This is a genomic window from Micromonospora inositola, from assembly GCF_900090285.1.
In the GTDB taxonomy this organism is placed as follows: Bacteria; Actinomycetota; Actinomycetes; order Mycobacteriales; family Micromonosporaceae; genus Micromonospora; species Micromonospora inositola.
The window spans coordinates 2,869,006-2,924,236 of the sequence record NZ_LT607754.1 but is presented as its reverse complement, the minus strand read 5'-3'; the positions used below and the strand labels follow the sequence as shown (position 1 = coordinate 2,924,236).

Annotated in this window: 54 protein-coding genes and 2 tRNA genes (2 of these 56 running past the window's edge); 23 read left to right on the top strand and 33 right to left on the bottom strand. The window is 73.6% G+C overall.

The window, feature by feature from the left end:
* On the top strand, positions 1 to 1,369 hold the 3' portion of the coding sequence (locus GA0070613_RS14080; protein WP_089012717.1) for a tetratricopeptide repeat protein. Its footprint begins 464 nt before the window's first position; 1,369 of the gene's 1,833 nt are visible here — the last part of the coding sequence; its start codon lies off the left edge, out of view; the stop codon is at positions 1,367 to 1,369.
* 102 nt (positions 1,370 to 1,471) lie between these two features.
* Here GA0070613_RS14080 and GA0070613_RS14075 read toward each other — a convergent pair whose 3' ends face one another.
* A complete protein-coding gene (locus tag GA0070613_RS14075; RefSeq protein ID WP_089012716.1) occupies positions 1,472 to 3,058 on the bottom strand; it encodes an MDR family MFS transporter in 1,587 nt (528 codons plus the stop codon).
* A 112-nt stretch (positions 3,059 to 3,170) separates the two neighbouring features.
* Between GA0070613_RS14075 and GA0070613_RS14070 the strand changes: the two genes are divergently transcribed.
* Positions 3,171 to 3,740, top strand: coding sequence for a TetR/AcrR family transcriptional regulator (locus tag GA0070613_RS14070; protein WP_089015936.1), 570 nt, complete (start codon positions 3,171 to 3,173; stop codon positions 3,738 to 3,740).
* Between the two features lie 57 nt (positions 3,741 to 3,797).
* On the opposite strand, the gene GA0070613_RS14065 is transcribed toward GA0070613_RS14070, so the two are convergent.
* Positions 3,798 to 4,307: a GNAT family N-acetyltransferase gene (locus GA0070613_RS14065; protein WP_089012715.1), complete on the bottom strand. Its 510-nt coding sequence runs from the start codon at positions 4,305 to 4,307 to the stop codon at positions 3,798 to 3,800.
* A complete protein-coding gene (locus GA0070613_RS14060) occupies positions 4,304 to 4,519 on the bottom strand; it encodes a biotin/lipoyl-binding carrier protein (RefSeq protein ID WP_089012714.1) in 216 nt (71 codons plus the stop codon). Before GA0070613_RS14060 ends, GA0070613_RS14065 begins: the two co-directional genes overlap by 4 nt.
* A gap of 231 nt (positions 4,520 to 4,750) precedes the next feature.
* On the opposite strand from GA0070613_RS14060, the gene GA0070613_RS34385 reads away from it, so the two are divergent.
* A complete protein-coding gene (locus GA0070613_RS34385; RefSeq protein WP_369700219.1) occupies positions 4,751 to 4,825 on the top strand; it encodes a 50S ribosomal protein bL37 in 75 nt (24 codons plus the stop codon).
* A gap of 102 nt (positions 4,826 to 4,927) precedes the next feature.
* Here GA0070613_RS34385 and rsrA read toward each other — a convergent pair whose 3' ends face one another.
* From rsrA to GA0070613_RS14035, 5 genes are all read right to left on the bottom strand, one after another.
* Positions 4,928 to 5,215, bottom strand: coding sequence for a mycothiol system anti-sigma-R factor (rsrA, locus tag GA0070613_RS14055; RefSeq protein ID WP_089012713.1), 288 nt, complete (start codon positions 5,213 to 5,215; stop codon positions 4,928 to 4,930).
* Between the two features lie 2 nt (positions 5,216 to 5,217).
* Positions 5,218 to 6,030, bottom strand: coding sequence for a sigma-70 family RNA polymerase sigma factor (locus GA0070613_RS14050; RefSeq protein ID WP_089012712.1), 813 nt, complete (start codon positions 6,028 to 6,030; stop codon positions 5,218 to 5,220).
* A 315-nt stretch (positions 6,031 to 6,345) separates the two neighbouring features.
* The gene (locus GA0070613_RS14045; RefSeq protein WP_089012711.1) at positions 6,346 to 6,960 is read right to left on the bottom strand and encodes an alpha/beta hydrolase family protein; all 615 of its coding nucleotides are present in this window, start codon (positions 6,958 to 6,960) and stop codon (positions 6,346 to 6,348) included.
* A 98-nt stretch (positions 6,961 to 7,058) separates the two neighbouring features.
* Positions 7,059 to 7,451 carry a WhiB family transcriptional regulator gene (locus GA0070613_RS14040; protein WP_089015935.1) on the bottom strand — a complete coding sequence of 131 codons (393 nt, stop codon included), beginning with the start codon at positions 7,449 to 7,451 and terminating at the stop codon, positions 7,059 to 7,061.
* A gap of 211 nt (positions 7,452 to 7,662) precedes the next feature.
* Entirely contained in the window at positions 7,663 to 8,373 is a 711-nt protein-coding gene (locus GA0070613_RS14035) for an SOS response-associated peptidase (protein ID WP_089012710.1), read from the bottom strand.
* Positions 8,374 to 8,475: 102 nt separating this feature from the next.
* On the opposite strand from GA0070613_RS14035, the gene aroA reads away from it, so the two are divergent.
* The 4 genes from aroA (at position 8,476) to GA0070613_RS14015 (ending at position 12,720) form a co-directional block, all read left to right on the top strand.
* Positions 8,476 to 9,777, top strand: a complete 1,302-nt coding sequence (aroA, locus tag GA0070613_RS14030) for a 3-phosphoshikimate 1-carboxyvinyltransferase (RefSeq protein WP_089012709.1) — start codon at positions 8,476 to 8,478, stop codon at positions 9,775 to 9,777.
* Between the two features lie 132 nt (positions 9,778 to 9,909).
* Positions 9,910 to 10,908 carry a ribosome small subunit-dependent GTPase A gene (gene rsgA / locus GA0070613_RS14025; RefSeq protein ID WP_089012708.1) on the top strand — a complete coding sequence of 333 codons (999 nt, stop codon included), beginning with the start codon at positions 9,910 to 9,912 and terminating at the stop codon, positions 10,906 to 10,908.
* A gap of 27 nt (positions 10,909 to 10,935) precedes the next feature.
* Positions 10,936 to 11,745, top strand: a complete 810-nt coding sequence (gene hisN, locus GA0070613_RS14020; RefSeq protein WP_089012707.1) for a histidinol-phosphatase — start codon at positions 10,936 to 10,938, stop codon at positions 11,743 to 11,745.
* 60 nt (positions 11,746 to 11,805) lie between these two features.
* The gene (locus GA0070613_RS14015) at positions 11,806 to 12,720 is read left to right on the top strand and encodes a hypothetical protein (RefSeq protein ID WP_172875986.1); all 915 of its coding nucleotides are present in this window, start codon (positions 11,806 to 11,808) and stop codon (positions 12,718 to 12,720) included.
* On the opposite strand, the gene GA0070613_RS14010 is transcribed toward GA0070613_RS14015, so the two are convergent.
* The gene (locus GA0070613_RS14010; RefSeq protein ID WP_089012705.1) at positions 12,675 to 13,877 is read right to left on the bottom strand and encodes a glycosyltransferase; all 1,203 of its coding nucleotides are present in this window, start codon (positions 13,875 to 13,877) and stop codon (positions 12,675 to 12,677) included. The genes GA0070613_RS14015 and GA0070613_RS14010 overlap by 46 nt on opposite strands.
* A 261-nt stretch (positions 13,878 to 14,138) precedes the next feature.
* Between GA0070613_RS14010 and GA0070613_RS14005 the strand changes: the two genes are divergently transcribed.
* The 3 genes from GA0070613_RS14005 to GA0070613_RS13995 all read left to right on the top strand — a co-directional run bounded on the left by GA0070613_RS14005 (position 14,139) and on the right by GA0070613_RS13995 (position 16,602).
* Entirely contained in the window at positions 14,139 to 15,137 is a 999-nt protein-coding gene (locus GA0070613_RS14005) for an SDR family oxidoreductase (protein ID WP_089012704.1), read from the top strand.
* Between the two features lie 59 nt (positions 15,138 to 15,196).
* Positions 15,197 to 15,928: an ATP-binding protein gene (locus tag GA0070613_RS14000; RefSeq protein WP_231929774.1), complete on the top strand. Its 732-nt coding sequence runs from the start codon at positions 15,197 to 15,199 to the stop codon at positions 15,926 to 15,928.
* Between the two features lie 101 nt (positions 15,929 to 16,029).
* Positions 16,030 to 16,602 (top strand): DUF5709 domain-containing protein, encoded by a 573-nt coding sequence (locus GA0070613_RS13995; RefSeq protein ID WP_089012703.1) that lies wholly within the window; start codon positions 16,030 to 16,032, stop codon positions 16,600 to 16,602.
* Here the strand turns inward: GA0070613_RS13995 and GA0070613_RS13990 are convergent.
* Together GA0070613_RS13990 and macS are read right to left on the bottom strand one after the other, a co-directional pair.
* Positions 16,599 to 17,267 carry a response regulator gene (locus GA0070613_RS13990; RefSeq protein WP_089012702.1) on the bottom strand — a complete coding sequence of 223 codons (669 nt, stop codon included), beginning with the start codon at positions 17,265 to 17,267 and terminating at the stop codon, positions 16,599 to 16,601. The genes GA0070613_RS13995 and GA0070613_RS13990 overlap by 4 nt on opposite strands.
* Entirely contained in the window at positions 17,264 to 18,388 is a 1,125-nt protein-coding gene (gene macS / locus GA0070613_RS13985; RefSeq protein ID WP_089015933.1) for a MacS family sensor histidine kinase, read from the bottom strand. The genes GA0070613_RS13990 and macS overlap by 4 nt, the downstream gene beginning before the upstream one ends.
* 121 nt (positions 18,389 to 18,509) lie before the next feature.
* Here macS and GA0070613_RS13980 point away from each other — a divergent pair, with 121 nt between their 5' ends.
* Positions 18,510 to 18,977, top strand: coding sequence for an ATP-binding protein (locus GA0070613_RS13980; RefSeq protein ID WP_089012701.1), 468 nt, complete (start codon positions 18,510 to 18,512; stop codon positions 18,975 to 18,977).
* Between the two features lie 50 nt (positions 18,978 to 19,027).
* Here GA0070613_RS13980 and GA0070613_RS13975 read toward each other — a convergent pair whose 3' ends face one another.
* The gene (locus GA0070613_RS13975) at positions 19,028 to 19,966 is read right to left on the bottom strand and encodes a ribose-phosphate diphosphokinase (RefSeq protein ID WP_089012700.1); all 939 of its coding nucleotides are present in this window, start codon (positions 19,964 to 19,966) and stop codon (positions 19,028 to 19,030) included.
* Between the two features lie 64 nt (positions 19,967 to 20,030).
* Positions 20,031 to 20,864 (bottom strand): phosphoribosylaminoimidazolesuccinocarboxamide synthase, encoded by an 834-nt coding sequence (locus tag GA0070613_RS13970; protein ID WP_089012699.1) that lies wholly within the window; start codon positions 20,862 to 20,864, stop codon positions 20,031 to 20,033.
* A 182-nt stretch (positions 20,865 to 21,046) separates the two neighbouring features.
* Between GA0070613_RS13970 and GA0070613_RS13965 the strand changes: the two genes are divergently transcribed.
* Positions 21,047 to 22,369: an ABC transporter substrate-binding protein gene (locus tag GA0070613_RS13965; protein WP_231929773.1), complete on the top strand. Its 1,323-nt coding sequence runs from the start codon at positions 21,047 to 21,049 to the stop codon at positions 22,367 to 22,369.
* Positions 22,370 to 22,467: 98 nt separating this feature from the next.
* Here GA0070613_RS13965 and GA0070613_RS13960 read toward each other — a convergent pair whose 3' ends face one another.
* From GA0070613_RS13960 to GA0070613_RS13925, 7 genes are all read right to left on the bottom strand, one after another.
* The gene (locus GA0070613_RS13960) at positions 22,468 to 22,716 is read right to left on the bottom strand and encodes a hypothetical protein (protein WP_089012697.1); all 249 of its coding nucleotides are present in this window, start codon (positions 22,714 to 22,716) and stop codon (positions 22,468 to 22,470) included.
* A 44-nt stretch (positions 22,717 to 22,760) separates the two neighbouring features.
* Positions 22,761 to 24,086 carry an MFS transporter gene (locus GA0070613_RS13955; RefSeq protein ID WP_089012696.1) on the bottom strand — a complete coding sequence of 442 codons (1,326 nt, stop codon included), beginning with the start codon at positions 24,084 to 24,086 and terminating at the stop codon, positions 22,761 to 22,763.
* Positions 24,083 to 24,688, bottom strand: coding sequence for an ArsR/SmtB family transcription factor (locus GA0070613_RS13950; RefSeq protein WP_089012695.1), 606 nt, complete (start codon positions 24,686 to 24,688; stop codon positions 24,083 to 24,085). Before GA0070613_RS13950 ends, GA0070613_RS13955 begins: the two co-directional genes overlap by 4 nt.
* Positions 24,689 to 24,833: 145 nt before the next feature.
* A tRNA-Met gene (locus GA0070613_RS13945) sits at positions 24,834 to 24,907 on the bottom strand.
* A gap of 139 nt (positions 24,908 to 25,046) precedes the next feature.
* Positions 25,047 to 25,120 (bottom strand) — tRNA-Met (locus GA0070613_RS13940).
* Positions 25,121 to 25,523: 403 nt separating this feature from the next.
* Entirely contained in the window at positions 25,524 to 28,523 is a 3,000-nt protein-coding gene (locus GA0070613_RS13930; protein WP_172875816.1) for a UPF0182 family membrane protein, read from the bottom strand.
* A 124-nt stretch (positions 28,524 to 28,647) separates the two neighbouring features.
* Positions 28,648 to 29,661 (bottom strand): YlbL family protein, encoded by a 1,014-nt coding sequence (locus tag GA0070613_RS13925; RefSeq protein ID WP_172875815.1) that lies wholly within the window; start codon positions 29,659 to 29,661, stop codon positions 28,648 to 28,650.
* Between the two features lie 184 nt (positions 29,662 to 29,845).
* Between GA0070613_RS13925 and GA0070613_RS13920 the strand changes: the two genes are divergently transcribed.
* The gene (locus tag GA0070613_RS13920) at positions 29,846 to 31,078 is read left to right on the top strand and encodes a zinc-dependent metalloprotease (RefSeq protein WP_089012692.1); all 1,233 of its coding nucleotides are present in this window, start codon (positions 29,846 to 29,848) and stop codon (positions 31,076 to 31,078) included.
* 77 nt (positions 31,079 to 31,155) lie between these two features.
* Here GA0070613_RS13920 and GA0070613_RS13915 read toward each other — a convergent pair whose 3' ends face one another.
* Positions 31,156 to 31,782, bottom strand: a complete 627-nt coding sequence (locus GA0070613_RS13915) for a hypothetical protein (RefSeq protein WP_089012691.1) — start codon at positions 31,780 to 31,782, stop codon at positions 31,156 to 31,158.
* A gap of 141 nt (positions 31,783 to 31,923) precedes the next feature.
* Positions 31,924 to 32,454, bottom strand: coding sequence for a M48 metallopeptidase family protein (locus tag GA0070613_RS13910; RefSeq protein ID WP_089012690.1), 531 nt, complete (start codon positions 32,452 to 32,454; stop codon positions 31,924 to 31,926).
* A gap of 521 nt (positions 32,455 to 32,975) precedes the next feature.
* Here GA0070613_RS13910 and GA0070613_RS32060 point away from each other — a divergent pair.
* The 3 genes from GA0070613_RS32060 (at position 32,976) to GA0070613_RS13900 (ending at position 35,819) form a co-directional block, all read left to right on the top strand.
* Positions 32,976 to 33,143, top strand: a complete 168-nt coding sequence (locus GA0070613_RS32060) for a DUF5679 domain-containing protein (protein WP_007072829.1) — start codon at positions 32,976 to 32,978, stop codon at positions 33,141 to 33,143.
* A 205-nt stretch (positions 33,144 to 33,348) separates the two neighbouring features.
* Positions 33,349 to 34,476 carry a TOMM precursor leader peptide-binding protein gene (locus GA0070613_RS13905; RefSeq protein ID WP_089012689.1) on the top strand — a complete coding sequence of 376 codons (1,128 nt, stop codon included), beginning with the start codon at positions 33,349 to 33,351 and terminating at the stop codon, positions 34,474 to 34,476.
* On the top strand, positions 34,473 to 35,819 hold the full coding sequence (locus GA0070613_RS13900) for an ABC1 kinase family protein (RefSeq protein ID WP_089012688.1): 1,347 nt from the start codon (positions 34,473 to 34,475) through the stop codon (positions 35,817 to 35,819). The genes GA0070613_RS13905 and GA0070613_RS13900 overlap by 4 nt, the downstream gene beginning before the upstream one ends.
* A 302-nt stretch (positions 35,820 to 36,121) precedes the next feature.
* Here the strand turns inward: GA0070613_RS13900 and GA0070613_RS13890 are convergent, their stop codons facing one another.
* From GA0070613_RS13890 to GA0070613_RS13880, 3 genes are all read right to left on the bottom strand, one after another.
* Entirely contained in the window at positions 36,122 to 36,487 is a 366-nt protein-coding gene (locus GA0070613_RS13890) for a WhiB family transcriptional regulator (RefSeq protein ID WP_089012686.1), read from the bottom strand.
* 131 nt (positions 36,488 to 36,618) lie between these two features.
* Positions 36,619 to 36,846, bottom strand: coding sequence for a hypothetical protein (locus GA0070613_RS13885; RefSeq protein WP_408631001.1), 228 nt, complete (start codon positions 36,844 to 36,846; stop codon positions 36,619 to 36,621).
* A gap of 158 nt (positions 36,847 to 37,004) precedes the next feature.
* Positions 37,005 to 39,164, bottom strand: coding sequence for an ATP-dependent DNA helicase UvrD2 (locus GA0070613_RS13880; protein ID WP_089012684.1), 2,160 nt, complete (start codon positions 39,162 to 39,164; stop codon positions 37,005 to 37,007).
* A 92-nt stretch (positions 39,165 to 39,256) separates the two neighbouring features.
* Here GA0070613_RS13880 and GA0070613_RS13875 point away from each other — a divergent pair, with 92 nt between their 5' ends.
* From GA0070613_RS13875 to GA0070613_RS13860, 4 genes are all read left to right on the top strand, one after another.
* The gene (locus GA0070613_RS13875; RefSeq protein WP_089012683.1) at positions 39,257 to 39,499 is read left to right on the top strand and encodes a mycoredoxin; all 243 of its coding nucleotides are present in this window, start codon (positions 39,257 to 39,259) and stop codon (positions 39,497 to 39,499) included.
* Between the two features lie 325 nt (positions 39,500 to 39,824).
* Positions 39,825 to 40,808: a helix-turn-helix domain-containing protein gene (locus GA0070613_RS13870; RefSeq protein WP_089012682.1), complete on the top strand. Its 984-nt coding sequence runs from the start codon at positions 39,825 to 39,827 to the stop codon at positions 40,806 to 40,808.
* Positions 40,809 to 40,881: 73 nt separating this feature from the next.
* Entirely contained in the window at positions 40,882 to 41,121 is a 240-nt protein-coding gene (locus GA0070613_RS13865) for a DUF397 domain-containing protein (protein WP_089012681.1), read from the top strand.
* Between the two features lie 218 nt (positions 41,122 to 41,339).
* Entirely contained in the window at positions 41,340 to 41,609 is a 270-nt protein-coding gene (locus GA0070613_RS13860) for a hypothetical protein (RefSeq protein ID WP_089012680.1), read from the top strand.
* Between the two features lie 140 nt (positions 41,610 to 41,749).
* Here GA0070613_RS13860 and nudC read toward each other — a convergent pair whose 3' ends face one another.
* From nudC to GA0070613_RS13845, 3 genes are read right to left on the bottom strand one after another with little or no spacing between them, the layout of a single operon-like run.
* A complete protein-coding gene (nudC, locus tag GA0070613_RS13855; protein ID WP_089012679.1) occupies positions 41,750 to 42,697 on the bottom strand; it encodes an NAD(+) diphosphatase in 948 nt (315 codons plus the stop codon).
* Complete coding sequence (locus GA0070613_RS13850; protein WP_089012678.1) at positions 42,694 to 44,031, bottom strand: M16 family metallopeptidase; 1,338 nt, start codon at positions 44,029 to 44,031, stop codon at positions 42,694 to 42,696. The genes nudC and GA0070613_RS13850 overlap by 4 nt, the downstream gene beginning before the upstream one ends.
* Positions 44,032 to 44,086: 55 nt before the next feature.
* Positions 44,087 to 45,397 (bottom strand): M16 family metallopeptidase, encoded by a 1,311-nt coding sequence (locus GA0070613_RS13845; RefSeq protein ID WP_089012677.1) that lies wholly within the window; start codon positions 45,395 to 45,397, stop codon positions 44,087 to 44,089.
* A 262-nt stretch (positions 45,398 to 45,659) separates the two neighbouring features.
* On the opposite strand from GA0070613_RS13845, the gene GA0070613_RS13840 reads away from it, so the two are divergent.
* From GA0070613_RS13840 to GA0070613_RS13830, 3 genes are read left to right on the top strand one after another with little or no spacing between them, the layout of a single operon-like run.
* Entirely contained in the window at positions 45,660 to 46,724 is a 1,065-nt protein-coding gene (locus GA0070613_RS13840) for an ABC transporter substrate-binding protein (protein ID WP_089012676.1), read from the top strand.
* Positions 46,721 to 47,500, top strand: a complete 780-nt coding sequence (locus GA0070613_RS13835) for an ABC transporter ATP-binding protein (RefSeq protein ID WP_089012675.1) — start codon at positions 46,721 to 46,723, stop codon at positions 47,498 to 47,500. Before GA0070613_RS13840 ends, GA0070613_RS13835 begins: the two co-directional genes overlap by 4 nt.
* Positions 47,490 to 48,374, top strand: a complete 885-nt coding sequence (locus GA0070613_RS13830; RefSeq protein ID WP_089012674.1) for an ABC transporter permease — start codon at positions 47,490 to 47,492, stop codon at positions 48,372 to 48,374. Before GA0070613_RS13835 ends, GA0070613_RS13830 begins: the two co-directional genes overlap by 11 nt.
* A gap of 107 nt (positions 48,375 to 48,481) precedes the next feature.
* Here the strand turns inward: GA0070613_RS13830 and GA0070613_RS13825 are convergent, their stop codons facing one another.
* From GA0070613_RS13825 to GA0070613_RS13805, 5 genes are all read right to left on the bottom strand, one after another.
* A complete protein-coding gene (locus GA0070613_RS13825) occupies positions 48,482 to 48,682 on the bottom strand; it encodes a hypothetical protein (protein ID WP_089015932.1) in 201 nt (66 codons plus the stop codon).
* Positions 48,683 to 48,957: 275 nt separating this feature from the next.
* A complete protein-coding gene (locus GA0070613_RS13820) occupies positions 48,958 to 50,268 on the bottom strand; it encodes a DEAD/DEAH box helicase (RefSeq protein WP_089012673.1) in 1,311 nt (436 codons plus the stop codon).
* Positions 50,269 to 50,489: 221 nt separating this feature from the next.
* A complete protein-coding gene (cspE, locus tag GA0070613_RS13815) occupies positions 50,490 to 50,693 on the bottom strand; it encodes a transcription antiterminator/RNA stability regulator CspE (RefSeq protein ID WP_007464836.1) in 204 nt (67 codons plus the stop codon).
* 234 nt (positions 50,694 to 50,927) lie between these two features.
* On the bottom strand, positions 50,928 to 54,410 hold the full coding sequence (locus tag GA0070613_RS13810) for an ATP-dependent helicase (RefSeq protein ID WP_089012672.1): 3,483 nt from the start codon (positions 54,408 to 54,410) through the stop codon (positions 50,928 to 50,930).
* A 37-nt stretch (positions 54,411 to 54,447) separates the two neighbouring features.
* Positions 54,448 to 55,231, bottom strand: partial view of an ATP-dependent helicase gene (locus GA0070613_RS13805; RefSeq protein WP_089012671.1) — the final stretch only. It continues 2,771 nt past the right edge of the window; only the last 784 of its 3,555 coding nucleotides appear in the window; its start codon lies off the right edge, out of view; the stop codon is at positions 54,448 to 54,450.

Genomic DNA, 55,231 nt, shown 5'->3' with positions numbered 1-55,231 from the left:
CCTCACGCTGGCCCGCAACGCGGTCACCGCGCACCCCGGGCACGCGCTGCTGCTGGGCGCGGCGTCCGCGCTGGCCCGGCGGATCGGCGAGGTCGCCCTCGCCGTCACCTGGGCCGCCCGGGGGGTACGCGCGGAGCCGACCAAACTCGGCGAGGTCTGGCTCGGGTACGCGTACCGCAGCGCCGGCCAGACCCGCGACGCCCTGGCCGCGCTCGGCCGCGCCGTCGAACACGACCCCGACGACCTCGCGGTCTACGCCGACATCGCCGGCACCCTCGCCGACACCGGCCGGCTCGACGAGGCGCTCGGCTGGATCGACCGGGCCCTCGCGCGCGACCCCACCTTCGACTGCGCCGTGCACACCGCGCACCGGCTGCGCTTCCAGCGCGACGGGGACGTGGCGCACCTGGTGGCCCTCGCGGACTTCGTCCGGGATCATCCCGACGACAGCCACGAGCACGCGGACCTCGCCGAGTGCTGCCGCAGCCGCCCCTGGCTGGGCCAGGTCACCCCGGCCGGCGGGCCGATGCTGGACGCGCTGCGGCAGGCCCTCGCCGCCGAGGGCGCCGCCCGGCTCGCCGTACGGCTGGACGCACTGGAGCCGCCCAGCGCGATGCGTACCGTCGCGGCGGCCGTGCCCGGCCTCGACGTCGAGGTGGCCGAGGTGACCGACCCGGACCCCCGCCAGCCCCGCCGCGCCACCACCTGCCAGCTCTGGCGGTACGACGGCGCCATCGCCGCGCCCACCCTGCCGGTCCCGTCGACCGAGGCCGCGGAACGCATCCGGCAGCTCGCCCACCCGGCGTGGCCGCACCCGCCGGCCGCGTACGACGCCGCGGTCGGGCTGGCCACCCTGGAGCTGACCGACCTGCTCGGCCTGCTGGTGCACCCGCCGGAGACGCCGCCGACCGCGCTGGGCCGGGTGCTCGCCGGCCAGGACCCCTCGCTCTGGGTGCGCTGCGTGCAGGTCTGGGCCTGCCTCGGCCTGCTGCACCACCGCACCGACGAGCCGTGGGCGGAGTCCACCCGGCGACGGGTGCTGCTGGAGCTGGTCTGGGGCGTGGAGGACTGGATCACCGAGGCGGCGCTGTTCGCCCTGGTCACCGCCGCCTGGGTCGACCCCGCGGTACGCCCCGACGTGGCTCGGGCGGTGGCCGAACGCCTCGCCGACGTGGCGGCCGTGTCCCGCGAACGCCGGGTGCCGATCGCCGCCTCCGTGGCCCACCTGGCCCTCGCCACCCCGGCGCTGGACGAGCCGACCACGGCCCTGGCCCGGGAGCTGATCTCCGGCGCGGCCGGTGAGACGCGTCGCCCCGGCGCCCTGCGCCGCCTCTGGCGCCGCCTCACCGGCGCCTTCCGCCGCCCCTGACCCGCCCCACCACCCGCCCGCCCGTCGAGGCGGTCGGGCCCGGAAATGCGGCGCGGCCACGCCGTACCCCGCATCGGGGTCGGCGTGGCCGCGGAGCGTGCGTCAGTCGACCAGTGCCTTGCCGAGGGCGGCCTCGGCCTGGTCCTCCGGGGTGCCCGCCGCCGGGGCGTCGTTGGACGAGCGGAGCGGGACCTCCTTGATGAACCAGGCGAGCACCGGCACGGCGATGGTGAAGACGACCGCCCAGAGGAAGACGTGCGAGATGGCGTCGGAGAGGCCGCCGAGCACCAGCTCGCGCACCTGCGCCGGCAGCTCCTTGAGCTGCTCCAGGTCCATCCGGCCGCCCTCGCCGCCACCACCGCTGAACGCGCCGCCGGCGGCGGAGTCGGCGAGCCGGTTGGCGAAGATCGCGCCGAAGAGCGAGATGCCGAAGGAGCCGCCGATGGAGCGGAAGAAGGTGGCTCCGCCGCTCGCCGCGCCGAGGTCCTTCTGCTCGACACTGTTCTGCGCGATCAGCATCGAGGTCTGCATCAGGAAGCCCATGCCCGCGCCGAGCACGACCATGTAGAGCGAGGACTCGGCCTTGCTGGTGTCGACGTCCAGCCGGCTGAGCAGGAACATGCCGGTGGTCATCACCACGCCGCCGACGATCGGGAAGATCCGGTACCGGCCGGTCTTCGTGATCGCCCGGCCGATCACCAGCGAGACCACCAGCATGCCGAACATCAGCGGGAGCAGCAGCAGGCCGCTGTTGGTGGCCGAGGCGCCCTGCACGGTCTGCTGGTAGAGCGGCAGGAAGTTCATCGCGCCGAACATCGCGAAGCCGAGCAGGAAGCCGATCACCGAGATGAGGGCGAAGTTCCGGTTGGCGAACAGGGCCAGCGGCAGGATCGGCTCGGCGGCCCGGCGCTCGACGAAGGCGAAGACCACCAGCGCGACCGCGGCGAGCGCGGCGAGGCCGAGGATCTGCGGGGACGTCCAGTCGTACTCGTTGCCGCCCCAGGTGGTGAGCAGCACGATCGCGGTGATGCCGACGGAGAGCAGCGCGGCACCCAGCCAGTCGATCTTGTGCTCGGTGCGGTACTTCGGCAGGTGCATCGTGGTGGCGAGGACCAGCAGCGCGATGCCGCCGAGCGGCAGGTTGACGTAGAACGCCCACCGCCAGGAGAGGTTGTCGGTGATGAAGCCGCCGACCAGCGGGCCGGCCACCATGGCGATGGCCATGATGCCGGCGATCATGCCCTGGTAGCGACCCCGCTCGCGGGGCGGCACCAGGTCACCGATGATCGCCATCACGCCGACCATCAGGCCGCCGGCACCGAGACCCTGCACGGCGCGGAAGGCGATCAGCTCGACCATGCCGGTGTCGACGCCGCCGAACATGCCGGAGCCGGACATGCCGCACAGGGCCGAGCCGATCAGGAAGATCACCACGGAGGTGAGGAAGACCGCCTTGCGGCCGTAGAGGTCACCGAGCTTGCCCCAGATCGGGGTGGAGACGGTGGTCCCCAGCACGTACGCGGTGACCACCCAGGTGAAGTGGTCGACGCCGCCGAACTCGCCGACGATCCGCGGCAGCGCGGTGCTGACGATCATGTTGTCGAGCATCGCGAGCATCATCGCGATCATCAGACCGAACAGCACGACCCGAACGTTGGGTCTCGCCGCCGCCTGCGTTTCCTGAGTCATGGGTAAGCTCCCCCGGAGATATGTCGCACTTACTTGCCGCCCGGCTAGTCACCTTACTAGCCGCACGGTAAGTTGGACAGCAGAAAACCGTCAAGCGGGTTAGGTGGTACGGGTGAGGGAGAGCACAGGCGGCACGCGGGAACGCATCCAGGCCGTCGCGCTGGAGCTCTTCACCGAGCAGGGGTACGAGAAGACCTCGCTCCGGGAGATCGCCGAGCGGCTGGGCGTGACCAAGGCCGCCCTCTACTACCACTTCAAGAGCAAGGACGAGATCGTCAACAGCTTCGTCGAGGACCGGTTGCACCGGATGGACGAGCTGATCGACTGGGCCCGGTCCCAGCCCGCCAACCTGGTCACCCGACGGGCGCTGATCACCCGGTACGCAGACGCCATGTTCGACCGCGAGCAGCCGTCGGTGATGCGCTTCTTCGAGCAGAACCAGACCGTGCTGAAGAGCCTCGCCGCCGGGATGCAGATGCGGGACCGGATGCTGCGGCTGGCCGACGAGCTGTGCCGCGGCGACGACTCGCCCGCCGCGCAGCTTCGCGCCGCGCTCACCCTGTTCGCCGTGCACAGCAGCTGGTTCGCGGTACGCGCCCCGCACATCACCGACGAGGAGCGGAAGAAGATCGCCCTCGAGGTCGCCGACGAGCTGCTGTCGAAGATCGGCGAGGCCGGCTGACCCGGTCACCGGCCGGTACGGCCCCCGGGCCGGAGCGATCGACCGGTACGGGCGCCGTCAGCCCCCGGTGAGGTCCAGCCGGAGGCCGAGCAGCTCCACCCCCGGCAGCGGGCACCAGTCCTTCTCCGGCACCCGGACAAAGCCCATCCGCTCGTAGAGCCGGTGCGCCGCGCCGGCCATACCGCTGCGTACGCAGATCACCACCGCGGAGCAGCCCAGCTCGGTCGCCCGGGCCACGCAGGCCCGGACCAGCGCCTCCCCGGCGCCACGGCCCTGGGCGGCCGGGTCGACGGCGAGCATCCGGAACTCCGCCTCGCCGGGGCCGGAGAGCTCGGCGTACGGGGTGCCGGCCAGCACGAACGTCACCGCCCCGAGCACCTCGCCGGTGTTCTCGTCGACGGCGACCAGCACCTCGCCGGTCTCGGCCCGGGTGGCCACGTCGGCGAGCACCACGCCGTACCCGTTCTCGCCCTTGAGCTGCCCGTCGGCCTCGTAGGCGGCGACCGTCAGCCGGGCCACCGCTGGGTGGTCGGCCTGGTCGGCGCGACGGACGGTGAGGCCGGTCAACCGATCACCGCGATCAGGTCGCCGTCCTGCACGACGTCACCCTCGTTGACCGCGATCTGCTGGACGACGCCGTCCGACTCCGCGATCACCGGGATCTCCATCTTCATCGACTCCAGGATCACCAGCGTGTCCCCCTCGGACACGGTGTCCCCGGCCGACGCGACGACCTTCCAGACGTTCGCCACCATCTCGGCGCGGATCTCCTCGGCCATGTGACGACCCTCCCTCTCCACCGGTGTGCCTGCGAACGGTATCCAATCATGACCCGGGCCACCGGCGGTCGCGGAGCGGCCGCAACGCCGCTTTCGCCCCCGCCGGACCACGGGCGACGCCGCCGGCACTAGCATCAGCTCCGTCGGTCTCCGGACGCCCGGAGGACCCGTACGCGACCTCCGCCGCGCTCGCCCGCGGTCGGGACCGTGACCAGCACAAGGAGGCACAGCATGGCGAAGAAGGCCCGGAAGAAGAAGGCCCGGAAGAAGAGCGGCGCGAACCACGGCAAGCGCCCCAACTCCTGATCGTCGGCGGGTACGCCCGCCAGCGACGACCGCCCGGCCCTCGGCCGGACACGCCGGTGGCCCGGGTCGACAACTCGACCCGGGCCACCGGCGTACGTACGTTCAGTCCGCGAGCTCGCGGGACTCGCTGCTCTCGAAGACCACCAGCTCGGTGAGGCGTACCCGCAGCCGCTCGCGCAGCTGCTCCGGCGCGGTCTCGTTGCCGCAGCACCGCGCGACCAGCGCCTTCACCTCCTGCTCGATGCCGTACTCGCGCAGGCAGGGCCCGCACTCGTCGAGGTGGTCGCGGATCAGCACGCGACGCTCGTCCGCGCACTCCAGATCCAGGTAGAGGTAGACCTCCGCGAGCACCTCGCGGCAGTCCGTCTCGTGCGGCTCTCCACAGCTCACGGTCACACCTCCCGGCCGGCGGCGGCGGTCGAACCCTTCGACGACGACGCGGCGCTGAAGCCCCGCTCCGCGGCGTACTGCTCGAGCAGCTTGCGCAGATTACGTCGGCCGCGGTGCAGCCGCGACATCACGGTGCCGATCGGCGTACCCATGATGTCGGCGACCTCCTTGTAGGAGAAGCCCTCGACGTCGGTGAGGTACACCGCCAGGCGGAACTCCTCCGGCAGCTGCTGGAGGGCCTCCTTGACGTCGCTGTCCGGCAGGCGGTCCAGCGCCTCGGTCTCCGCCGAGCGCAGCCCGCTGGAGGTGTGCGACTCGGCCTCGGCCAGCTGCCAGTCGGTGATCTCCTCGGTGGGCGCCTGCACGGGCTGGCGCTGCCGCTTGCGGTAGGAGTTGATGTAGGTGTTGGTCAGGATCCGGTAGAGCCAGGCCTTGAGGTTCGTGCCCTGCTCGAACTGGTGGAAGGCCGCGTACGCCTTCAGGTACGTCTCCTGGACCAGGTCCTCGGCATCCGCCGGGTTGCGGGTCATCCGCAGTCCGGCAGCGTAGAGCTGATCGACGAAGGGCATCGCGTCCCGCTCGAAGCGGGCCCTGCGCTCGTCCGTCTTCTCGGTGGTCAACCGCACATCCCCTCGAGTCGGATGCTTTCCCGCCGAGGATACGCGTACGGAGCTGCCCGCAGATTCACTTCCGGCCGGTGTGCTGGTGCTCACCGCGGCCGACGCCTCAGCGGGCCACTCCGGCGCGTCCAACAGCCGCCTCAGCTGCCGCGCGTCCCGTTCGTCCCGCTCCCGGCTCCGTGTCTCGGTCGGCACCGGTCACCCCCCTCGGCTGGAAATGTCATCCAGGGGTAGCAACCGCGCGGTGGGGCGACGCATTCCGTCGCCCCTCCCGCCGTTCCTGGCCCCGGCCTCGGCCGCGACCGACGCTGGGACCAGGAAGGGCCTGGGAGGATGGCGCCGGCCGCCCGAACCGGCCGCCCGACACCACCCGATCAACGACGTGCGGGGGCCGCCGGTCACGCCGGGACGGCGGGTCCGACCGAACAAAGCGGGCAAGATCACGCTCGAACATCGACGTAGTCCCCTGACGTACGCCGGAAGAGGGGTCTGGCGCGATCTTCCCGCTGGTCACTCCGCCCAGCCTCGGACGCGCAGCCAGCGCAGCACCTCGTCGGCCGTGCCGGCCGGGTCGCGGCGCAGGTCATGACGCTCGCCGGGGCGCAGCACCACGTCCACCCCCGGGGCCGGGTCGGGTGCCCCGAACGGGTCCCGGTCCCCGTTGACCACCAGGGTCGGCAGCCCGGTCGCCAGTTCCGCCGCCCGGGAGCGTTCCGGGCGGCCCGGCGGGTGCAGCGGGAACGCCAGCGCGACAATGCCGGCCGCGCCGACGGCGCCCGCCGTCCGGCAGGCGACCCGGGCCCCGCTGGACCGCCCGCCGACCACCCACCGCGACACCCCCGGGTGGCGCTGCCGCAGCGCGGTCAGCACCGCCGTCCACGCCTCGTCGAGCTGTCCCGCCGGAGCCGGCGCCCGGCGGCCGGCGACGCGGTAGGGCTGGGTCACCCGGACCACCGCCAGCCCGGCGTGGACCACCGCGTCCCGGACCGCGAGCAGGTCCGGCGCGTCGACCCCGCCGCCGGCGCCGTGCCCCAGCGCGAGCAGGGTCGCCGCCGGCCCGGCCGGCAGGTCGGTGTCGATCCGGGCCGGCCCACGCGGTGTCTCGATCTCGTCGCTGTGCCGCACCGACCCATTCTGCGTCCGGACGGCGGACCACGACCGCCATCTGCGCCCGCCGCTTCCCCGTCGGGGGACGCGGGCGGCGACGGTGCACCGCGGACCGGTCAGCTCAGTGGCACGAGGGTGAGCAGGCGGTCGCGGACCGGCGGCCCGGCGTCGTCGACCGCGTCCGGATCGGGCTGCACCTCGCCACGCCAGGCGACGAGCATCGCCCGTCGCTCGCGGGGCGTGGTACCGCCCCAGACGCCGTGGCAGTCCCCCACCTCCAGCGCCCAGGCGAGGCAGGAGCCCTGGACATCACAACTGCGGCAGAGCGCCACGGCCGCGTCGGCCGGCTCATTGGGCGCCGGAAAGAACGTTTCCGGGTCCACGCTCTGGCAGGTCCCTCTGGTCCGCCACGCCTCGTCCTGTCGCCGCTCGCGCAACGCCCGCAGCAGTCGCGGATCTCGTCGTGCGGCGGCCACCTCGTGCGGGCGGGGCATACGTGCCCGTGTCAAATCCACCCACCTCCCCCGTGGGACCGGCAAGATCACATAAGACCGATGGGTGTCACCCGCCCCGTGCGAATCGACGCCCACCGCCGGCGCTGTGTTCTATCGCACTTGCGGACACGGGGACAAGACTCTGCGGTAAAGATGGCTAAACAGCCGGGCGACGTTTCAGGCGCAACCCCGGCAAATCCGCACACGACAATGTCGCCGACAGTGATCAGAACAGCGTCAATTCCGGGTCGGCCTCCGCGCGGGGCGGTGGCACCCGGACGGTCAGGCCGGGACCGTCGTTGCGGACGTCGCCCACCGCCGGGGAGACCGGGCGGATCTCCAGCCCGGCGAGCCAGGCCGCCGGCGGCGGGGCGAGCAGCGCGGCCGGCTCATCGGCCGTGGCGAGCCAGGTCGCCCAGCGTTCCCGGGGCAGCAGCAACGGCATCCGGTCGTGCACCTCGGCCAACTCGCCGACGGCCGCCGTGGTGAGCACGCTGAACGTGAGCAGCGGGCTGTCCGCCGCCTCCCACACCGACCAGATGCCGGCGAAGGCGAGCACCGAGCCGTCCGTCGGCGTCATGTAGTAGGGCTGCCGGCGGCCGCCGGGCTCCCGGACCCACTCGTACCAGCCGTCGGCGGGGACCAGGCAGCGGCGGCGGGCGAAGGACGGGGCGTACGCCCGGCTGGTGGCGATCGTCTCGGCCCGGGCGTTGATCATGCGGGCCGCGCCGGTGGCGCTGCGGGACCAGTGCGGGACCAGGCCCCAGCGGCCGACGGAGAGCGACCGCTGCCCCTCCGGCGCCAGCCGGACCAGCGGCACCGGATCGGTCGGGGCGACGTTGAAGTCCGGGCCGACCGCGCCGCCGGTCTCGTCGTACGACTCGAACAGCGCGCTCAGGTCGCCCGCGCTCCGGGACGTCGCGTACCTCCCGCACATGGCGCACACGCTAACGCGCCGATGGCTTCCCGGCTGTCCCGCCAACCGGGAGCGGGCCCGACCGCCGGCTCCATACGCCGCCGGACTTGGCAGAATGTAACCGTGGGGAATCCGACCGCGACCCGGCCGCCGCAGCCGTGGACCGCACCGACCGCCAGCGACCCGGTCGCCACGACGCTGCGCCTGCCCGGTTCCAAGTCGATGACCGCGCGGGCCCTGGTCCTCAGCGCGCTGGCCGGTGGCCCGTCGACGCTGGGCGGGCCGCTGCGCGCCCGGGACACCGAGCTGATGGCGGGCGGGCTGCGCGCCCTGGGCGCGCACGTGTCGATCTCCGACGACGACCGCTGGCTGGTCCGGCCGCACCGGCTGGTCGGCCCGGCGCACGTCGACGTCGGCCTGGCCGGCACGGTGATGCGCTTCCTCCCGCCGGTGGCCGGCCTGGCCGAGGGGCGGGTCACCTTCGACGGCGACCCGCAGGCCCGGGTCCGCCCGCTCGGCCCGCTGATCGGGGCGTTGCGCTCCCTCGGCGTACGCATCCACACCCCGGCCACCGGCAGCCTGCCGCTGACGGTCCTCGGGACCGGCCGGGTCGCCGGCGGCGAGGTGGTCATCGACGCCTCCGCCTCCAGCCAGCTCGTCTCCGGGCTGCTGCTGGCCGGCCCGCGGTTCGACCGGGGCGTGGTGGTCCGGCACGAGGGCCCGCCGGTCCCCTCCGCGCCACACCTGCGGATGACCGTGCAGATGCTCCGCGCCGCCGGGGCGGCGGTCGACGACAGCGTGCCCGACGTCTGGGCGGTCGAGCCGGGGCCGCTGAGCGGGCGCGGCTGGGAGATTGAGCCGGACCTCTCCGGCGCGGTGCCGTTCTTCGCCGCCGCGCTGGTCACCGGCGGCGAGGTGACCCTGCAGGGCTGGCCGCGCAGCAGCATGCAGCCGGTCGAGCAGCTCCGCACGCTGCTGCACCGGATGGGCGGCGAGGTGACGCTGACCACCAGCGGGCTCACCGTCCGCGGCACCGGCACCGTGCACGGCCTGGACGCCGACCTCTCCGACGTCAGCGAGCTGACCCCGGCGCTGACCGCGCTGGCCATGCTCGCCGACTCGCCGTCCCGGCTGACCGGCGTCGGGCACATCCGCGGGCACGAGACCGACCGGATCGCCGCGCTGGCCCGGGAGTTCGCCGCGCTCGGCGCGGACATCACCGAGTCGGCCGACGGGCTGGAGATCCACCCCCGCCCGCTGCGCGGCGGCACCTTCCGGACGTACGCGGACCACCGGATGGCGCACGCCGCCGCGGTGGCCGGGCTGGCCGTACCGGGCATCGAGGTGGACGACGTGGCCTGCACCTCGAAGACCATGCCCGAGTTCCCGGCACTATGGTCAGGAATGGTGACCGGCAAGAGCTGACGCGACAGGGGGCACGTCCTGGCGACCAAACGGCGCGAGTACGACGAGGACGACGTACGGGTCCGACCCGGGAAGTCGTCGCGACCGCGTACGCGCACCCGCCCCCGGCACGCCGACGCGGTCGACGGGTTCGTGATCGCCGTGGACCGGGGCCGCTACACCTGCGTCCGACCGGACGCCGGGCCGGACGACCCGACCGTGACCGCGATGCGCGCCCGCGAGCTGGGCCGCAAGTCGGTGGTGGTGGGCGACCGGGTCGGGCTGGTCGGGGACACGTCCGGGGTGCCCGGGGCGCTGGCCCGGATCGTCCGGATCGCCGAGCGCAGCTCGGTGCTGCGGCGCACCGCCGAGGACGATGCGACCACCGCCGAGGGCCGGCTGGAGCGGGTCGTGGTGGCCAACGCCGACCAGCTGGTGATCGTCAGCGCGCTGGCCGACCCGCCGCCGCGCACCGGCTTCATCGACCGCTGCCTGGTGGCCGCGTACGACGCGGACATCGAGCCGCTGCTCTGCCTGACCAAGGCGGACCTGGCCGGCCCGGAGGCGGTGCTCGGCTACTACACGGAGCTGGAGTTGCCGTACGTGCTGATCCGGCCGGACTCGGACCTGGACGCCCTGCGCGCGCTGCTCGCCGGGCGCGTCTCGGTCCTGGTCGGCCACTCCGGGGTCGGCAAGTCGACGTTGGTCAACCGCCTCGTGCCGGAGGCCGGCCGGGCGGTCGGCACGGTCAGCGCGATCGGCCGCGGCCGGCACACCTCGACCAGCGCGGTGGCGCTGCGGCTGCCGCCCGCGCCCGGCGCGAAGGGCGACCCCGGGTGGATCGTCGACACCCCCGGGGTACGCAGCTTCGGACTGGCGCACGTCTCCGCGGAGAGCCTGCTGCACGGCTTCCCCGACCTGGTGGAGGCGACGGTCGACTGCCCGGCGAACTGCCAGCACACCGCCGAGGAGGCGGCCTGCGCGCTGGACGCCTGGGTGGCCACCGGCAAGGCCGACCCGCGCCGGCTGGCGTCGTACCGCCGGCTGCTGGCCTCCCGCAGCGGCGAGGGCGACCCGCGCGGGGAGGCCGACCACCGCGGGCCCGGCGAGGGCGACCAGCGCGGGCCGGACGCGCCGCCCGCCGGATCCTGACCCGGCGACCGCCGCTACCGTTTCGGCATGACCGGGTACGCCGACGACCTCGCCCTCGCCCACCTGCTCGCCGACGCCGCCGACGCCATCTCCACCGCCCGGTTCCGCGCCCTCGACCTGCGGGTCGAGTCGAAGCCGGACCTGACCCCGGTCTCCGACGCGGACACCGCGGTCGAGCGGGAGATCCGCGCCCTGCTGGCCGAGCACCGACCGGGCGACGGCCTGCTCGGCGAGGAGTACGGCGAGCAGCCGGCCGCCGGACCCGACGGGCGGCGCTGGGTGGTCGACCCGATCGACGGCACCAAGAACTTCGTCCGGGGCGTGCCGGTCTGGGCCACCCTGATCGCCCTGCTGGAGTCCGACCGCCCGGTGCTCGGCCTGGTCTCCGCCCCGGCGCTGGGCCGGCGCTGGTGGGCCGCGACGGGCGCGGGCGCGTACGCCGGACCGGACCTCGCCGCCGGCGCGCCGATCCGGGTCTCCGGAGTGCGGGATCTCGCCGACGCCAGCTTCTGCTACTCGTCGCTGACCGGCTGGGAGTCCGCCGGCCGGCTGGACGCGATCCTGCAGGTCATGCGGGACACCTGGCGCAGCCGGGCGTACGGCGACTTTTACGGCTACATGCTGCTGGCCGAGGGGGCGCTGGACGTGATGGTGGAGCCGGAGCTTTCGCTCTGGGACGTCGCCGCGCTGGTGCCGATCGTGACCGAGGCCGGCGGCACCGTCACCGACCGGGCCGGCCGACCGGCGCCGGCCGGCGGGGAGAACAGCGCGATCGCCACCAACGGACACCTCCACGCCGACATCCTGGGCCGGCTCGGAAGGCCAGCCGCGCGCTGATCCACCGGTTGCCTCTATCCTCGCCAGGTGGTGTCCTCCGGTTGGTGCTTCCTCGCGGCCATGATCGTCGCGTACGGCTTCGCCAACCTGCTCCAATCCGTCGCCGCGGCGCGGACCACCGTGCACCACACCTTCGACCCGGGGCTGCTGCTGCGGCTGGTCAGCCACCGGACGTACCTGGTCGGGCTGCTCTGCCAGGTCACCGGTTTCGTGCTGGCCTTCCTGGCCCGCCGGGACCTGCCGCTCTTCCTGGTCCAGGCCAGCGTGGCGGCCGGGCTCGGGGTGACCGCGCTGCTCGGGGTGCTGGTGCTCAAGTGGCGGCTGCCGGCCGCCGAGGTGGCGCTGCTGGCGCTGCTCTTCGGCGGGATCACCGCGCTGGTGCTGGCCGCCCAGCCGGCGCCCTCACGGCAGCTCGGCCCGGCCGGTCTGATCGGCCTGACCGTGGCGCTCGGGGTGATCGCCGTGGCCGGCTTCTTCGCCGCCCGGCTGCACGGCGCGCCCGGCTCGGTGGCGCTCGGCTCGCTGGCCGGGATGGCGTTCTCCGCCGCCGCGGTGGCCGCCCGCCCGCTGGCCTCGGCGGACTCGGCCGAGGCGTTCGTCCGGGACCCGCTGCTCTACCTGCTGATCGTCCACTCGGTGGTGGGGCAGCTCCTCCTCGGCCTGGCGATGCAGCGGGGCTCGACCACGGCGGCGGTTGCCGCGATGGACGCCGCCGGGGCGGTGCCCGCGGCGATCGTCGGCCTGCTGCTGCTCAACGACCGGATCTGGCCGGGCCGGGAATGGCTGGCCGGGATCGGTTTCCTGATCACGCTGGCCTCGGTGGTCGGCCTCACCCGGTACGCCGAGCCGCAGCACCACCACGCGGTCGCCCGCGAGCGGGAGCGGCCGATGATCGGCGCCGGCGCCGCCCCCGCCGCTGGACGCGCCGCTCAGGCGGCCTCGACCGGCTTGCGGCGGCGGACCACCCGCTCGTAGAGCCGTTCCAACGCGCCCGCCGTCCGCTCCCAGGTGTAGCTGCACCGGACCCGGTCGACCGCCGCGTGCCCGTACGCGAACCGCCCGGCGTTGTCCGCCAGCAGCCGGCGCAGGGTGACCCCGAGCGTGCGGACGTCCCCCGGCGGCACCAGTTTGCCGGTCACCTCGTCCACCACCGCGTCGGCGATGCCGCCCATCGCGTAGCCGACCACCGGCACGCCGCAGGCCATCGCCTCCAGCGACACCCGCCCGGCCGACGAGTAGTGCGGGGTGCAGGCGACCACGTCGGCGGAGCGGTACCAGGTGGCCATCTGGTCGTGCGGCACCGCGCCGACCAGCTTGACCTGGTCGGCCACCCCGGTGCGCTCGGCCAGCTCGCGCAGCCGCCGCGCCTCGGCGTGGTCGGCCAACTGCTCGGCGGGCGGCCCGCCGGCGATCACCAGCTCGGCGTCGCCGACCAGCCGCATCGCCCGGATCAGGTCCTCCTGGCCGTGCCCGGGCGACAGTCCGCCGACGGAGAGGATCCGGGCCCGCTGGTCCCGGGGCGCCGCCTCGCCGTCGGGGTGGAACTGCCCGGTGTCGACCCCGGTCGGCACCATCGCCACCGAGCTGCGTTGCAGTCCCATCCGGGTCAGCTCGTCGACTTCGTCGTTGCACTGCGCCACCGCGATGTCCACCGCCCGGGTCAGCGCCCGTTCCAGCGGGATCCGCTCCCCCGGCCCGTCGTACCGCTGGCCGAGGTGGCGCAACTGCTCCACGCCGAGCGAGTGGAAGGTCTGCACGACCGGGATGTCGGTCTCGCGTACCGCGTGGGCGGCGGCCAGGCCGCCGATCCAGTAGTGCCCGTGCACCACGTCCGGGGTCCAGTCGCCGGCCCACCGCCCGGCCAGCCAGCGGCCGAACTCGGGCACGTGCGGCACCAGCTCGGCGGTGGGGATCGGGGTGGGCGGACCGACCGGCACGCGTTCCAGCCGGTAGCCGTCCACCTCGACGCACTCCGGCTGCCCCGGGGAGTCGCGGCGCTCGTAGACCCGTACGTCGTGGCCCCGGTCGGCGAGCTCGGCGGCGACCCGGGCGATGTGCTGGTGCGTGCCGACGGTCGGACCGTCGACCTGCCTCGACGGGCCGGCGTGCGCGCACACAAGGCCGACGCGCATGGTGCACCTCCATGCGATCTAGCGAGCGGTGGGTCCTCCCCGGTCAGAGGGTCCCATTAACCTGGCCCCGGGGAGCCGAAACCTGGCAGATCGGGATCGGTCCGGCGGGACGGCCTCGGGGCGGCCTCGGGGCGACGCGGCCCGACGCGGCCTGACCATTAGTCGACATCGCGCCGATCACCCCCGAACCACCTCGGGCGGAACCGTGATCCGGCCGACTCCGCCCGCATGACCCAGCCGGACCGGGGGTACCGGCGAAGAATGCCTCTCACCCGCAACCTCGACGACGCCACTGTCGTCATCACCGGCGCGTCCAGCGGCATCGGCGCGGCGGCCGCGTACGCGCTGGCCCGGCGGGGTGCCGACGTGGTGCTCGCGGCCCGCAGCGAGGAGGCCCTCCAGCGGGTCGCCGAGGGCTGCCGGGCGCTGGGCGGGCGGGCGCTGGTGGTACCCACCGACGTGACCGACCCGGAGGCGGTGGAGGGGCTCGCCGCCCGCGCGGCCGCGGAGTTCGGTCGGATCGACGGCTGGGTCAACAACGCGGCGGTCAGCGCGGTGGGCCTCTTCGACGAGATCCCGGTTGCGGAGTTTCGGCGGGTGGTGGCGGTGAACCTGCTCGGCACGGCGTACGGGACGAAGGCGGCGCTGCCGTGGCTGGGCGCGGCCGGCGGCGGGGTCGTGGTCAACAACGCCTCGGTGCTGGCCGAGGTGGCCATGCCCTACCAGTCGGCGTACAACGCGACCAAGCACGGCATCCGCGGGCTCGCTGACACGGTGCGGCAGGAGCTGCGGGTGACCGGCCGGGGCAACATCTCCATCTGCACGGTGCTGCCGGCCACCATCGACACCCCGTTCTTTCGGCACGCCGCGAACCACAGCGGCCACGAGCTGACCCCGCCGCCGCCGGTGTACCCGCCGGAGGTGGTCGCCGAGACGATCGTGCGGCTGCTGCGCCGGCCGCGTCGGGAGGCGTACGCGGGTGGCGCCGCGCGGCTGTTCGGCCTGCAGTGGCGGCTGGCGCCGGCGCTGGCCGAGCGGGCGCTCGGCTGGTACACCCACCGGACCCAGTTCGGGCCGGGCGTCCGGCTGGACAGCACCGGCAACGTCTTCCGGGCCGGCGCCGAGGCGGAGCGCTCCGGCCGCTGGCACGGCCGACGCCGGCAGCTGGTCCGGATGACCGCCGCGTTCGGGTTGGCGGCGGCCGGCACCGCGGTCGGCACGATGGCGGCGATGAACCGCCGCGCACGGACGGACCGCTGATGAACCGCACCGACTGGTCGGATGCGCGCCCCGGACCCGGCATGCACAATGGGACGATCATGCCGACGGATGTGCGATGCCTGGTGGAGACGGACGAATCGTCCGCAGTCGTCAGGCTGACCGGCGTGCTCGGCCTGGCCGGCGTCGACGCCGTCCGCGACGCGTTGCTGGCCCGGCTCTGGGCCCGGCCCGGCCCGGTGATCGCCGACCTCTCCAGGCTCCGGGTGGCCGAGCCCGCCGCCCGCGCCGTCCTCGACGAGGTGCGCCGCGTGGTGGCCGACTGGCCCGCCGCCGACCTGCTGGTCCTCGATCCGGCGGGTGCCCGGGAGGGTGCCGGGGCGCCGGTCCGGGCGACCCTGGACGAGGCGCAGGCCGATCTGGTCGGGGCGCCGCTGGCCGCGGTGCTGAACGCCGAGCTGACGCCCGCCGTGGACGCCGCCCGGGAGGCCCGGGCGCTGGTCGCCGACGGCTGCGGCCGGTGGGGCGTGCCGGAGCTGGCGGAGCCGGTCTCCATCGCGGTCACCGAGATGGTCAACAACGTGGTCGCCCACGCACGCACCCCGATGACCGTCCGGGTGGCCCCGCGGGACAGCGCCCTGCACCTGGCCGTCCGGGATTACTCTGCCCGGCCGCCCGCGTACGCCGGGCTGGCCCCGCTGACCTCGGCCGGGGGGCGGGGCCTGCTGCTGATCGACACGCTCGCCCGGCGCTGGGGCAGCACGCCGTTGCCGGACGGCAAGGTCGTCTGGTGCGTGCTGCACCCTGAGGATGAGGCGGCCTACCGGAGCTGACCGGGGCGAGGGCCGGTCCGCCGGGGTATTTCTTCCCTTTGCTCCCGATCGCCGGCCTCCGATCCGGTTAATCCGGGCAGCGCAGCGGGTAGTGCTCAGCCATGCGCGACGACGAGTACCCGACCCCCGTGTCCGACCCCGAGGCGGAGGGGCTGCCCGACACCGCCGACGACGACTCGAGCGCCAACGACGACGTCCTGACCGGCCGCGAGGCGGACGGCCCGGAGCCGGCCCAGCTGCCCGGGGACCGCACCCCGGTGGCGGTGGACCGGTTCGGGACCACCGCCGAGGAGCAGCTCGACGGCGAGTCGCTGGACTACAAGCTCCAGCGGGAGAGCTACGAGCGCCCGGCCGACGACCCCCTCGCGGGCCCGGTGGACCCGGACATCGCCGCCGAGGCGGACAGCGAGGAGGCCGCCGCGCAGGCCCAGCTCGACGCCGACGTGATCGACGCGGGCCCCACCTCCGACCCGCACTCCCCCGTGTCGATCTACGACCACGGCCAGCTCGGCAGCGTCGCCGACGCCGAGGTGGGCCGGCTGGTCGAGCCGGACGTGGGGGCCCACACCGACCAGGAGACCGACAACGTCGCGTACGACGCCGGTTCGGCCGGTGGCGGCCCGACCGCCGAGGAACTGGCCATCCACGAGACCCGACCGCCGGAGGCGACCTAGTCGTCCAGGCCCCGTTCGATTGCGTAGCGGGTCAGCTCCACCCGGTTGTGCAGCTGGAGCTTGCCGAGCGTGTTCTGCACGTGGTTCTGCACCGTCCGGTGGGAGAGCCCGAGCCGCTCGGCGATCTGCTTGTACGACAGGCCCTTGGCCACCAGACGCAGCACCTCGGTCTCCCGTTCGGTGAGCCGGGGTGCCGCGTCGTCGGTGGATCCGCTCGGCGGCCCGGCCGCCAGCCGGCGGTACTCCCCCAGCACCAGCCCGGCGAGCCTCGGGGTGAAGACCGGCTCGCCGGCGGCGGTGCGCCGCACAGCGTCGAGGAACTCCGCCGGCGCGGCCGACTTGACCAGGTAGCCGGTCGCGCCGGCCTTCACCGCGTCCAGGACGCTCTGCGGCTCGCCGCTGGCCGACAGCATCAGGACCCGCACCTCGGGCAGCGCCGCGCGCAGCCCGCGGATCACCTCGACGCCGGAGACGTCCGGCAGTTGCAGGTCGAGCACGACCACGTCCGGCCGGGCGGCGGCGGCCACCCGCACGGCCTGCCGCCCCTCGCCGCTGGTGGCCACCACCAGGTGACCGGCCTCGGTGAGGTCGCGGGCCACCCCCTCCCGCCACATCGGGTGGTCGTCGACCACCATCACCCGGACTCCGGTACCCGCGCCGCTCATCGCCCGTCCCTCCGCACCCGCAGCTCGATCTCGGTGCCCTGGCCCGGCGCGGAGACGATCCGGGTCTCGCCGCCCAGGTCCGCGACGCGGCCCCGGATGGACTGGGCCACGCCGAGCCGTCCCTGGGCCACGGCCTCGGCCAGCCGGCCCTCCGGGATCCCCGGTCCCTCGTCGCGTACCGAGACGGTCACCGTCTCCCCCTCGTCCTCGATCAGCACCCAGGCCCGCCCGCCGGCGTGCCGGGCCACGTTGTCCAGCGCCGCGCCGGTGGCGGCGGCCAGTTCCCGCGCGACCCGCGCGGGCAGCGGAACCCCGGTGGCGGGCGCGGAGACCACCACCATCGCCGTGGCGTACCGGTCCAGCAGGGCGCGCAGATCCAGCGTGCCGCCCTCCTCATCCGGCGTGCCACCGGAGCGGCCGATCAGCGCCCGCAACGCGGCCTCCTGCTCGCCGGCCAGCCGGGCCAGCTCGCCGCCCTCGCCGTCGAGCTGGGCGCCGCGCCGCTGCACCAGCGCCAGCACCTGGAGCACCGAGTCGTGGATGTCCCTGGCCAGCCGCTCCCGTTCCCGGGTCGCCGCCTCCAGCTCGACCGCCCGTTGCAGCCGCTCCTCGGCGGTTACCGCCAGCCGGGCGACGTGCCCGACCACCACCCCGGCGAGCAGCATCAGGATCACGCCGGTCAGCGACGACTGGCTGATCCGCTCGCGGGTGGCGAGGTCGGCGCCGCCGAGCAGCAGGGCGGCGACCGCGCCCCGGCGCCGACCGCCGGAGACCGCCCAGGCCAGCACCGGCCCGGCCAGCCAGGCCACGGTCAGGGTGGGCACGCCGGCGGCGAGCGCCGCGCGGCCCACCACCCAGGGGGTGGCCAGCATGATCGCCAGGACCACGCCGAGGTCGGCCAGGAGCAGCGGCCAGCGCCGTCCGGCCGGGCGCGCGTAACCGGCCGCGGTCACCCCGGACCAGGCCAGCATCACCAGCAGTACGCCGCCGGCGGCCAGCGGGTGCGCGTACCGGTCGGCGTCGCGGAGGACGAGCACGCCGACGTACGCCAGCGAGGCGAACCGGAACACCGCGATGGACCGCCAGAGCGGGACCTCGAGACCTCCGGGCGACGACGGCATGCGCGCCACCATGCCACAGTCCGAAGGGACGCCGGGGACAGCGCGGGGTGCGGCTGGGGAAACCCTGACGTACGGTGGAAATGCCGCGAATAACTCCGAGATCCAGCGCCGGGACGGGGCCATGACGAACGCATCACCCCGCGCACCGCGTACGGTTGTGCCCATCGAACGTTCCCTCCTCATCAGCGAAGCCTTCGATCAGGCACAGGTGACCGAGCTGCGACACTCGGTCACCTCCTGCGCGCACGCCGCCGGGCTCAGCGATGAGCGGCTGGACGACTTCGTGCTGGCGGTCAACGAGCTGATCACCAACGCGGTGCGGCACGGCGGCGGCCAGGGCTCGCTGCGGCTGTGGCGGCAGGCTGGCGAGCTGGTCTGCGAGGTCGCCGACGACGGCAGCGGGATCAGCTCCGGGCGGCTCGACGACCGCAGCCGCCCGGCCGCGGACACCGCCGGCGGGTGGGGCCTCTGGCTCGCGCGGGAGCTCAGCGACACGATGGAGGTCGTGACCGGCGAGGCCGGCACGACGGTCCGGATCAGCGCCGCCCTGGCCGCGACGGAGCGGGTCGGCCGACACCACGTCGAGTAGCGGCGACCCCGGCCCCGCCCGGGCAGGCTGGGCGACGCGCGGCCGCCAGGTCAGCCGAAGAGGGCGCTCACCGATTCGCCGTTGTGGATGCGCCGCATCGCCTCGGCCAGCGCCGGGGCCACCGAGAGCACCTCCAGCTTCGGCACCCGCTTCTCCGCCGGGATCGGCACCGTGTTGGTGCAGACGATCTCCAGCACCCCGTCCTGAGCGATCAGCCGCTCCAGCGCCCCGCCGGAGAAGAGGCCGTGGGTGCAGGCCAGCCGGATCGAGCGGACCTTCCGTTCGCGCAGGTGCGCCATCAGCTCGATCATCGTGCTGCCCTTGGCGATCTCGTCGTCCAGCACGATCACGTCCCGCTCCGCCACGTCGCCGATCACCGTGCTGATCTCGACGCGGTCGTCGCTGTACCGCTGCTTCGCGCCGGCCGCGACCGGGGTGCCGAGCCGCCGCGCGAACGCCGCCGCCTGCTTGGCGTTGCCCAGGTCCGGCGAGACCACCACGGCGTTGCTCAGGTCGTACCGCTTGAAGTGGTCGGCCAGCTCGCGCAGCGCGTGCAGGTGGTCGACCGGGACGCTGAAGAAGCCGTGCACCTGCGGCGAGTGCAGGGTCATTGCCAGCACCCGGTCGGCGCCGGCCGAGGTGAGCAGGTCGGCCACCAGCCGTCCGCCGATGGAGATGCGCGGCGCGTCCTTCTTGTCCGACCGGGCGTACGCGTAGTGCGGCAGCACCACGGTGATCCGGCCGGCGGACGCGCCCCGGGCCGCGTCGATCATGAGCAGCAGCTCGACCAGATGCTCCTGCACCGGCGGCACCAGCGGCTGGATCAGGAAGACGTCGCGTTCCCGGCAGTTCGCCTGCAACTGCACCTCGAGGCAGTCGTTGGCGAACCGGGACACCCGTACCGGATGCAGTGGAACGCCCAGGTGGGCGCAGATCTCGGCGGCGAGGTCGGGATGGGCGGTTCCGCTGAACACGGCAATGTCACGCACGCCTGTTGATCGTACGGACCCCCGGCGGGCGACGGCACGCCCTCCCGCCGGGCCCGGTGCCTGACTACTCCCAGGTCGTGCCGGTCAGCTTCTCGTAGACCTCGACGTAGCGGGCCCGGGTGGCCTCGACCACCTCGGCCGGCACCTCCGGCGCGGGCGGCTGCTTGTCCCAGCCGCTGCCGGTGGCCCAGTCCCGGACGTACTGCTTGTCGTAGGAGAACTGGGCGCGGCCCGGCTGGTACGACTCGGCCGGCCAGAACCGGGACGAGTCGGAGGTCAGCACCTCGTCGGCGAGGACCAGGGTGCCGTCCGGCGCCCAGCCCAGTTCGATCTTGGTGTCGGCGACCAGGATGCCCCGGTCGGCGGCGATCTCCGCGCCGCGCCGGTAGACGTCGATGGTGATCTGCCGCAGCCGCTCGGCGACCTCCGCGCCGACCTTGTCGACGACCTGCGCGTAGGTGATCGGCTCGTCGTGCTCCCCCTTGGGGGCCTTGGTCGACGGGGTGAAGATCGGCTGGGGCAGGATCGACGCCTCGACCAGACCCCGGGGCAGCTCGACGCCGGAGACCGCGCCGGTGCGCCGGTACTCGGCGAAACCGCCGCCGGTCAGGTAGCCGCGGGCCACGCACTCGACCGGGACCATGTCGAGCCGGCGGCAGCGGATCGCCCGGCCGGCGAACTCCGCCGGCACGTCGGTGGCGGAGATGACGTGGTTCGGCACCAGGTCGGCGAGCTGCTCGAACCACCAGAGCGAGAGCGCGGTGAGCAGGCGACCCTTGTCCGGGATAGGGGTGGGCAGCGCCACGTCGTAGATCGAGATCCGGTCCGAGGCGACCAGGATCAGGTCGTCGCCGTCGGCGTAGACGTCCCGGACCTTGCCGGAGTGCAGAAGTTCCACGGCGCCTAGTACACCATGTGGTGGTCGGACGCCCGGTGCGACCACCGGGCGTCCCACCGGCCGCCGCCGGACCGACGGCGAGCCGGGCGTACCGGCGGAATCCGCCCCGGCGTTGACACCCTCGTCTGCGGCCTGTGTAAATGGTCCGTCCGCAGCAGCTCGCCAGCGCTCCAGGAGTCCCCGTGCGCGTCCTGAACTCCGCCCCGCCCCGCCCCGGCGTCGACCGGCGGCGGTTCCTCGGCGCGCTCGGCGGCCTGCCGCTGATGGCCGGCGGCCTGGTGGCCTGCGAGGCCGAGGAGCAGACCCCGGTCGACGACGAGCCGATCGAGCTGTCGGTCTTCTGGTGGGGCGGGACCCGGCGGGCCGAGGCCACCGAGAAGGCGCTGCGCCTGTACTCCGAGCAGAACCCGCGGGTCCGGTTCCGGGTCACCTGGCAGGGGCTCACCGGCTACTACGACCGGCTGGCCACCCAGGCCATCGGCGGGAACGCGCCGGACCTGTTCCAGATCGACGACACCGTCCTCACCGAGTACGCGCAGCGCGAGATCGTGCTCGACCTCAGCGGGTACGTCGCGGACGAGCGGCTCGACCTGGGCGGCCTGCCTGCGGGCCTGGCCCGTTACGGCCAGGTCGACGAGCGTACGGTGGCCGTCGCCGCCGCCCAGACCGGCGCCGCGCTGGTCTACAACCGGGACCTGCTGCGCCGGCTCCGGATGCCGGAGCCGCGCACCGGCATGCCCTGGCGCGACTACGTGGAATGGGCCGGCCGGGTCACCCGCGCCTCCGGCGGCCGGGTGGCCGGGACGATGGATCCCTCGGGTGACTACCGGGCGCTGTGGCTCTGGCTCCGGGGCCAGGGCGACGAGCTGTACCAGGGGCGGCAGCTCGGGTTCGGCAGCGCCGAACTGCTCGACTGGTTCGAGCTGTGGGAGGTGGCGCGGAGCCGGCGGGCCACCCCGAGCGCGGTCCTGGTGGAGCAGGCCGACACGGGCGACCTGGCCCACCAGCTCGTGGTCACCGGGCACACCGCGGCGTCCTTCGCCTGGTCGCACCAGTTGGCGGAACTCCAGCACGACACCGACGACGAGCTGGGAATCGTGAGCCTGCCCGGCACCCCGGCCGCGCAGTGGGCGCGGGCGTCCATGTACTGGGCGGCGTTCCGCGGCACCCGGCACCCGGGGGTGGTCGTCGACGTGATCAACTTCCTCACCACCAACGTGGCGGCCGGCCGGATCCTCGGCGTCGAACGCGGCCTGAACGCCAGCGTGCCGGTGCGCCGGTTCGTCGCCGACGGCATCACCGACCGGGCCCAGAAGCGGCTGGTCGCGTTCGGCGCCGCCCTGGACGACCTGCTCGGGCCCGCCCCCGCGCCACCGCCGAAGGGGCACGCGAAGGTGCGTACCCTGCTCATCGCCGCCGCCGAGAGCATCCGCTCCGGACGCTCCGGCGCCCGCGCGGCCACCTCCCGGTTCATCGCCGGGGCGAACGCCGCCCTGGCCGAGTGACAGGGCGCGCCCGGCCCGTCCGGCGACGCCCCATCGTGCGCGGACCGCGGAGCGCGGGCCCGGCGGGGATGGGCCGCCGGGCCCGGGCTCCGGTCGGATCAGCGCGGGGGGCCACCCCGCCGCCTGCGCATCAGCCGCAGCACCAGCAGCACGATCACGACGACCACCACCAGGCAGCAGAGCAGGCCGAGGAAGCCTCCGCCGCCCCGCGACCGCCGCCGGGCGGCCTCCACCACCAGCTCGCCGGTACCCGTGGACGCCCAGGCCGCGACCGGTACGAACACCGAGAGCACGACCGCACCGAGGACCGCGCCGAGCCGGCCCCACCACTTGCTCCAAGCAGACATGCCCTCATCCTCGCCCAGAGACGCAACCGGGACCTGGCGGACGCTCACTCGTCACCGCCCCGCGCGGCCCCGACCTCGGTCAGATCGGGCCGGGGGTGGTCGGGGTCACCGAGGTGGTCCAGGGAACGCACCTTCGGGATCGGCGACGGCAGCAGCCACACCACGCACAGGACGCCACCGACCGCCGCGATCCAGAGCGTGGGGCGCAGCCCGAGCCAGGTGCCGAGCGCGCCGCCGGTCAGCGCCCCCAGCGGCCGCACGCCGTAGTTGATCGTGGAGTACGCGCCGGCCACCCGACTGCGCAGGCCGTCGGGTATCACGGCGGCGTTGAGTGCGTTGAGGTTGACGTCGAACAGCATCACGCCGAACCCGGAGAAGAACTCGGCCGCGCCCAGCAGCCCGACCCGCGCCCACAGCGGGCCGTCCGCGACGGCGACGAAGGAGATCGAGGCCGGAAACACAACCGCACCTGCGACGATGCTGCGCCCGACCCCGATTCGCGCGGACAGTCGCGGCGCGACGACCGCACCCAACAGGCCGCCGACCGCACCGGCGCCGAGGGCGAGGCCGAGCAGCCCCGAGGGCAGGCCGAGCGTGCGGCTGGCGAAGAGCACGAGCAGGGCGCTGAACACGAAGCTGAAGTAGTTGACGGTCGTCGCGCAGCCGAGGCCGGCGCGGAGCACGGGGTCCCGGAGCGTGAACCTCAGCCCGTCCCGGGCCCGGTGCCACAGCGTCCCGGGCGCGTCGTCGTCCGGCCGACCGGTCCGCGCCGCGTCGGCCAGGCGGATCCGACCGATGCCCAGGGCGGAGGCCACGAACGAGACCGCGTCGACCAGGATCGCGACCGGCGCCGTCAACACCTGCACCAACACGCCGCCGAGGGCAGGCCCGGCGATGAAGGAGACGGACCTGCTGGCGCTCAGCGCGCTGTTGGCGTCGAGGTAGCGGGACCGGTCCACCAGCAGCACGAAGAAGGCGGGGTACGTCGTGTTGAACAGCACCGACGCGGCGCCGGTCAACAGCGCGACGGCGTACAGCTGGGCCAGGGTGCCGGCGTCGAACGCGAACGCGACCGGCACCGTCACCAGCAATGCCGCCCGGATCAGGTCGGCCGTCACCAGCAGCCACTTCTTGTGCGCCCGCCGGTCCACCCAGGCGCCGAGGAAGAGCCCGGTGAGGTTCGGCAACCACACCAGCGCGGTCAGCACCGACACCTGGGCGGGGGTGGCGTCGAGCACCAGCACCGCGAGGAGCGGGAACGCCAGCTCGGAGACCCGGTCACCGAACTGGGAGACGATGTGCGCAGCGAAGAACGACCGGAACTGGGGCTGGCGGAACAGCGGGACCGGCCGTTCCGCCCGGCCGCTCACCGCGCCCCCGCCTCGGGCAGGACGTAGCGCATGAACCGCACGTGGCGCGAGTCCGGCGGCTGGTCGGCCGCGTCCCGGGTGACGTACGGCGCGAGCACCTGCTCGATGGCGGCGTTGACGGCGGCCAGCTCGGTCGCGGTCAGCCGCACGGTGGTGTTCGACAGGCCCGCCTCCCGTCGCCACTCCGGTTCGAGCCGGGGCTCGTCCTCTGCCATCCAGCGCCGTGGCAGCTCGTCGTACTGCTCGAAGATGGTCCGGCTGAGCACCCGGCTCGCGGCGCGCCCCTCCTCGTCGTCCGGGAACCGGAACCGAAAGCCGTGGGCGCTCGCCTCCCAGTACCGCTTGCGGGCGTCCCCACCGGTGGCGCTGTCGCGGACCAGGCCGAACCGCGCCAGGTGGCGCAGGTGCCAGCTGGTGACCGAGGGAGAAGCGCCGACGTGCTCGGACAGGTCGGTCGCCGTCGCGGCGCCGTACCGCTGGAGCCTCGACAGGATGGCCAGCCGGACCGGGTGCGACAGCGCGCGCATCGCCGTCGGGTCGGTGAGCTCGAGGTCGCCGTACGGGTTCTCCGCGGTCCCGGGCTCGGGAGTTCTGAGAGACATGTCTCGAGAGTATTCTCTCAGAATTTGTCGGGCAACCGGTGAGCGGTCGAAGCTTCGGGAGGCGGCGAAGGGACCCGGACGGGTGGGCCACGACCAGGACACGACAAAGGGCCCCGGAGAGAACTCCAGGGCCCTTTGTGACGAGTAGCGGGGACAGGATTTGAACCTGCGACCTCTGGGTTATGAGCCCAGCGAGCTACCGAGCTGCTCCACCCCGCGTCGGTAGGAACAGCCTATCGCATCCCCGGCACGGAGATCAGCCGGGTCCCTGATCCGGCCCGGACGGCCGGAGGAACCGCCGGAACCGGAAAAGCGGAACGGCCCCGAGGATCAGGTCCTCGGGGCCGTTCCGGCGTAGTAGCGGGGACAGGATTTGAACCTGCGACCTCTGGGTTATGAGCCCAGCGAGCTACCGAGCTGCTCCACCCCGCGTCGGTAAGACAACCGTAGCCTACCGACCCCCGGGCCGCAAAACGGGACTGCTCATCAGTGCCACCACCTCCGGACCGCTTCCACCGCGCGGCGGCTGTCCGCGTCGACCTGGGACCGGGTGCTGAGGCCCGGGCGTACGCCTCGTGGACGACGTCCTGGGCCTCGCCGGATCGCCCACCACCGCCCGGCCGTACCGCAGGGTCCGGACCGACGTGCTCCGGTAGAAGTCGTCGAAACTCCGCGCGTCCCGCATCTGGCGATCACCCCTCTCCGCCGTCCCACCTGAACAGTTGACGGGGGAAGGGGGCGCCGGGTTGCGGGCGCGGCGTCCGGAATGCGACAGAGCCCGTGGCCGGGACCGGTAGGGGTCCGCGGGCCACGGGCTCCGTGGTCGAGCCGGGCGTCAGCCGTTCGGCGAGGGGGACGGGGACGCGGACGCCGGCGGGGACGCGGACGGGCTACCGCTCGGCGTCGGGGCGGTCGACGGGTTGGCGGCCGCCTGCGCCTCCTGGAACGTCGTCATCGCCTCGTCCAGCGTCTTCAGCGCCCGCCCGTACCGCTCGAAGTCGCCGGACGCCTGCGCGGCCTTGACCTCGGCGATGGCGCTCTGCACCTTGGCGGCGGCGTCGGCCAGCGCGCCGGTGAGCGCGGGTGGCGTGCCGCCGGGGCTCGGCGGGGTCCCGGTGCTTGGCGGGGTCCCACCGGCTGGCGGCGGGGCGCCCTGGCCCGCCCGCTTCCCCTGCTCGACGAGCTGCTTGATGCCGTCGCTGAGGTTGGTCGCCAGCACCACGTACGAGCCGCCGTCGCCGTACGACAGCAGCACCCGCTGCAACTGCGGGAACGCATTCTGGGTGTTGCTCTTCACGTAGACCGGCTCGACGTAGAGCATCCCGTCGGCGAACGGCAGCGACAGCAGGTTGCCGTACTGCACCTGGGACTGCCCTGAGGAGAGCAGGTTGAGCTGCTGCCGGATGTCACCGTTGTTGGTCATCTGCTGGTGCACCTGGACCGGCCCGGAGATCCGGGTCTGGTCGGGCAGCTCCAGCACCTCCAGCTTCGGCTGCCCGTCCACGTACGACCCGGAGATCAGCGCGGCGAGGTTCTCCCGGCGGTTCGGGGTGACCGCCGAGGTGAGCTGGAACCGCGGCCCCTCCTGCCTAGGGAACTGGGTGAACAGGTAGTACGGCGGCTGCTTCTGCCCGCTGTCCGGGGCGTCCGGCACGTTCGGCACCTGCCAGAAGTCCTGCCCGGAGTAGAAGTCGCCCGGGTCGGTGACGTGGAACTTGGTGAGCAGGTTGCGCTGCACCTTGAACATGTCGGCCGGGTAGCGGAAGTGCTCGGCCAGCTCCGCCGGGATGGCCGACTTCGGCAGCATCAGGTCGCCGCCGAACGCCTTGTTCCACGCCTTGAGCACCGGGTCGGTGTCGTCGAACTGGTAGAGCCGGACGGTGCCGTCGTACGCGTCGACCGTCGCCTTGACCGAGTTGCGGATGTAGTTGACGTTCTCCCGGGCGAGCTGGAAGGTGCCCCGCCCGGTCAGCTCGTCGGTCGTCTCCGCCTGGAGATTGACCCGCTCGGCGTACGGGTAGGTCGCCGCCGTGGTGTAGCCGTCGACGATCCACTGGATCCGGCCGTTCACCACCGCCGGGTACGGGTCACCGTCCAGGGTGAGGAACGGGGCGACCTTCTCCACCCGGTCGCGCGGGTTGCGCACGTAGAGCAGCTTCGAGTTGTCGTTGACCGCCTCGGAGAGCAGGAAGTTCGACTCCTGCTCCTTGATTGCGTAGAGCAGCCGACGGGTGAATGAACCGATCTTGACGCCGCCGTCGCCCGTGTAGTTGTAGTACTGCTCCCCGCCGCTCGACGTCGGCCGGTCGAACTCGACGTTGCGGTCCCCGGTCTGCCCGACGATCGCGTAGTCGTCGGCCTCCATTCGCTCGCCGTAGTAGATCCGGGGCTGCTGCGCCGGGATCTGCTCGGTCTGCGCGGCGCAGCCCTGCACCTCCTTCGCCGAATCGCCGAGGAAGCCGGAGACGAAGAACGGCGTACCGTTGCCGCAGATCTGGTTGGCCGGCGCCGCGACCAGCCCGTAGCCGTGGGTGTAGACGGTGTGCCGGTTGATCCAGTTGTTCTGCTGCGTGGTCAGCTCGCCGTAGTTGATCTCGCGGACGCCGACCACGTAGTCGGAGGTCTTGCCGGACACCGTGTACCGGTCGATGTCCAGCTTCGGCCCGAAGTCGTAGAAGCCCCGGACCTGCTGGAGCTGGGTGTACGTCTCGGAGACCAGCTGCGGGTCGAGCAGCCGGACGTTCGACACCACCGAGGTGTCGGTGGCCAGGCTGGCCGGCGGGGTGAGGTTGCTCGCCGCGTACCCGGTGCTCTTCGTCGCGCCCAGCCCGTACGCCGCCCGGGTCGCCTCGATGCTCCGCGAGATGTACGGCGCCTCCTTGTCCCGGGCGCTCGGCTTCACCTCGAACGTCTGCACGGCCCACGGGTAGATGCCGCCGATCGCCACGGCGGAGACGCCGAGCAGGGCCAGCGCGATGCCCGGCCAGACCAGGTTCCGCATCACCACGTTGGAGAACGCGATGATCGCGATGGCCACCACGATGGAGATGTAGGCGAGGATCTCCTTCGCCGGCAGCAGCGCGTTCACGTCGGCGTAGCCGGCCCCGTAGAGCTTGGCGCCCTCGTTGTACTCCAGCAGCATCGCCCGCCGGTCCAGCACGTACGCGACGGCCTTGAGCAGGACGAAGACGGCGACCAGGGTGCTCAGGTGGGCCCGGGCGCCATTGGTCATCCGGTCCCCGACGCCCTGCAACCGGACCCCGCCGAAGATGTAGTGCACGGCCAGCGCGCCGAGCAGGGCCAGCACCACCGCGGTGAAGCCGACGCCCAGCAGGTACCGCCAGAAGGGCAGTTGGAAGACGTAGAACCCGACGTCCACCCCGAACTCCGGGTCCTTCACGCCGAAGTTCCCGCCGTTGCGGAACAGCAGCCACTGGCTCCACCGGCTCTGCGCGGACAGCCCGGCGAAGAGGCCGATGACCGCGGCGACCAGGGCGATCCAGGTGCCGAGCCGGGGGCTCAGCAGCATCCGGTACCGCTCCAGAGTGGCCTGCTCGACGGAGTGCGGGCGCATCGTCGGCCGCAGCCGGTGGGCCAGCCAGAGGTTGACCGCGATGACGGCCGCCATGCCGAGCCCGACCAGCAGGAAGAGCAGCAGCCGGGTGGCGAGCACCCCGGTGAAGACCTGGGTGTAGTGGACCTCGTCGAACCAGAGCCAGTCGGTCCAGGCGTTGACCCCCCACCCGAGCAGGGTGAAGAACACGAACACCCCGATCAGGACCCCGATGGTGACGCGTCCGCGCCGGCTCATCCTCGGCAGGGGACTGCTACGCATGACCACTGTTGGCTCCGCACGCTCGATGTGATCGGCTCCGACCAGGCACCCAGAGTACGGGGTGTTCCTGAACACGTCGGGTCAAGGTCACGTCACGATCGTCGGGCGTCCGGTGAGCCGCGGCTCAGCAGCGGGTCGGCTGTCCCCCGGCGCGCAGCTTCTCCAACGCGGTCAACGCGTCGTCCAGCGTGGCCACCTTGAGCAGCGGCAGGTCGGGCTGCGGGTTGCGGACGGCTTCGGCGCAGTTCTCGGCCGGCACCAGGAAGACCTTGGCGCCGGCGTCCTTCGCGCCGACCAGCTTCTGGGCGATGCCGCCGATCGGGCCCACCCGGCCCTCGTCGTCGATGGTGCCGGTGCCGGCGATGACCTGCCCGCCGGTCAGATCGGCCGGTTCCAGCTTGTCGACGATGCCCAGGGCGAACATCAGCCCGGCGCTCGGCCCGCCGATGTCGCCCAGGTCGATCTTCAGGGTGAACGGGTGCGGCTGCTGCTGGTCGATCTCGATCCCGATCCGCGGCCGGCCGTCCTGCTCCCGGCTGGTCACGGTGGCCGTGGCGGCGGCGCCCGCCCGGAGGTAGCCGACCTTCAGCGCGGTGCCGGCCGGCTTGGCCCGGATCAGCTCGGTCAGCCTGCTGGCGCTGGTCACCGGCTGGCCGTCGACCGAGGTGAGCACGTCAGCCGGCTTCAGCACGTCGGCCGACGGACCGCCCGCGGTGACCCCCTTGACCAACACCTGGACCGGGTAGCCCAGCTCCCGCAGGGCCACGGTCTCCGCGCTGGTCTGCGAGTTCTGGAAGTCCTCGGCGTTGCGCTTCTCGACCTCCTCCTGGGACTCGCCCGGCGGGTAGACCAGCTCGCGGGGCACCACCGCCTCGTCCTTCGAGAACCAGCCCGCCAGCGCCGAGCGGAGCTTGACGGTGGGCTGCACCCCGACCGTGGTGAGCCGCAGCTGCCCGGCGGAGGTGGACGTCGCCCGCCCGGTGACCTGGATGACCTCCTTGCCGTCCGAGGCGCCGAGCGTGTTGACCGTCGGGCCGGGGCCGAGCACGACGTACGGGATGGGCACGCTCAGCACGCCGACGCTGAGCAGGGCGGTGAGCAGTGCACCGAGGAGTACGGTCACGCCGCGACGTCTCATGCGGCAGAGCGTACCGATTCGCCCTGGGGCGTCCGGCGCGGTGACCATGGGACTTCGCCCTCAGCGCAACGCCAGCGGCGGCGACCTGGGGCGGGGCACGCGTACCGTAGATGTCGTGCCTGATATTCCGTTCGGATTCGCGCTCCCGGGTGGGCAACCACCAGACCCCAACGATCCCGCGCAGATGCAGCAGTTCATGTCGCAGTTGCAGCACCTGCTCTCCGCGCCGGGCAGCGGGCCGGTCAACTGGGACCTCGCCCGGCAGGTGGCCGCCAGTCAGCTCGCCGCCACGGGCGACCCGGCGGTCTCGCCGTTCGAGCGCAACGCGGTGGAGGAGGCGCTGCGCATCGCCGACCTCTGGCTGGAGCCGGCGACCTCGTGGCCCACCGGCATCCGGACGTCCGTCGCCTGGAACCGCAACGAGTGGATCTTCAAGACCCTCGACGTGTGGCGCAAGCTCTGCGACCCGGTGGCCAGCCGGATGGTCGGCGCGATGGGCGACCTGGTGCCGCCGGAGGCGCGGGCCCAGCTCGGCCCGATGCAGTCGATGGTGGCGACGCTGGGCGGCGCCCTCTTCGGCGGCCAGCTCGGCCAGGCGCTCGGCTCGCTCGCCGCCGAGGTGCTCTCGGCCGGCGACATCGGCCTGCCACTCGGACCGGCCGGCACCGCCGCGCTCATCCCGGCCAACATCCGGGCGTACGGCGAGGGCCTGGAGCTGCCCGAGGACGAGGTACGCCTCTACGTCGCCCTGCGCGAGGCGGCGCACCAGCGGCTCTTCCAGCACGTACCGTGGCTGCGCGGGCACGTGCTCACCGCCGTGGAGAACTACGCCGCGGGCATCCGGGTCAACCGGGAGGCGATCGAGGAGGCGATGGGCCGGGTCGACCCGACCGACCCGGAGTCGATGCAGGCGATCGCCCTGGAGGGCATCTTCACCCCGGAGGACACCCCGGCGCAGAAGGCCTCCCTGGCCCGCCTGGAGACGGTCCTCGCCCTGGTCGAGGGCTGGGTCTGCCACGTGGTCGACACGGCCGCCGGCGAGCGGCTGCCCAACGTCGTACGCCTCGGCGAGGCGTTCCGCCGCCGCCGGGCCGCCGGCGGGCCGGCCGAGCAGACCTTCGCCGCCCTGGTCGGCCTGGAGCTGCGTCCGCGTCGGCTGCGCGAGGCGTCGGTGCTCTGGGCGGCGCTGACCGAGCACCGGGGCATCGCCGGCCGGGACGCGGTCTGGGGCCACCCGGACCTGCTCCCCTCCGACGACGACTTCGCCGACCCGGAGGCGTTCGCCGCCGCCGGGCTCGACCTCGACGACGAGCTGGCCTCCTTCGACTTCAGCGCGCCGGGTGGTCCCGAGGAGAAGGCGCCGGGCGGCGACACCCCGCCCCGCTCCGACGAGGGCGACGACACCGACAAGTCCTGACGCCGCACGTCCGTGACGCGGGAGGCGCTGAGGCCCGGAGGCACCCGGGCCCGGCCTTCGTGCTGGCCGGCGGGCGTTCAGCCGGCGTGGCCCGAGAGCAGGGCCCGGGTCGCCTCCCAGCCCTCGAAGGCCGGGTCGAGCGTGCCCAGGTCGGCGGGGCCGCGCAGCCGTCGCCAGCCGGCGGTCACCGCGACGTCGCCCGGACGCGGAGCGCCGGCCCGTAGGTCGGCGGGTACGGCCGTGTCCAGGTCTACCGGCGGCAGCCACTCCGGCACCGGCAACCGGGCCGCGACACCGAGCAGCCCCGGCCCGGTCCCCTCGACCGGGGCGACCGCGACCGGTCGACTGGTGAGCGGGCGGAGCAGCTTCCCGAGGGTCAACCCGGGCACGTCGGGCGCGTCTGCGGCCACCACGGCCGCCTGGTCGTACCCGGCCCGCCCGCCGCCGTGCTGGCCGGCCAGCGCCGCGAAGACCGCGTTGACCGTGGATGCAGCCACCTCGTGCACGGCCATGTCGGGCCAGACGACCGCGTCGGCCAGCCACCGGTCGCCGGCCGTCACCGCGACCGCGGTCTCCACCTCGTTGAGCGTGGCCAGCAGGTCCACCACGTCCTCGGCGAGCGCGGTCCGCCACCGCGTCGGGTCGATCCCCGGCGGCGTCCAGGCCACCGGACCGAGCAACGCCACCACCACACGTCGAGCCACGCCCCGACCCTAGCCTCGCCCTGGGCTCCCCGCCCGACCCCGGCCCGCCGGGACCGCCGGCCGACTCCAGGTCCCGACCTGGCATGGTCCGACACCCACGTCGCCGAGCTGGAGTTGATCAACCTGGCGCGGGCGGGCGGGTCAGTCGGAGACCGGGACGCCGGAGACTGCCGCGACGCCCTCCAGGTAGCCGCGGGCCCGTTCGGTCTTCGGGTAGCGGCCGACCAGGGCCCAGAACCGGGCGTTGTGGTTGGGCACGATCAGGTGCGTCAGCTCGTGCAGGAGCACGTAGTCGATCACCCAGTCCGGCATGTCCTGGATCCGGTGGGAGATGCGGATGGTCCGGTCGGCCGGGGTGCAGGAACCCCAGCGACCGTTCTGGTTGGTGACCCAGCGGACGCTGGCCGGCGCGGTCTCGGCGCGGTGGTCGGGCAGGTAGAGGTCGACCAGCCGGGCGGCGCGGGCGAGCAGCTCGGCGTCGGAGCGGGCCAGCCGGCCCTCCCGGGCGGCGAGCCGGGCCAGCATCCGGTCGACCCACTCGCTCTCCTCGGCGCGGGAGAACTGGTCGGGGATGAGCACCACGACCCGCTCGCCGTCGCGGTACGCGGACACCGTGCGTCGCCGGCGCTGACTGCGCCGCACCTCGACGACGGGCTTCCGCGTCGCGGCCATCACTGGCCCGCGCAGCCTCGGATGACTGTCACGAGGGAAAGCTAATGCGTACTGACCAGGGGTCCGCAAGAGTCAACACGACGACACGCGCCCGGAAAATGGTGGTTGGTCGCCAGGAGTCCTGAAAAATTTCTTTGCGGAGGGCGGGGAGCCGTCTCCGGTTACCCTTCGTGGCGGCGGGTCGGGCCGCTGGCGCGTCACCTGCCGACCCCCACCCACGTTAGGTGATCACCCGACGGCGCGCCGCGCGGGGGCCGCCGGAAGGGGGATCTGAGCGCCTTCACCCGGCGTGTCCCCGCCAAACTGACTTATCCGACGTAATCGGCATGCACACTCTCGACGTCGACTTCCTCACAGTGTCGATGCACAGCTGACATGGAACTGCCCATACCTGGGTAGGGTCCGCCAACCAGCGGTCATGAGCGTGGCCGCGGAGAAAGACCCAGCGCCGGCGCCCCGTGGCCCGCCGCCGGGAAACCCGCTGGGACGGCGTGTCCGGCGGACGAGACGAGGAGGCTACCGTGGCCGACCAGGCCCAGACCTACAACGGTTACTGCGTCAAGTGCAAGGAGAAGCGGGACTTCGAGGGGCACATCGAGGTCTCGAAGACCGGCATGAACATGGCCAAGGGCAAGTGCCCGGTCTGCGGGACAACAGTGAACCGCATTCTCGGCAAGGCCAAGGTCTGACCCGTACGGGTCCCGGGGGAGGGGTGGCCGGTGGCCACCCCTCCCCCGTGTCGCGTCCGGGGCCGGAGCGGACTGTCGGCTGGCCGACAGAGCTACCGGCCGGTTGTGGAAAACCCGCTCTTTCCTGTGGACAGCCCTGGACCGGGGCCGGCGCACCTGTGGACAACGATCGACGGAGGGCACGGACGCGGTCACCATCCGTGTCATGAGCCGTGCGACCCCGCTGACCCGTCCTACCCTGCTGCCGGGGCTGACCCGCCTCTGGCGGGACCGGCACACCCTGCAACTTGGGGTGGAGCCGGGCCGCGCCGTCCTGCTGGAGGTGGCCAACCCCCGGGCCGCCCGCCTGCTCGACCTGCTGGACGGCACCCGCAGCGAACGCGGCGTCCTCGACTGCGCGGCGACGGCGGACGTACCGTCCGACGAGGCACGCGTCCTGCTCGACACGCTGCACGCCGCCGGACTGGTCGTACCCGCGCACACCCTGCTCCCCCGCGACCTCGCCGGGCCGGTGCGGGCCCGGCTCGCCGCCGAGGCCGGCGCGCTGGCGCTGGCCGCGCCCGGGCTGCCCGGCACCCCCGCGCAGGTGCTGCGTCGCCGTCGGGCGGCCCGGGTGTTGATGACCGGCGCCAGTCGGCTCGGGGGCCCGCTCGCCGTCGCGCTGGCCCAGGCCGGCGTCGGGCACCTGGATCCGGACCTGGCCGGCCCGGTCCGCCCGGCCGACCTGGTCGGCACCGGCCTGGTCGCCGCGGAGGTGGGCCGGCCGCTGGCCGCCGCGCTCCGCGACCTGCTCGGGCGCGCCGCGCCGGGCACCGGGACCGGACCGCTCCGCCGCCGTCGGGTCGACCTGGTCCTCCAGCTGGGCACGGACCGGCCGGCCGCCCTGCTCGCCGCCCGGTACGCCCAGCGCCGCCAACCGCACCTCCTGGTCGGTCTGCGCGGCGGTGTGCCGCTGGTCGGCCCGCTGGTCCGGCCGCCGGTCGGACCCTGCCTGAACTGCCTCGACCTGCACCGGGTCGACCGGGACCCGGACTGGCCCGCGCTCGCCGCCCAACTCGCGGCCGACGACGCGGACCAGGCCTGCGCCGCCACCACCGGACTCGCGGCGGTGGCCTACGCGGCCGCGGAGGCGCTGGCCCACCTCGACGGCGGCACCCCGGAGACGCTCGGCTGCGCGGTCGAGGTCGGCGGCGCCGGCCGGTTCCGCCGCCGGCTCTGGTCGCCGCATCCGTCCTGCGAGTGCTCCGGAGGTCGCCGGATCCGGTTCGAGCCCACCCGCTCCGGGCTTCGTAGCAACAGCGGACCCCCCGAGTCGGTAACAATGACCGGGTGACCGACATCCCGCGCCGGGCCGTGTCCCGGACCGCCAAGCTCGCCGCTCTGCCGCTCGGCTTCGCCGGCCGGACCGTCCTCGGGATGGGCAAGCGTGTCACCGGGCTCGCGTCCGACGTCATCTCCGCGGAGATCCAGCAGCGCACCGCGGAACAGCTGTTCAGCGTCCTGGGCCAGCTCAAGGGCGGGGCGATGAAGTTCGGCCAGGCGCTGTCCGTCTTCGAGGCGGCCCTGCCGGAGGAGATCGCCGCCCCCTACCGGCAGGCGCTCACCAAGCTCCAGGAGGCCGCCCCGCCGCTGCCCGCGGCGACCGTGCACAAGGTGCTCGCCGAGCAGCTCGGCCCGGACTGGCGGGACCGCTTCGTCGAGTTCGACGACACCCCCGCCGCCGCGGCCAGCATCGGCCAGGTGCACCGCGCGGTCTGGCGCGATCCCGGGTACGGCCCGTCGGGCGCCCCACGGCACCGGGACGTGGCGGTGAAGATCCAGTACCCGGGCGCCGGCGACGCCCTGCTCGCCGACCTCAAGCAGCTCTCCCGGCTGGGCGGGATGTTCCGGGCGATCCAGCCCGGGCTGGACGTCAAGCCGCTCCTGGCCGAGCTGCGCGAGCGGATCACCGAGGAGCTGGACTACGAGCTGGAGGCCGAGTCGCAGCGCGCCTTCGCGACGGCGTACGCGGACGACCCGGAGATCTTCATCCCGGAGGTGCTGGACGCCTCGCCGCGGGTGCTGATCACCGAGTGGATCGAGGGGACCCCGCTCTCGACGATCATCCGGGAGGGCACCGAGGAGCAACGCGACGAGGCGGGGCGGCTGATGGCCGTGCTGCACCTCTCCGCGCCGATGCGGGCCGGGCTGCTGCACGCCGACCCGCACCCGGGCAACTTCCGGCTGCTGCCGGACGGCCGGCTCGGCGTGATCGACTTCGGCGCGGTGGCCCGGATGCCGGAGGGCACCCCCGAGCCGATCGGCCGGATCGCCGCGCTGGCGCTCCGCGGCGACGCGGAAGGGGTGGTGGCCGGCCTGCGGAAGGAGGGCTTCGTCAGCTCCACCGAGCCGATCGACGCCGAGGCGGTGCTCGACTTCCTCCGTCCGATGCTGGAGCCGATCGCCGCCGAGGAGTTCCGATTCACCCGGGCCTGGCTGCGCGGCGAGGCGACCCGGCTGGCCAGCCCCCGGTCGCCCACCTTCCAGCTCAGCCGGCAGCTCAACCTGCCGCCGTCGTACCTGATGATCCACCGGGTGACGCTCGGCTCGATCGGGGTGCTCTGCCAGCTGGAGGCGAAGGCGCCGTACCGGGCGATCCTGGAGCGCTGGCTTCCCGGCTTCGCCCCGGTGGCCTGACCGGCGGAACACCGCGGGGGCGGTGGCCGGAACTCCGGCCACCGCCCCGCATATCGGTAGGGACTAGAGAACGCCCAGGTCGCGCGCCGACTGGTTGCGGCTGTTCATGGCGACGGTACGGGCGGAACGGGTTGCCTCAGTGCTCGTGGTGGTGCGACCGGCCTGAGGCCGGGGCATTCGGGCCCGGGACAACGCTTCGTGGAGTAGTTGCATCTCAACGGCTCCATTGGGTACGTACAGCATCTGATTCATCTCTCTGACAACCGGCTTGCGGCCGGCCTGGGTACGGAACGGGTGCATTGTCAGGCTGCCAGCCGGACCGCGTGCCGCGACTCGGACAGCCCGCTGGCCGCCAGTCGCGCCTCGGCCTCGACCCGCAGAGCGGCGTCACGGGCGAGGTCCTCCTTGCGCGGACGGCCACGGGGCCGCTTACGCGGGACGACCGCGCCACGCTCGAAGATCTCGCCGCCCCAGACGCCCCAGGGCTCGGCCCGCTCCACCGCCCCGGCGAGGCACTCGACGCGCAGCGGGCAGTCCCCGCAGAGCGACTTGGCCAGCTCGAGCTCGGCAGGCGAGTCGGAGAACCACAGGTCGGGGTCGAACTTCCGGCAGGGCAGGTTCGCCTCCACTTCGACGCTCACGTCGAGCGGGGCCAACGCCAGACTCATGCCCGGTCACCTCTCTCTCACTTCGATCTCGTGGATCGCACTTCCGACGTACTTCGGCAGGGCAAAAAACTGAGGCCGCGGATCCCGGTGTGCGGGTTCCGCGGCCTCGAGGTGAGCCGGTGGTCTGGTGATCAGACCGGTCTACCTCGAGGTGGAACGCCGCGGACATCCATGCGCTTCTTGGCGCCATCGATGCCCTTGCCCGTGAAGCCACTGGTCCCCGGGAGCTGGATTCCGGTGGGCGCAACGGTCAGGGTCAGCTCGGCCTGAACCTGGACCTGGTGCACCTGCGGAACCGACGGTCGCGTAGCGGCAACGGCCACCCGGACAGCCGACAGCGGAGCGCAGGCAGCCGGCATCACCGCCGGACGCTCATAGTTGAAAATCTTCACGGGTGCCACCTCCCTCACGTTCCTCGTGCCGACTATGGACTCAACCCCTGTGAGCAGCCGGAATGGCGCCGCTCCCGAGGTGTGTCCTGAGGCTATTCCTCGCCCGGGGGCGAGGGCAAACGAATTTACGACTCGATTTCGAAAGTTTTCTCCGGGCAGACGTCGTCGACCGCCGCGCCCCCCACCAGGGCCAGCACCGTCTCGCCGTAAAGGCCCAGTTTGCGAGGACCGATCCCGGCGATCGCGATCAGCTCCTCGGTCCGGCCCGGCTTCCGCTCGGCCAGCGCGGTCAGCGTGGCGTCGGTGAAGACCACGTACGCCGGGACCTTCTGCGCGCCGGCCACCCGCTGCCGCCACTCGCGCAGCCGCTCGTACAGCTCCTCGTCGATGTCCGACGGGCAGGTCGGGCAGCGGCCCAGCTTGCGGTCCGCCCCGGCGAGCAGGGTCGCGCCGCAGATCCGGCAGGAGACGACCTGGTTGCGCCGCCGGTCGGTCCGCCGGACCGCGCCCGCGCCGGCCCGCTCGGCGCCGCCCGAGCGGTCGAGCTGGGGCAGGAAGCGGGACGGCCGCCGGGCCCGTCCGCCCGGCGAGCGGGCCGCGGCGTACGACAGCCAGAGCCACTCCCGGGCCCGGGTGATCCCGACGTAGAGCAGCCGGCGCTCCTCCTCGACCTGCTCCGGGGTCTTCGCGTACGTGGTGGGCAGGGTGCCCTCGGCGAGACCGACCAGGAAGACCGCGTCCCACTCCAGCCCCTTGGCGGAGTGCAGTGAGGCCAGGGTCACCCCGTCGACCGTGGGCACGTGCTGCTGGGCGGCCCGGCGGGCCAGCTCGTCGTTGAAGTCGGCGAGCGTCACCGACCGCTCCACCGCGGCGGCCTCGCCGACCGGCAGCACCTCGGGCGTCGCGGCGTACTCCTCGGCGAGCTGGGCCAGCGCGGCGAGCGCCTCCCAGCGCTCCCGGGCCGCACCACCGGCGGGGGCGGCGTCGGGGGCCCAGCCGACGGCGGAGAGCCCGTCGACGACGGCGGCCGGCAGCGGCGTCTCCCCCGGGATCGAGCGGGTGGCGGCGCGCAGCGCGATCATGGCCTGGCGTACCTCGGGCCGCTCGAAGAAGCGCTCCGCCCCCTGCACCACGTACGGCACCTCGGCCTCGGTGAGCGCCTTCTCGTACGCCTCGGATTGCGCGTTGGTGCGGAACAGCACCGCGATCTCCCGGGCCGGGGTGCCGCCGTCGACCAGCGCCCGGCAGCGGGCCGCGACCGCGTTGGCCTCGGCCGGCTCGTCGGTGAAGATCCGCAGCTCCGGTTCGGGACCGGCCGGGCGCTGCCCGACCAGCTCCAGCCGCAGCCGGGCCTCGGCGCCCCGGGCCTGCGAGATCACCGCGTTGGCCAGCCCGACCACCTGTGGCGTGGAGCGGTAGTCACGGACCAGCCGGACCACGGTCGCGCCCCGGTGCCGGCGCGGGAAGTCCACCAGGTACGACGAGGTGGCCCCGGTGAACGAGTAGATGGTCTGGCTGGCGTCGCCGACCACGGTGAGGTCGTCCCGACCGCCGAGCCACGCCTCCAACAGCCGCTGCTGGAGCGGGTTGACGTCCTGGTACTCGTCGACGACGAAGTGCCGGTACTGGCCGCGTACCTGCTCGGCGACGTCGGGGTGCTCCTCGATCCCCCAGACGGCGGCGCGCAGCATGTCCTCGAAGTCGATCACGCCGTTGCCGCGCTTGAGCTTCTCGTACGCGGCGAAGACCTCGGCCACCTTCGCCGGCTCGTGCGGCGTGTCCCGCAGCGCCTTGGCGGCGGCCACCACGTACTCACCCGGCTCCACCAGCGACGACTTGGCCCACTCGATCTCCCCGGCGAGGTCCCGGGCGGCGGCGCGGTCGGCCCGCAGGCCCACCTTGACGGCGGCCAGGGTGACCACCCGGACCTTGCTGTCCAGCAATTCCGGCATGGCCCGCCCCTCCAGCAGCCGGGGGGCGAAGTAGCGCACCTGGCGCAGGGCCGCGGCATGGAACGTACGTGCCTGCACACCCGGCACCCCAAGGATGGCGAGACGGCTTCGCATTTCGGCGGCGGCCCGGGCGGTGAAGGTGACCGCGAGCACGTGCCGGGGGGAGATGTCCCCGGTGAGCGCGCGGTGGGCGATCCGGGAGGTCACCGCGCGGGTCTTGCCGGTGCCCGCGCCAGCCAGGATGCAGACCGGCCCGGCCGGGGCGGTCACCGCGGACCGCTGCTCCGGATCGAGCCCGGCCAGCACCCGTTCCGCCGCTGAGTGAACCACCACAGCGAGGAATCATTCCAGCCCTGGGCGATGTTGCAGCGGTTAGCCTGGCCAGAACCGACCGGGCCCGAGCCATCCCCTTGGAGGACCTGACCATGCTGACGATGTATTCGACCTCGTGGTGCGGCTACTGCCACCGGCTGAAGTCGCAGCTCGACCGGGAGGGCATCGGGTACGAGGTGGTCGACATCGAGCAGGACCCGAAGGCCGCGAACTTCGTGATGAAGGTCAACGGCGGCAACCAGACCGTCCCGACCCTGCGCTTCGCCGACGGCAGCGCCCTCACCAACCCCTCGATCACCCAGGTCAAGCAGCACCTCGCCACCCTCAACGCCTGACCCACCAGCACACCGGAAGAGCGGCCGCCCCCCGGGGCCGGCCGCTCTTCCCGTCTCCCACCCCCGTCCCCCGCGGTTGATCATGGACTTATTGCCCTCGACCTCGGCGTGTCGTGACAACAACTGCACGCCGTTCGCCTCGGCCAGCAGTTCGCTCGGCACGAGCCGCTTGGCGGCCGGCACCTCTCCACAGTCCTCTTTTTGTCTCGAGACACGCCCTCGCCGGAACCTCCGACACCGGTCGCGCCGTCCATACTGACCGTGGGGGGCGAATTTCATACAGTTACCGTCGCGTCCTGCGGCGGTCGACGGAGAAGAGGACATCGTGCCTCCTGCTGTACCGAGCCCGATCCTGCGCCGGCGCAGGCTCGGCACCGAGCTGCGCCGGCTGCGCGAGGCGGCTGGTCTCACCGGGGACCAGGTCATCGAGCGGATCGGCTGGGCCTCCGCGTCCAAGTTGTCCCGACTGGAGAACGGCCGCAGCCGCCCCGACCCGGACGACGTCCGGGACCTGCTCGTCCTCTACGGGGCCGACGGGGAGCTGCACGAGGAGCTGCTGGGGATCACCCAGGAGGCCGGCGACATGCGCGGCTGGCTGCGCAACTTCCCGGTGATGACCCAGCAGCAGCGGGGCTTCGCCGAGCTGGAGGCGGGCTGCGCGGAGATCTCGGAGTACAACCCGGTGATGGTGCCCGGGCTGCTGCAGACCCCGGGCTACGCCCGGCAGCGGATCATCTCCGCGGCCCAGGTCGCCGAGCAGGCCGGCGACCCGGAGGCCGGCGAGGACCCGGAGACCGAGGTACGCGCCCGGCAGGCCCGGCAGTCACTGCTGACCCGCTCCCCCGACGCGCCCCGCTACACGGCGGTCCTGGAGGACGCGGCCCTCGGCCGGCGCGCCGGCCCGCCCGAGGTGCTGCACGAGCAGATCGTGCACCTCTGCGAGCTGGCCATGCTGCCGAACGTCACGCTGCACCTGCTGCTGCGGGACACCCCGATCGCCGACTGGTACCTCCCGCCGACCGCCTTCTCGGTCTACCGGTTCGCCGATCCGCTCGATCCGGAGACGCTCGCCATCGAAGGTGGCTTCACCGATGTCATGTCCACCGAGGCAAACGCCCTAAATCGCTATAAAGTGGCGTTCGAGTGGCTATGCTCGGCGGCGCTCTCCGCGTCGGACACCCTCTCCTGGCTCATCGAGGCGACGGGACGGCTGACCGACACGGCACCCGAGTCCACGGTGGCGTACGGCCCGGCAACGGCGCCGGTCCAGCGCCGTCGTGACTCGGGGCGCCTGACGACGGACCGGTGACCCCACGAGGGGACCCGTCCGGCCTGCGGCGTCACTCGCCCCCATCGGAGCACTCCAGAACAGGAGCAGGACCATGAACGAGATCCGCAACAGCCCGGCCGGCCTCGCGCGGCAGCTCGCCGACGCCCCGTGGCGCACCAGCACCCGCAGCCAGACCTCCAACTGCGTCGAGGTCGCCCCGCTGCGCACCGGGCCGGCCGCGGTCGCGCTGCGCGACAGCAAGGACCGGGGCGGCCCGGTACTGCTGTTCAACCGCGCCGGCTGGCTGGGCTTCATCGCCGGCGCGAAGAACGGGCAGTTCGATCTGAACTGATCCGGCGAGGACCCGGGGGCCGTCGGCGTGGCGCCGGCGGCCCTCTCGCGTGTCCACTGCCGACGACCGTCCTGACCAGGGGTCCCCCGATCGGACTACGCCACCGGGGATCGTCGGGTTTCACTTGTTGGGAAGGCCACCGGGCGTAACATGACGAAAGAGTGACGTGGAACTTCCAGCCCCGTCCTCGTCCGTCGAGATCCGTCCGGGGGACACCCATGCGGTTCCTGATCGTTCGCACCGACATCCGCGCCGCCGCCGACATCGACATCGCCGCCGCGTGGGCCGACGGTGGCCGGCTGCGGGACGAGACCACCGAGCCGGAACCCCGCCGCCAGGTCGTGCACGCCGAGGACCGCGACGCCGCGCTGCTGCTGGCCCGGGCCCTCGCCACCGTCGGGGCGGTCCGCTCCGGCCGACAACGGGTCAAGGTGCTGCCCATCTCCGACCCCGACCCCCGGTACCCGTACCGCTGGGAGCGCACCTGACCCACACCTGACGTCCGTCGTGGCCGGACCGGCTTCCCCCGCCGTGTTCCTTGACCCAGCCGACCACGACGGCCCGTGTTCCCGGCCCGTGACCCTCGCGGCAACGACGGTCACGGGCCGGGACCTCGTCCCGCCCCGGGTCAGCAGTGGCCGTCGAGCCAGCGGTGGATCAGGAAGAGCGCGATCGAGGAGGGTGGCGGCAGGACCAGCCGGTTGCCCTCGCCCACGTCGACCGGACGCCCGGACAGGGCGGCGCCGATCTCGCGCCGGGTGAACCAGCGGGCGTGGGCGATCTCCGCCGGGTCGACGCGAACCGGCTCGTCGGCGTCGGCCCGGGCCAGGAAGCCGAGCATCAGCGAGCCCGGGAACGGCCAGGACTGGCTGCCCGCGTACGCGATCTCCTCGACCCCGACGCCGACCTCCTCGCGGACCTCGCGCAGCACGGCGGCCTCCGCCGACTCCCCCGGCTCCACGTAGCCGGCGAGGCAGGAGAAGCGGCGCTGGCCGGGAGTGCTCGGCCAGGTGGCGTTGTTGCCGAGCAGGCAGCGCCCCTCCGGCCCGGCCGCCCCGTCGTGCACCAGCACGATCATCGCCGGGTCGGTGCGCGGCCACACCCGGTCGCCGTCCGGGTCGATCCGCGACCAGCCGGCCTCGTCCACCTGCGTCGGATGCCCCGTCGAGGACGAATAGCCGTGCCGGATGTGCCAGTTCAGCAGGGCCAGGGCGGTGGTGAAGATCCCCGCGTCCCGGTCGACGAGCAGGTGGCCCACCTCGCGCAGGCTGACCGCCCGGGCGCCGGGCAGCTCCGGCAACGGCGCGTCCACCGCGAAGACCGGCACCCCGTCCGGCTCGACGCCCAGGAACATCGGCACCGACCGGGGCACCGCGGGCAGCTCGCCGGAGCCGAGCAGCACCAGTTCCGGCGGGGCGGCCTCGCCACGGACCAGCGCCCGGCCGTCGTCGGCCGAGTCCAGCACCAGCACCCGGGCCCGCTCCCACGCCTCGGCCAGCCAGGCCGGGTCGGTACGCCGGTGCGCCGCCCGGTCCAGGGTGGACCGGGCCAGCGGCGGGGCGGCCTCACCGCTCACGCCGAGTCCGTCCGCACCGGGGTCAGGGCGGACAGCGGCTCGGCGACCCGTTCGGCGTCGCCGAGCACGACGGTGACCGCCTTCGCCGGGGCCAGGTAGCGCGCCCCGGCCTCGGCGACGTCGTCCACGGTCGCCCTCGCCAACCGGGCGGCGTGCTCGGCGAGGAAGTCCAGGCGCAGCCCGTTGCCGGCGTACGCGCTGGTCAGCGAGGCGAGCCCGGCCTGCGTGGACATGCCGAGCTGAAGCGTGCCGAGGGCGTACTGGCGGGCCTGCTCCAGCTCCTCCGGCCGCACCGGCAGGGACGCCAGCCGGCCCAGCTCGTACGTGGTCTCCAGCAGCGCCGGGGCGGTGACCTCGGTGGCCACCTCGGCGGCGGCGACCAGTACGGACCCGGCCACCGAGTGCTCGACCAGCGAGTGCGGGCCGTAGGTGTAGCCCTTGTCCTCGCGGATGTTCTCCACCCAGCGGGAGGAGAAGTAGCCGCCGAAGACCAGGTTGGCCAGTTGCAGGGCGGCGTGGTCGGGATGGGTGCGCGGGACCGCCGGCAGCGCGATCCGCAGCGACGACTGCACCGAGCCGGGCCGGTCGACCAGCAGCAGCGGGCCGGGCTCCAGCGGCGGGGCGGGCGGCAGCTCGGCGGTGTGCCCGTCCCCCTTCCAGCCGGCGAGGGCCCGCTCGGCGGCATCCAGCGCGCGCTCCGGCTGCACCTCGCCAACCAGCACCAGCACCGCGCCGGCCGGGTGCACCCGCTCGGCGTGCAGCTTGCGCAGGGCCGGCGGGCGGACCGCGCGGACCTGGTCGGCTTCCGGGGTCTGGATCGCGTACGGGTGCCTGCCGTAGACCCGCTTCAGCAGGGCGGTGCGGGCGAGGTGCGCGGGCTGGCTCTGCGCCACCTGGATCCGGTCGACCAGCCGGTCCCGCTCGGTCTCGACCCACTGGGCCGGGTAGGTGGCCCCGGTCAGCACGTCGGCGAGGATCTCCAGCATCCGGTCCAGCCCGGTGACCAGGCCGGCCCCGGAGAGCATCAGCCGGTCCGGGTCGACCCCGGCGGAGAGCCCGCCGCCGACCTTCTGCAACTCGGCGGCGATCTCGGTCGCGGTGTGGGTCTGCGTGCCCGAGAGGATGGTCTGCGCGACCATCGCGCCGCGGGCCAGGTGGGTGCGCCCGAACGGCATCCAGAGCCGCAGCTCGACCAGCGGCACCGCCGGCCGGCGTACGGCTATCACGGTGAGACCGTTGGCGAGGGTGCGCTCCGCCTGCTTGGGCAGCTTGAGCTTGCGGTTGGGGCCGAGCGGCGGCAGCGGCCGCGTCCCGGTCTCCACGGTTGCCGTCACTGACCCTCCTCCGTTCGCGACTGCGGTGCTCGCAAACCCGGCTCGCTCCTCGCGCTCACCTGGCACCTCCGGCGATGACCTCGATGGACGCGCGGCGCTCCGGCCGCAGGGTGGCGGCGGCGGCGCGGACCTGCTCCTCGGTGACCTCGCCGACCAGCCGGGGCAGCTCGTTGAGCAGGCCCGGCTCGCCGCGCTGCTGCTCCAGCACGGCCATCTGCAGCGCCCGGCCGAGCACCGCGTCGGTGTCCCGCAGCAGGTGGGTGGCCATCCTGGCCTGGGTACGGGCCAGTTCGCCCTCGGTCAACCCGTCGGTGGCCAGCCGGTCCAGCTCCTCGTCGATGGTGCGCAGCACCTTGTCCATGTCGCCGCCGGGCGGCAGGTGCGCCTGGAGCAGCAGCGCCGTGGGGTCGCGGACGTCGAACGGGTCGCCCATGAAACCGAGGTACCCGCCGAGGCTGGTCACCGTCCGGTCCCGCTGGACCAGCCGCTCGACCAGCCGGGACGCGTCCCCGTCGGTGAGCACCTCGGCCAGCACCACGTACGGCAGGTAGCCGGCGAAGTCGTCGACCGGGTCGGGCACCCGCCAGGCCCCGGCCACCGCCGGCAGCGGCGCCAGCTTGTCGGTGTACGACCTGCGCCGCTCGGCGGTCAGGTCGGGCTCGGTGAAGTCGGGGCGCCGCGGGGCGGGCCGGGCCGGCACGTCACCGAAGTGCCGCGCGATCAGCTCGGTCGCCTCGGCCACGTCGACGTCCCCGCTGACCGCGAGGACGGCGTTGCCGCTGGCGTAGTAGCGGCGGAAGAAGTCGGCCGCGTCGGCGACGGTGGCCGACTCCAGGTCGTCGAAGGAGCCGTAGCCGTCGTGCGCGTTGGGGAAGGTGTCGAACATGACCGGCGGCAGGGTCAACCAGGGGAACCCGCCGTACGGCCGGTTGAGCACGTTGACCCGGATCTCCTCCTTGACCACGTCGACCTGGTTGCGCAGGTTCTCCTCGGTCAGCCGGGGGCCGCGCATCCGGTCGGCCTCCAGGAAGAGGGCCCGTTCCAGCGCGTTGGCGGGCAGGGTCTCGAAGTAGTCGGTGTAGTCCAGGTGGGTGGAGCCGTTGAAGGTGCCGCCGGCGCCCTGGACGTGCCGGAAGTGGGCCAGCTTCTCCAGGTTCTCCGAGCCCTGGAACATCAGGTGTTCGAAGAGGTGGGCGAAGCCGGTGCGCCCCTCGGGTTCGGAGCGGATGCCGACGTCGTAGACCACCGCCACCCCGATCACCGGGGCGCTGCGGTCGGGGGTGAGCACCACTCGCAGGCCGTTGTCGAGGGTGAACCGCTCGACCGGGTATTTCGTCGCTGGAATTCTCGCTCTCCGCGTCGGCACGTGATCGACCTTAACCCGTCGGCACCCTTCGTACCCGGCTCCTTCGGCCAGCGGTGGGCGGCGCGCCTGGCGGATCCCGGCGGCGGCCTGGACGGCGGTGCCGGCGGTGGGCGGACCGGCGCCGCGAAGTCCACCGAACAGGTGGGAATTGTCGAGAATTCCGAGAGGGGGCATCCCGGATCGTGGATCGGTCTTGACGCCGGTCGCGGACTGCCCCCCTCTTCCTACCAACTAAGTAGGAATACTGCGGATTGGATAGACGATGAGACGGCTCCCCTTCCGTCGGCTGGTCTCCCTCGCCACCCTCGCCGTCGTCGGCGCGGCCACCCTCGGCACCACGGCAGCGTGCGGCGACGACCGCGACGACGCCGCCGGCAAGTCCGGCCCGGTGACGCTGCGCCTCGGCTACTTCCCCAACATCACCCACGCCCCGGCCGTGGTCGGTGTGGAGAAGGGCATCTTCGCCGAGAAACTGGGCAACGACGTCACGCTGGAGACGAAGACCTTCAACGCCGGCCCGGCCGCCATCGAGGCGATCTTCTCCGGTGCGCTCGACGCCACGTACATCGGTCCGAACCCGACCGTGAACGCCTTCTCCAAGTCCAGGGGCGAGGCCGTCCGGGTCGTCTCCGGCACCGCCTCCGGCGGCGTAGCCCTGGTGGTCAAGCCGGAGATCACCACGGTCGAGCAGCTGCGCGGCAGGAAGATCGCCACCCCACAGCTCGGCAACACCCAGGACGTTGCGCTGCGCTACTGGCTCAAGGAGAAGGGCCTCAAGACCACCAAGGAGGGCGGCGGCGACGTCAAGGTCGTCCCCCAGGAGAACGCGCAGACGGTGGAGACCTTCAGCAGCGGCGCGATCGACGGCGCCTGGGTCCCGGAGCCGTTCGTGTCCCGGCTGGTCAACGCCGGCGGCAAGGTCCTGGTCGACGAGCGCGACCTGTGGCCGGACAAGAAGTTCGTCATCACCAACCTGATCGTCAGCACCAAGTTCCTCAAGGCCCACCCGGACGTGGTGAAGAAGCTGGTCGAGGGGCAGGTGGCGGCGAACGAGTTCGTCAACTCCAAGCCGGACGAGGCGCAGCAGGCCGTCTCCGACCACATCGGCAAGATCACCGGCAAGCCGCTGGACCTCAAGCTGATCAAGCAGGCGTGGCCGACCCTGGAGTTCACCAACGACCCGATCGCGTCCTCGCTGAAGACCGGCCTGGACCACGCGGTCGCCGTCGAGCTGACCCAGCCGGTCGACCTGAACGGCCTCTACGACCTGAGGTTCCTCAACGAGGCGCTCAAGGCACAGGGCAAGCCCGAGGTCACCCAGCCGTGACGTCGACCACGACGACGCCCCGCAGCGCGACCGGTTCGGTCGCGCTGCAGGGCGTGACCAAGGTGTACGGCCAGGGCGAGAACGCCGTCCTGGCCCTGGACGGGGTGTCGCTGGACGTCGCCCCCGGTGAGTTCGTCTGCCTGGTCGGCGCCTCCGGCTGCGGCAAGAGCACCCTGCTCAACCTGGTCGCCGGGCTGGACCGGGCCAGCGGCGGGCGGATCGAGCTGGGCGACGGGGTCAACCCCGGCCTGATGTTCCAGGAACCGGCGCTCTTCCCGTGGCTCACCGTCGAGGCCAACGTCGAGGTGCCGTTGAAGCTGCGCGGGCTGCCCCGCGCCGAGCGCCGGAGCAGGGTGGCCGAGCTGCTGCGCACGGTCCACCTGTCCGAGTTCGGCCGCAAGCGGCCGCACGAGCTCTCCGGCGGCATGCGGCAGCGGGTCGCGCTGGCCCGCACCCTCGCCCTGGACACCCCCGTGCTGCTGATGGACGAGCCGTTCGGCGCGCTCGACGCGATGACCCGGGACATCCTCCACGACGAGCTGGAGCGGATCTGGTCCGAGCGGAAGCTCACCGTGCTCTTCGTGACCCACAACGTCCGCGAGGCGGCCCGCCTCGCCGACCGGATCATCCTGCTCTCCAGCCGGCCCGGCCGGATCATCTACTCCACCCGGGTCGACGTGCCCCGGCCCCGACGGATCGACTCCCCCGAGATCGCGTCCATCGCCGCCGAGGTCACCGACCGGCTGCGTACGGAGGTGGGCCGTCATGGCCAGTGACACGCTCGCCGGGACGCCGCGTACCGACGCGGAGATCTCCGGGCTCGACGCACTGGAGATCGCCGGTCGGGAGAAGGGGCCCTCGCGTGCCCTGCGCCTGTGGTCTGCCACCTGGCCGAAGCTGGCCGCCCTCGGGCTCGTGATCGGCATCTGGCAGGTCGTGTTCCTGACCGGCTGGAAGGAGCCGTGGGCGCTGCCCTCGCCCGCCACGGTCTTCGCGGACCTCGGCCACTACCTGGTCAGCGCCGCGCTCTGGGACGGCCTGGCCACCACCGGCCGGCGGGCCGCCGTCGGCTTCGCCGCCGCGGTCGCCGTCGGGCTGGTGCTCGGCCTGGGCGTCGCCCGGGTGAAGGTGCTCCGGGCCGCGCTCGGGTCGATGATCACGGCGCTGCAGACCATGCCGTCGATCGCCTGGTTCCCGCTGGCGATCCTGCTCTTCCAGCTCAGCGAGCAGGCGATCTTCTTCGTGGTGGTGCTCGGCGCGGCCCCGTCGGTCGCCAACGGCGTCATCCACGGCGTCGACTACGTGCCGCCGCTGCTGGTCCGGGCCGGCCGCAACATCGGTGCCCGGGGGCTGAACCTCTACCGGTACGTCATCGCGCCGGCCGCGCTGCCGGCCATCGTGGCCGGGCTCAAGCAGGGCTGGGCGTTCGCCTGGCGCAGCCTGATGGCCGGCGAGCTGCTGGTGGTCATCGCGACCCGGACGTCGATCGGTGCCCAGCTCACCTACGCCCGCGAGCTCAGCGAGGCGCCCCGGCTGATGGCCATCATGATCGTCATCCTGGTGGTGGGCCTCCTGGTCGACTCGGCCTTCGGCGCCGCCGACAAGGCGATCCGGCGCCGCTGGGGCGTGCTGGACCAGGCCGGCAACTGAGCCCGTGTACGTCTCCGCGAGGGCCGACTACGCGCTCCGGGCCATGCTCGCCGTCGCCGTCGCCGCCGCCGTCGCCAACGCCGCCGGGTCCGGTCCCACCGCCCGGTTCAGCCGGCGGTCAGCTTGACGGCCGGCGCCGCCGGACCGGCGGGCCCGTGCAGTTCGACCAGCCCGGCCGGGGCGGCCCGGCCGGGCGTCGGGTGCCACGGCGCCAGCGCCGCGACCATGGCGAGCAGCAGCCCCGCGCCCGCCACCGCGAACACCAGCAGCAGCTCGCCCCCCGCCCCGGAGTCGGCGTCGCCCGCCATGGTCACCCCTCCCGTGTCCGGCCGGTGCCGGCCGGATCTCCCCCGGACAAGCTTCGACCAGGCACCCAGCCGGAAACAGTCGCCGATCGGACGCAGTCGCGCCGGTTTGCCGACTCAGCCCCGTCGACGGTCACCCACCGCGCCCATCCGATCCCGCGGCGTCGATCACCTCCGAGGACCGGCGGGCCCCGAGCGACACGTCCGGGGCCGGCAAACGGCGCAGCGGCCGCGCGACCGCCGTCGGGCGGTGCGCGGCCGCTGCGGGCCGGAAACGATCAGGCGGTACGCGGGCGGCGCGGGCGCCGCGAGCGGCCCGACGTCCGGTGCGCGGACCGGGCGCCCTCCCCGCCGCCACCACCGGTACGCGGGCGCGCGGCCGGCGCCGGCTGCGGGGCGGCGATGGTCACCGGCACGCCGGAGGGCTCCCGGGCGCCGGTGACCCGGGCCAACGCCTCCTCGCCGAGGCGCACCTGGGTCGACTGGGGCTTGATACCGGCCACGGTCATCAGCCGCGACACGTCCCGGCGCTGCTCCGGCAGAACCAGGGTGACCACGGTGCCGGACTCCCCCGCCCGGGCGGTACGACCCCCCCGGTGCAGGTAGTCCTTGGCCTCGGTCGGCGGGTCCACGTTGACCACCATGTCGAGCCCGTCCACGTGGATGCCCCGGGCCGCCACGTCGGTGGCGACCAGGGCGGTCACCTGGCCGGTGCGGAACTGCTCCAGGATCCGGGTGCGCTGCGGCTGCGACTTGCCGCCGTGCAGCGCCGCGGCGCGTACCCCCCTGGAGAGCAACTGGCGGGCCAGCCGGTCGGCGCGGTGCTTCGTCCCCATGAACAGGATGGTGCGGCCCTCGCGGGCGGCGATCCGGGCCAGCGCGTCGGGCTTGTCCGCCGCCTCGACGTGCAGCACGTGGTGGGTCATCGCGGTGACCGTGGCGGTGCCCGGGTCGACCGAGTGCGACACCGGGTTGCTCAGGAAGCGACGGACCAGCCGGTCCACGCCGCCGTCCAGCGTGGCGGAGAAGAGCATCCGCTGGCCGTCCGGGGCGACCTGCTCCAGCAGCTTGGTGACCTGCGGCAGGAAGCCCATGTCGGCCATCTGGTCGGCCTCGTCGAGCACGGTGATGGCGACCTCGCCGAGGCGGGCGTCACCACGGTTGATCAGGTCGTGCAGCCGGCCGGGGGTGGCCACGACCACCTCGGCGCCGGCCCGCAGCGCGTCCGCCTGCCGCTGCAGCGACAGGCCGCCGACCACGGTGGCGCAGCGCAGCCCGAGGGCACGGGCGTACGGGGCGAGCGCGGTGGTGACCTGCTGAGCCAGCTCCCGGGTCGGCACCAGCACGAGCGCCAGCGGACGGCCGGGGCGGGCCCGACGGCCGGCGGTGCGGTGCAGCACCGGCAGCCCGAAGGCGAGCGTCTTGCCGGAGCCGGTCCGGCCCCGGCCGAGCACGTCCCGGCCGGCGAGCGAGTCCGGCAGGGTCGCCGACTGGATCGGGAACGGCTCGGTGATGCCCTGCGCCGCGAGCTCGGTGAGCAGCGCCGGGGCGAGCCCGGTGGCGGCGAAGGTGGGAATGGTCATGGTCATGCGGAATGCCTTCCTCGACGCGGCACGTGTCGAGGGAGGGCGCCGCAGCGGCGCTGTCGTCGGCGGTAAAGCCCGTCGCGACTCACAAGCACGAACCGAAGGGGGTACGGGCCGGTCCGCCGCAGCACGCCGCGCCCCGCCGGAGCGGGTGGGCGGCGCGGCGGACCGGTCCCGTCACCGCACCCTGAGGGTGCGGTGGATGGTGCTGGGTGATCCGAAGATCAGAGCGGGCGGATGTTCTCCGCCTGCGGGCCCTTCTGGCCCTGGGTCACCTCGAACTCGACCCGCTGGTTCTCGTCCAGGCTCCGGTAGCCGGAGGACTGGATCGCCGAGAAGTGGGCGAAGACGTCGGCGCCGCCGCCGTCCGGGGTGATGAAGCCGAAGCCCTTGTCAGCGTTGAACCACTTGACGGTGCCAATAGCCATTTGTTTCGTCTCCTTGACGGAACGTCGAACCCGCACCTGTTGCGGGCTCGAAGAGGAGCGCTCCGCGCGGGAATGCGCGAATCGCCTGTCGCTGCTGGTCGCCCCGCCCGGAGAACTCCGGACACAACAAAGAGCGCCTGGGGCCACAATCCGCCAGGCGCACACAGAGTCTCTGGAAACCAAAACTGCAACGCGCCTAACCTACCACGGATTACGTAACGTGGGGTAGTCCGCCTAAATTTCCGGCACTTCGGCGACCAGCGCGGTCAACCCGTCGGCGTCGAGCAGGTCGGCCGGACGGACGGTGACACCGTCGCGCACGTAGTGGAACGCGGCGCCCACCCGCTCGACCGGCACGCCGGCCAGCTCGGCCCAGGCCAGCCGGTAGACGGCGAGCTGCACGGCGGCCACCTCGGCCTCCCGCCCGGTGGGCTGCCGGCCGGTCTTCCAGTCGACCACGTCGAACCGGCCACCCGGCCGGGCGAAGACGGCGTCCATCCGCCCGCGGACCACCACCCCGGCGATCACTGTGGCGAACGGCACCTCCACCTCCAGCGGCACCCGGTCGGCCCACTCGCTGGCCAGGAAGCGCTCCTGCAACTCGGTGAGCGCCTCGTCGGGGGCCGCGTCGTCGTCCGCGGCGCCGGGCAACTCGTCCACGTCCAGCAACCGGTCGGCGCCGAAGCGCTGTTCCAGCCAGGTGTGGAAGGCGGTGCCCCGGCGGGCGTACGGGTTGGGCTCGGTGGGCATCGGGCGGCGCAGGGCGCGCGCGAGGGCCCCGGGGTCGCGGCGCAGCGCCACCAGCTGGGTCACCGAGAGGTGCCCGGGCAGCTCCACCTCGACCGCGTCGGCCCGCCGCAGCAGCTCGGCCCGCTCGGCGAGGAGCAGGTCCGCCTCCCGCCGCCACCGCGCCACCGCCGGGTCGTCCGCCCCGTCGGCGGCCGGGGCGTCGTCGCCCGACGGTCCGGCGACGCCGTCCCGACCGGCATCGGCCCCAGCCGGGTCGGCCCGCTCAGGGTGGGCCGCCTCCGGGTCGGCGCGCTCAGGGCGCACCGCATCGGGGTGGACGGGCTCCCGGCGGGCCGCCTCGGGGTCGGCGAGGAAGCGACGGACCAGGGCGGCCGCCTCGGCCAGCGCCGGCCGGCGGGCGCCGAGCGGGTCGGCGGGCCACTCGGCGCGGAGCACCACCTCGGTGGTGGGGTTGACCGCGTCGCCGGGCGGTTCCGGCGCCCACTCGTCGACCAGGTGCCCGGCCCCGCCGTCCAGGCAGGCGTCGTGCACCTCGCGGAGGAGGACCGACGGCCCACGGAACCGCTTCGTCCCCTCCCCCCACCAGTACCCGGAGCAGAGCAGCAGCCGCCGGGGCCGGGTCACCGCCACGTACGCCAGCCGGCGCTCCTCCCGCTCGTCGTGCGCCCGCCAGGCGTCGATGAAGTCCTCCACCGCCCGGGCCACCCCGCGCTGGTCCTCGGCGGCGGCAAGGCCCAGCTCGGGCAGCCCGTCGGCGTCGCCCCGCAGCGGGAACGGCAGCACGCCCAGGCCGCCCAGCCAGTGGTCGGAGTTGCGCACCGGCCCCGGCCAGACGCCCCGGGTCAGCCCGGCCACCGCGACCACGTCCCACTCGAGGCCCTTGGCGGCGTGCGCGGTGAGGATCTGCACCGCGCCCTCCACCACCTCGACCTCGCCCGGGGCGAGCCCGCGCTCCTCGTCCTCGGCGGCGGCGAGGAAGGACAGGAAGCCGGCCAGGGTCGCGCCGGGGGTCTCCCCGCTGAACCGGGCGGCGACGTCACCGAGGGCGTCGAGGTGGCCGCGGGCCAGGCCGGCGTCGCCGGCACCGTCCCGGCCGGCCCGCACCGCCACCTCCACGTCCAGGCCGATGGTCCGCTCGATGTCCGCGATCAGCTCTGGCAGCGTCTGGTCGAGCCGGTACCGCAGCAGGGCCAGTTCCATCCCGTACGCGCGCAGCCGCGCGTACCCCTCCGCCGAGTACGCCTGCGCGGGCCCCAGGTCGGCCAGCGCCTCGACCAGCGTGGCCTCGTCCAGCACGTCCACGGCGATCTCCGGCCCGTCGTCGCCGGCCAGCTGGCGGCGGGACCGGGCGATCGACCGGGCCCGCCGGTGCAGGGCCACCAGGTCGCGCGGCCCGATCCGCCAGCGCGCCCCGGTGAGCAGCCGCAGCAGCGCCGCCCCGTCGGTGGGGTCGGCGAGCACCCGCAGCGTGCAGACCACGTCCCGGACCTCGGGGGTGTCCAGCAGGCCGCCCAGGCCGACCACCTCGACCGGCAGCCCGCGGGCGCGCAGCGCAGACTCGATGGCCGGAATCTGGCTGCGCAGCCGGACCAGCACGGCGGTGGTGGGGCGCTGCGGCACCGGAATGTGCTCGGGCAGCGCCCCGGGCATCCGGGCCGCCCCGCGCCAGGCGCCGAGGACGCTGTCGGCGATCCACTCGGCCTCGTCGGCGTACGTGTGGAGCAGCGCGCAGTGCACGGTGCCGGCGGCGTGGCCGCGTGGGCTGCGGTGCGGGATCGGCTCCTTGACGCTGAGCGCGGCGCGCAGCTCGGGCACCTGCGCGCCCGCGGCCCGCAGCGGGGTGGCCAGCGCGTTCGCCACGCCGAGGATCTCCGGGCGGTTGCGCCAGCTCGTGGTCAGGCTCAGCACGTCGGCCGGGGCGCCGTCGGCGCGGGCGAAGTCGCCGGGGAAGCGGTCCAGGGTGCCGGCGCTCGCGCCGCGCCAGCCGTAGATGGACTGGCAGGGGTCGCCGACGGCGGTGACCGGGTGGCCACCGCCGAAGAGCGCGTTGAGCAGCACCACCTGGGCGTGGCTGGTGTCCTGGTACTCGTCGAGCAGCACCACCCGGAAGCGGTCCCGCTCGATCACGCCGACGCCGGGATGGTCCCGGGCCACCCGGGCGGCCCGGGCGAGCTGGTCGGCGAAGTCCATCGCCTCGAAGTCGTCCTTGCGTCGGGCGTACGCCCGGACCAGCGGCAGCAGCCGCAGCCGGGTCTGCTGGACGGCGAGGGCCTTCCGCACGTCGGCGTAGACCCGGCCGGGGCGGGACTGCACGTCGGCGAAGAACCGGCCGGTCCAGGCGGCCAGCTCGTCCGGGTCGACCAGGTGCTCGTCCAGCTCCCCGGCGAGGGCCAGCACCGCGTCGGTGATGGTGCTCGGCATCCGCTCCACGTCGGACATGTCGCCGTCGTAGTTGCGCACTAGCAGGTCCACGAGCTGCCACCGGGACGCCTCGGTGAGCAGCCGGGTGGTGGGCTCGTAGCCGGCGCGCAGCCCGTGCTCGGTGACGATCCGTCCGGCGTACGAGTGGTAGGTGGAGACGGTCGGCTCGCCGGCGAGGGGATCGTCGTGCGGGTCGCGCCCCTGCCGGCCCAGCCGGCGGATGAGCTGGTCGAGCCGGGTACGCACCCGGTGCGCCAGCTCGCCGGCGGCCTTGCGGGTGAAGGTGAGGCCGAGGATCTGCTCCGGCCGGACGTACGAGTTGGCGACCAGCCAGACCACCCGGGCGGCCATCGTCTCGGTCTTGCCGGAGCCGGCGCCCGCGACCACCAGCAGCGGCTCCACCGGCGCGGCGATGATCGCCGCCTGTTCCCGGGTGGGCCCCGGCAGCCGGAGCAGCTTGGCCAGCTCGACCGGGGTGTACCGGGGGCCGGAGTCGGCGGTGCGGGGCGCCGGTGTCGCGGTGCTGAAGAGCGCGGGCTGGGTCACGGCACCCTCTTCGTTCGCGACTGCGGGGCTCGCAAGCTCACTCCTCGCGCTCACGGGTGCTCCGGACGACTCGGATGGTCGGCGGTTCGACGACCTGGCGTCCCTGCCCGGACACCGGGCAGCTCGTGCGCACCGGGCAGACCCGGCACTTCGAGTTGGCGACCGCGGCGAAGGTGGCGGCGGCCATCGTATCGGCGGTGCGCCGGACCAGCGCGGTCGCCCAGCCGGCCTCCGGGCCCTCCCCGGCCGCTGCCTGCGCCTGCTCCTTGGCGTCCTTCGCGGACGTGCCGAGCTGCACCAGTGCCGCCCCGCCGGACTCCTCGCCGAACTCGGCGAACGCCCCCGCCTCCACCGCCGCCTGGTACGCCCCGAGCTGCGGGTGCTCGGCCACCTCGCGCTCGGTGACCGCGGTGGACTTGCCGGTCTTCAGGTCGATCACCACGAGCCGACCGTCGGCGTCGACCTCCAGCCGGTCCACCCGGCCGGTCAGCTGGACGGGCCGCTGCGGGTCGTCGAGGCGGACGGCGAACTCGTGCTCGATGGCGAGCAGCCGGCGCGGGTTGCCGGCCAGCCAGCGAAGCAGCTTGTCCACCATCGCCTCGGCGCGGGCCCGTTCCGGGCCGACCATCCAGCGGGCGGCGAGCTCGATCGCGTCGAAGCGGGCGGCCACGTACTCCAGCAGCGCGGTGCGGTCGGCGCTGGCGTCCTCGGCGAGCATCGCCGCGGCGTGCACCAGGTTGCCCACCCCCTGCGCGGCACTGGCCGGCCCGCTGCCGCCGTGCCGTTCCAGCAGCCAGCGCAGGCTGCACCGCAGCGCGCTC

Bases quoted from the DNA above. Each gene is read 5' to 3' on its own strand.
- GA0070613_RS13825 (WP_089015932.1), bottom strand. From the start codon at position 48,682: ATGGCGGGCGACGCCGACTCCGGGGCGGGGGGCGAGCTGCTGCTGGTG.
- hisN (WP_089012707.1), top strand. From the start codon at position 10,936: ATGACCGGGTACGCCGACGACCTCGCCCTCGCCCACCTGCTCGCCGAC.
- GA0070613_RS13890 (WP_089012686.1), bottom strand. From the start codon at position 36,487: ATGAGTCTGGCGTTGGCCCCGCTCGACGTGAGCGTCGAAGTGGAGGCG.
- GA0070613_RS13990 (WP_089012702.1), bottom strand. From the start codon at position 17,267: ATGAGCGGCGCGGGTACCGGAGTCCGGGTGATGGTGGTCGACGACCAC.
- GA0070613_RS13820 (WP_089012673.1), bottom strand. From the start codon at position 50,268: ATGACCATGACCATTCCCACCTTCGCCGCCACCGGGCTCGCCCCGGCG.
- GA0070613_RS13840 (WP_089012676.1), top strand. From the start codon at position 45,660: ATGAGACGGCTCCCCTTCCGTCGGCTGGTCTCCCTCGCCACCCTCGCC.
- GA0070613_RS13860 (WP_089012680.1), top strand. From the start codon at position 41,340: ATGCGGTTCCTGATCGTTCGCACCGACATCCGCGCCGCCGCCGACATC.
- GA0070613_RS13925 (WP_172875815.1), bottom strand. From the start codon at position 29,661: ATGAGACGTCGCGGCGTGACCGTACTCCTCGGTGCACTGCTCACCGCC.
- GA0070613_RS14005 (WP_089012704.1), top strand. From the start codon at position 14,139: ATGCCTCTCACCCGCAACCTCGACGACGCCACTGTCGTCATCACCGGC.
- GA0070613_RS14000 (WP_231929774.1), top strand. From the start codon at position 15,197: ATGCCGACGGATGTGCGATGCCTGGTGGAGACGGACGAATCGTCCGCA.
- GA0070613_RS13910 (WP_089012690.1), bottom strand. From the start codon at position 32,454: ATGGCCGCGACGCGGAAGCCCGTCGTCGAGGTGCGGCGCAGTCAGCGC.
- GA0070613_RS14035 (WP_089012710.1), bottom strand. From the start codon at position 8,373: ATGTGCGGGAGGTACGCGACGTCCCGGAGCGCGGGCGACCTGAGCGCG.
- GA0070613_RS13875 (WP_089012683.1), top strand. From the start codon at position 39,257: ATGCTGACGATGTATTCGACCTCGTGGTGCGGCTACTGCCACCGGCTG.
- GA0070613_RS14060 (WP_089012714.1), bottom strand. From the start codon at position 4,519: ATGGCCGAGGAGATCCGCGCCGAGATGGTGGCGAACGTCTGGAAGGTC.
- GA0070613_RS14010 (WP_089012705.1), bottom strand. From the start codon at position 13,877: ATGCGCGTCGGCCTTGTGTGCGCGCACGCCGGCCCGTCGAGGCAGGTC.
- GA0070613_RS13865 (WP_089012681.1), top strand. From the start codon at position 40,882: ATGAACGAGATCCGCAACAGCCCGGCCGGCCTCGCGCGGCAGCTCGCC.
- GA0070613_RS13885 (WP_408631001.1), bottom strand. From the start codon at position 36,846: ATGCCGGCTGCCTGCGCTCCGCTGTCGGCTGTCCGGGTGGCCGTTGCC.
- macS (WP_089015933.1), bottom strand. From the start codon at position 18,388: ATGCCGTCGTCGCCCGGAGGTCTCGAGGTCCCGCTCTGGCGGTCCATC.
- GA0070613_RS13905 (WP_089012689.1), top strand. From the start codon at position 33,349: ATGAGCCGTGCGACCCCGCTGACCCGTCCTACCCTGCTGCCGGGGCTG.
- GA0070613_RS13960 (WP_089012697.1), bottom strand. From the start codon at position 22,716: ATGTCTGCTTGGAGCAAGTGGTGGGGCCGGCTCGGCGCGGTCCTCGGT.
- GA0070613_RS13920 (WP_089012692.1), top strand. From the start codon at position 29,846: ATGCAGCAGTTCATGTCGCAGTTGCAGCACCTGCTCTCCGCGCCGGGC.
- GA0070613_RS13830 (WP_089012674.1), top strand. From the start codon at position 47,490: ATGGCCAGTGACACGCTCGCCGGGACGCCGCGTACCGACGCGGAGATC.
- GA0070613_RS13995 (WP_089012703.1), top strand. From the start codon at position 16,030: ATGCGCGACGACGAGTACCCGACCCCCGTGTCCGACCCCGAGGCGGAG.
- GA0070613_RS13980 (WP_089012701.1), top strand. From the start codon at position 18,510: ATGACGAACGCATCACCCCGCGCACCGCGTACGGTTGTGCCCATCGAA.
- GA0070613_RS13950 (WP_089012695.1), bottom strand. From the start codon at position 24,688: ATGTCTCTCAGAACTCCCGAGCCCGGGACCGCGGAGAACCCGTACGGC.
- GA0070613_RS14075 (WP_089012716.1), bottom strand. From the start codon at position 3,058: ATGACTCAGGAAACGCAGGCGGCGGCGAGACCCAACGTTCGGGTCGTG.
- GA0070613_RS14015 (WP_172875986.1), top strand. From the start codon at position 11,806: ATGATCGTCGCGTACGGCTTCGCCAACCTGCTCCAATCCGTCGCCGCG.
- GA0070613_RS13930 (WP_172875816.1), bottom strand. From the start codon at position 28,523: ATGCGTAGCAGTCCCCTGCCGAGGATGAGCCGGCGCGGACGCGTCACC.
- cspE (WP_007464836.1), bottom strand. From the start codon at position 50,693: ATGGCTATTGGCACCGTCAAGTGGTTCAACGCTGACAAGGGCTTCGGC.